The 57,671-nt window shown below is 44.1% G+C and carries 50 protein-coding genes and 1 pseudogene (2 of these 51 cut by a window edge); 30 read left to right on the top strand and 21 right to left on the bottom strand.

Annotated elements, in window-relative coordinates; translation table 11 throughout:
• From N596_RS06030 to glnA, 5 genes are all read left to right on the top strand, one after another.
• Positions 1 to 4,198, top strand: partial view of an endo-beta-N-acetylglucosaminidase gene (locus tag N596_RS06030; protein WP_042361260.1) — the 3' portion only. The gene continues 587 nt to the left of window position 1, outside the view; 4,198 of the gene's 4,785 nt are visible here — the last part of the coding sequence; the start codon falls outside the window, past its left edge; it ends in the stop codon at positions 4,196 to 4,198.
• Between the two features lie 202 nt (positions 4,199 to 4,400).
• The gene (locus tag N596_RS06025) at positions 4,401 to 5,600 is read left to right on the top strand and encodes a phosphoglycerate kinase (RefSeq protein WP_023027299.1); all 1,200 of its coding nucleotides are present in this window, start codon (positions 4,401 to 4,403) and stop codon (positions 5,598 to 5,600) included.
• A gap of 379 nt (positions 5,601 to 5,979) precedes the next feature.
• Complete coding sequence (locus N596_RS06020; protein ID WP_023024492.1) at positions 5,980 to 6,513, top strand: FUSC family protein; 534 nt, start codon at positions 5,980 to 5,982, stop codon at positions 6,511 to 6,513.
• Between the two features lie 69 nt (positions 6,514 to 6,582).
• Positions 6,583 to 6,948, top strand: coding sequence for a MerR family transcriptional regulator (locus N596_RS06015; RefSeq protein WP_023024490.1), 366 nt, complete (start codon positions 6,583 to 6,585; stop codon positions 6,946 to 6,948).
• A 41-nt stretch (positions 6,949 to 6,989) separates the two neighbouring features.
• Positions 6,990 to 8,336 (top strand): type I glutamate--ammonia ligase, encoded by a 1,347-nt coding sequence (gene glnA, locus N596_RS06010; protein WP_023024488.1) that lies wholly within the window; start codon positions 6,990 to 6,992, stop codon positions 8,334 to 8,336.
• A 205-nt stretch (positions 8,337 to 8,541) separates the two neighbouring features.
• Here the strand turns inward: glnA and rnjA are convergent, their stop codons facing one another.
• A complete protein-coding gene (gene rnjA / locus N596_RS06005) occupies positions 8,542 to 10,224 on the bottom strand; it encodes a ribonuclease J1 (RefSeq protein ID WP_023027298.1) in 1,683 nt (560 codons plus the stop codon).
• 3 nt (positions 10,225 to 10,227) lie between these two features.
• The gene (locus tag N596_RS06000; protein WP_023027297.1) at positions 10,228 to 10,458 is read right to left on the bottom strand and encodes a DNA-dependent RNA polymerase subunit epsilon; all 231 of its coding nucleotides are present in this window, start codon (positions 10,456 to 10,458) and stop codon (positions 10,228 to 10,230) included.
• A 283-nt stretch (positions 10,459 to 10,741) separates the two neighbouring features.
• Here N596_RS06000 and tsaB point away from each other — a divergent pair, with 283 nt between their 5' ends.
• The 6 genes from tsaB to N596_RS05970 all read left to right on the top strand — a co-directional run bounded on the left by tsaB (position 10,742) and on the right by N596_RS05970 (position 14,764).
• The gene (gene tsaB, locus N596_RS05995) at positions 10,742 to 11,425 is read left to right on the top strand and encodes a tRNA (adenosine(37)-N6)-threonylcarbamoyltransferase complex dimerization subunit type 1 TsaB (RefSeq protein WP_023027296.1); all 684 of its coding nucleotides are present in this window, start codon (positions 10,742 to 10,744) and stop codon (positions 11,423 to 11,425) included.
• Complete coding sequence (gene rimI / locus N596_RS05990; RefSeq protein WP_023027295.1) at positions 11,422 to 11,859, top strand: ribosomal protein S18-alanine N-acetyltransferase; 438 nt, start codon at positions 11,422 to 11,424, stop codon at positions 11,857 to 11,859. Before tsaB ends, rimI begins: the two co-directional genes overlap by 4 nt.
• A complete protein-coding gene (tsaD, locus tag N596_RS05985; protein ID WP_023027294.1) occupies positions 11,849 to 12,871 on the top strand; it encodes a tRNA (adenosine(37)-N6)-threonylcarbamoyltransferase complex transferase subunit TsaD in 1,023 nt (340 codons plus the stop codon). Before rimI ends, tsaD begins: the two co-directional genes overlap by 11 nt.
• 87 nt (positions 12,872 to 12,958) lie before the next feature.
• Positions 12,959 to 13,654 (top strand): AzlC family ABC transporter permease, encoded by a 696-nt coding sequence (locus tag N596_RS05980; RefSeq protein WP_006595541.1) that lies wholly within the window; start codon positions 12,959 to 12,961, stop codon positions 13,652 to 13,654.
• Positions 13,641 to 13,970: an AzlD domain-containing protein gene (locus tag N596_RS05975; protein ID WP_023024476.1), complete on the top strand. Its 330-nt coding sequence runs from the start codon at positions 13,641 to 13,643 to the stop codon at positions 13,968 to 13,970. The genes N596_RS05980 and N596_RS05975 overlap by 14 nt, the downstream gene beginning before the upstream one ends.
• A 122-nt stretch (positions 13,971 to 14,092) precedes the next feature.
• On the top strand, positions 14,093 to 14,764 hold the full coding sequence (locus tag N596_RS05970) for a hypothetical protein (protein WP_023027293.1): 672 nt from the start codon (positions 14,093 to 14,095) through the stop codon (positions 14,762 to 14,764).
• 323 nt (positions 14,765 to 15,087) lie between these two features.
• On the opposite strand, the gene N596_RS05965 is transcribed toward N596_RS05970, so the two are convergent.
• Positions 15,088 to 16,428: a sodium-dependent transporter gene (locus N596_RS05965; protein WP_023027292.1), complete on the bottom strand. Its 1,341-nt coding sequence runs from the start codon at positions 16,426 to 16,428 to the stop codon at positions 15,088 to 15,090.
• A 249-nt stretch (positions 16,429 to 16,677) separates the two neighbouring features.
• Here N596_RS05965 and N596_RS05960 point away from each other — a divergent pair, with 249 nt between their 5' ends.
• Positions 16,678 to 17,418: a MerR family transcriptional regulator gene (locus N596_RS05960; protein WP_023027291.1), complete on the top strand. Its 741-nt coding sequence runs from the start codon at positions 16,678 to 16,680 to the stop codon at positions 17,416 to 17,418.
• Between the two features lie 34 nt (positions 17,419 to 17,452).
• Here N596_RS05960 and N596_RS05955 read toward each other — a convergent pair whose 3' ends face one another.
• From N596_RS05955 to N596_RS05945, 3 genes are all read right to left on the bottom strand, one after another.
• Positions 17,453 to 17,908 carry an 8-oxo-dGTP diphosphatase gene (locus N596_RS05955; RefSeq protein WP_023027290.1) on the bottom strand — a complete coding sequence of 152 codons (456 nt, stop codon included), beginning with the start codon at positions 17,906 to 17,908 and terminating at the stop codon, positions 17,453 to 17,455.
• Between the two features lie 19 nt (positions 17,909 to 17,927).
• Entirely contained in the window at positions 17,928 to 19,103 is a 1,176-nt protein-coding gene (gene aao / locus N596_RS05950; protein WP_023027289.1) for an aminoacetone oxidase, read from the bottom strand.
• Positions 19,104 to 19,190: 87 nt separating this feature from the next.
• A complete protein-coding gene (locus N596_RS05945) occupies positions 19,191 to 19,721 on the bottom strand; it encodes a hypothetical protein (protein WP_023024466.1) in 531 nt (176 codons plus the stop codon).
• A 283-nt stretch (positions 19,722 to 20,004) separates the two neighbouring features.
• Here N596_RS05945 and N596_RS05940 point away from each other — a divergent pair, with 283 nt between their 5' ends.
• The gene (locus N596_RS05940; RefSeq protein WP_023027288.1) at positions 20,005 to 21,351 is read left to right on the top strand and encodes an Nramp family divalent metal transporter; all 1,347 of its coding nucleotides are present in this window, start codon (positions 20,005 to 20,007) and stop codon (positions 21,349 to 21,351) included.
• A gap of 140 nt (positions 21,352 to 21,491) precedes the next feature.
• Positions 21,492 to 21,791 (top strand): YbaB/EbfC family nucleoid-associated protein, encoded by a 300-nt coding sequence (locus tag N596_RS05935; RefSeq protein WP_023024462.1) that lies wholly within the window; start codon positions 21,492 to 21,494, stop codon positions 21,789 to 21,791.
• 134 nt (positions 21,792 to 21,925) lie between these two features.
• On the opposite strand, the gene N596_RS05930 is transcribed toward N596_RS05935, so the two are convergent.
• The 3 genes from N596_RS05930 to N596_RS05920 form a co-directional block, all read right to left on the bottom strand.
• The gene (locus tag N596_RS05930; protein WP_023024461.1) at positions 21,926 to 22,519 is read right to left on the bottom strand and encodes a 3'-5' exonuclease; all 594 of its coding nucleotides are present in this window, start codon (positions 22,517 to 22,519) and stop codon (positions 21,926 to 21,928) included.
• Between the two features lie 88 nt (positions 22,520 to 22,607).
• The gene (locus N596_RS05925) at positions 22,608 to 23,123 is read right to left on the bottom strand and encodes a DUF536 domain-containing protein (RefSeq protein WP_023024460.1); all 516 of its coding nucleotides are present in this window, start codon (positions 23,121 to 23,123) and stop codon (positions 22,608 to 22,610) included.
• Positions 23,124 to 23,235: 112 nt separating this feature from the next.
• The gene (locus tag N596_RS05920; protein ID WP_023027287.1) at positions 23,236 to 25,515 is read right to left on the bottom strand and encodes a Xaa-Pro dipeptidyl-peptidase; all 2,280 of its coding nucleotides are present in this window, start codon (positions 25,513 to 25,515) and stop codon (positions 23,236 to 23,238) included.
• Between the two features lie 101 nt (positions 25,516 to 25,616).
• On the opposite strand from N596_RS05920, the gene N596_RS05915 reads away from it, so the two are divergent.
• The 7 genes from N596_RS05915 to fni all read left to right on the top strand — a co-directional run bounded on the left by N596_RS05915 (position 25,617) and on the right by fni (position 32,665).
• The gene (locus N596_RS05915) at positions 25,617 to 26,897 is read left to right on the top strand and encodes a DUF308 domain-containing protein (protein ID WP_023024458.1); all 1,281 of its coding nucleotides are present in this window, start codon (positions 25,617 to 25,619) and stop codon (positions 26,895 to 26,897) included.
• A gap of 105 nt (positions 26,898 to 27,002) precedes the next feature.
• Complete coding sequence (locus N596_RS05910; RefSeq protein WP_023024457.1) at positions 27,003 to 27,737, top strand: CppA N-terminal domain-containing protein; 735 nt, start codon at positions 27,003 to 27,005, stop codon at positions 27,735 to 27,737.
• A 35-nt stretch (positions 27,738 to 27,772) separates the two neighbouring features.
• Positions 27,773 to 28,726, top strand: coding sequence for a serine hydrolase domain-containing protein (locus N596_RS05905; protein ID WP_023027285.1), 954 nt, complete (start codon positions 27,773 to 27,775; stop codon positions 28,724 to 28,726).
• Positions 28,727 to 28,845: 119 nt separating this feature from the next.
• Positions 28,846 to 29,724 (top strand): mevalonate kinase, encoded by an 879-nt coding sequence (gene mvk, locus N596_RS05900; protein ID WP_023027284.1) that lies wholly within the window; start codon positions 28,846 to 28,848, stop codon positions 29,722 to 29,724.
• A complete protein-coding gene (gene mvaD, locus N596_RS05895; protein WP_023027283.1) occupies positions 29,706 to 30,656 on the top strand; it encodes a diphosphomevalonate decarboxylase in 951 nt (316 codons plus the stop codon). The genes mvk and mvaD overlap by 19 nt, the downstream gene beginning before the upstream one ends.
• Positions 30,646 to 31,671, top strand: a complete 1,026-nt coding sequence (locus N596_RS05890) for a phosphomevalonate kinase (RefSeq protein WP_023027282.1) — start codon at positions 30,646 to 30,648, stop codon at positions 31,669 to 31,671. Before mvaD ends, N596_RS05890 begins: the two co-directional genes overlap by 11 nt.
• The gene (fni, locus tag N596_RS05885; protein ID WP_023027281.1) at positions 31,649 to 32,665 is read left to right on the top strand and encodes a type 2 isopentenyl-diphosphate Delta-isomerase; all 1,017 of its coding nucleotides are present in this window, start codon (positions 31,649 to 31,651) and stop codon (positions 32,663 to 32,665) included. The genes N596_RS05890 and fni overlap by 23 nt, the downstream gene beginning before the upstream one ends.
• Positions 32,666 to 32,711: 46 nt before the next feature.
• On the opposite strand, the gene N596_RS05880 is transcribed toward fni, so the two are convergent.
• The 6 genes from N596_RS05880 to pflB form a co-directional block, all read right to left on the bottom strand.
• Positions 32,712 to 33,980 carry a hydroxymethylglutaryl-CoA reductase, degradative gene (locus tag N596_RS05880; RefSeq protein WP_023027280.1) on the bottom strand — a complete coding sequence of 423 codons (1,269 nt, stop codon included), beginning with the start codon at positions 33,978 to 33,980 and terminating at the stop codon, positions 32,712 to 32,714.
• Positions 33,973 to 35,151: a hydroxymethylglutaryl-CoA synthase gene (locus N596_RS05875; protein ID WP_023027279.1), complete on the bottom strand. Its 1,179-nt coding sequence runs from the start codon at positions 35,149 to 35,151 to the stop codon at positions 33,973 to 33,975. The genes N596_RS05880 and N596_RS05875 overlap by 8 nt, the downstream gene beginning before the upstream one ends.
• A gap of 450 nt (positions 35,152 to 35,601) precedes the next feature.
• On the bottom strand, positions 35,602 to 35,832 hold the full coding sequence (locus tag N596_RS05870) for a hypothetical protein (protein WP_023027278.1): 231 nt from the start codon (positions 35,830 to 35,832) through the stop codon (positions 35,602 to 35,604).
• Positions 35,833 to 35,938: 106 nt separating this feature from the next.
• Positions 35,939 to 36,406 carry a threonine/serine exporter family protein gene (locus N596_RS05865; RefSeq protein ID WP_023027277.1) on the bottom strand — a complete coding sequence of 156 codons (468 nt, stop codon included), beginning with the start codon at positions 36,404 to 36,406 and terminating at the stop codon, positions 35,939 to 35,941.
• A 4-nt stretch (positions 36,407 to 36,410) separates the two neighbouring features.
• The gene (locus N596_RS05860) at positions 36,411 to 37,169 is read right to left on the bottom strand and encodes a threonine/serine exporter family protein (RefSeq protein ID WP_006595565.1); all 759 of its coding nucleotides are present in this window, start codon (positions 37,167 to 37,169) and stop codon (positions 36,411 to 36,413) included.
• A 140-nt stretch (positions 37,170 to 37,309) separates the two neighbouring features.
• Positions 37,310 to 39,625, bottom strand: a complete 2,316-nt coding sequence (gene pflB / locus N596_RS05855; RefSeq protein ID WP_023027276.1) for a formate C-acetyltransferase — start codon at positions 39,623 to 39,625, stop codon at positions 37,310 to 37,312.
• A 225-nt stretch (positions 39,626 to 39,850) separates the two neighbouring features.
• On the opposite strand from pflB, the gene dinB reads away from it, so the two are divergent.
• The gene (gene dinB / locus N596_RS05850) at positions 39,851 to 40,963 is read left to right on the top strand and encodes a DNA polymerase IV (RefSeq protein ID WP_023027275.1); all 1,113 of its coding nucleotides are present in this window, start codon (positions 39,851 to 39,853) and stop codon (positions 40,961 to 40,963) included.
• Between the two features lie 28 nt (positions 40,964 to 40,991).
• Here dinB and recD2 read toward each other — a convergent pair whose 3' ends face one another.
• The 4 genes from recD2 to N596_RS05830 form a co-directional block, all read right to left on the bottom strand.
• Positions 40,992 to 43,427: an SF1B family DNA helicase RecD2 gene (gene recD2 / locus N596_RS05845; RefSeq protein ID WP_023027274.1), complete on the bottom strand. Its 2,436-nt coding sequence runs from the start codon at positions 43,425 to 43,427 to the stop codon at positions 40,992 to 40,994.
• Between the two features lie 241 nt (positions 43,428 to 43,668).
• Positions 43,669 to 44,307, bottom strand: coding sequence for a signal peptidase I (lepB, locus tag N596_RS05840; RefSeq protein WP_023024433.1), 639 nt, complete (start codon positions 44,305 to 44,307; stop codon positions 43,669 to 43,671).
• A 3-nt stretch (positions 44,308 to 44,310) separates the two neighbouring features.
• Positions 44,311 to 45,201 carry a ribonuclease HIII gene (rnhC, locus tag N596_RS05835; RefSeq protein WP_023027273.1) on the bottom strand — a complete coding sequence of 297 codons (891 nt, stop codon included), beginning with the start codon at positions 45,199 to 45,201 and terminating at the stop codon, positions 44,311 to 44,313.
• 55 nt (positions 45,202 to 45,256) lie between these two features.
• Positions 45,257 to 45,736, bottom strand: a complete 480-nt coding sequence (locus tag N596_RS05830; protein ID WP_023027272.1) for a glutathione peroxidase — start codon at positions 45,734 to 45,736, stop codon at positions 45,257 to 45,259.
• Between the two features lie 154 nt (positions 45,737 to 45,890).
• Here N596_RS05830 and N596_RS05825 point away from each other — a divergent pair, with 154 nt between their 5' ends.
• The 4 genes from N596_RS05825 (at position 45,891) to N596_RS05810 (ending at position 50,677) form a co-directional block, all read left to right on the top strand.
• Positions 45,891 to 46,181, top strand: coding sequence for a cell division protein ZapA (locus N596_RS05825; RefSeq protein WP_023024429.1), 291 nt, complete (start codon positions 45,891 to 45,893; stop codon positions 46,179 to 46,181).
• Between the two features lie 10 nt (positions 46,182 to 46,191).
• Positions 46,192 to 46,746, top strand: coding sequence for a CvpA family protein (locus tag N596_RS05820; protein ID WP_023027271.1), 555 nt, complete (start codon positions 46,192 to 46,194; stop codon positions 46,744 to 46,746).
• Between the two features lie 95 nt (positions 46,747 to 46,841).
• Complete coding sequence (locus N596_RS05815) at positions 46,842 to 49,178, top strand: endonuclease MutS2 (protein ID WP_023027270.1); 2,337 nt, start codon at positions 46,842 to 46,844, stop codon at positions 49,176 to 49,178.
• 80 nt (positions 49,179 to 49,258) lie between these two features.
• Positions 49,259 to 50,677, top strand: a complete 1,419-nt coding sequence (locus N596_RS05810) for a C69 family dipeptidase (protein ID WP_023027269.1) — start codon at positions 49,259 to 49,261, stop codon at positions 50,675 to 50,677.
• Between the two features lie 154 nt (positions 50,678 to 50,831).
• On the opposite strand, the gene sstT is transcribed toward N596_RS05810, so the two are convergent.
• Positions 50,832 to 52,049, bottom strand: a complete 1,218-nt coding sequence (gene sstT, locus N596_RS05805; protein WP_042361255.1) for a serine/threonine transporter SstT — start codon at positions 52,047 to 52,049, stop codon at positions 50,832 to 50,834.
• A 150-nt stretch (positions 52,050 to 52,199) separates the two neighbouring features.
• On the opposite strand from sstT, the gene N596_RS05800 reads away from it, so the two are divergent.
• Complete coding sequence (locus tag N596_RS05800) at positions 52,200 to 53,051, top strand: mechanosensitive ion channel family protein (RefSeq protein WP_023027267.1); 852 nt, start codon at positions 52,200 to 52,202, stop codon at positions 53,049 to 53,051.
• Between the two features lie 27 nt (positions 53,052 to 53,078).
• Here N596_RS05800 and def read toward each other — a convergent pair whose 3' ends face one another.
• Positions 53,079 to 53,693: a peptide deformylase gene (gene def, locus N596_RS05795; RefSeq protein ID WP_023027266.1), complete on the bottom strand. Its 615-nt coding sequence runs from the start codon at positions 53,691 to 53,693 to the stop codon at positions 53,079 to 53,081.
• Positions 53,694 to 53,864: 171 nt separating this feature from the next.
• Here def and N596_RS05790 point away from each other — a divergent pair, with 171 nt between their 5' ends.
• The 3 genes and pseudogenes from N596_RS05790 to rpsO all read left to right on the top strand — a co-directional run.
• Positions 53,865 to 54,593, top strand: a complete 729-nt coding sequence (locus tag N596_RS05790; protein WP_042361253.1) for a pseudouridine synthase — start codon at positions 53,865 to 53,867, stop codon at positions 54,591 to 54,593.
• Positions 54,594 to 54,812: 219 nt separating this feature from the next.
• A complete protein-coding gene (locus tag N596_RS05785) occupies positions 54,813 to 56,924 on the top strand; it encodes a Cna B-type domain-containing protein (protein WP_023027264.1) in 2,112 nt (703 codons plus the stop codon).
• Between the two features lie 511 nt (positions 56,925 to 57,435).
• Positions 57,436 to 57,671: pseudogene (gene rpsO, locus N596_RS05780) on the top strand (30S ribosomal protein S15); it runs 35 nt beyond the window's last position.

Below are 57,671 nucleotides of genomic sequence, written 5' to 3'. Positions count from 1 at the left end.
GGCTAAGGATCATGCTTCCGTCGGTGGGGAAGAGTTTAAGGCCTATGCTTTTGACTATTGGCAGTATTTGGATTCCATGGTATTCTGGGAAGGTCTGGTACCATCAGCGGATGTGATTGATGCTGCTCACCGAAATGGGGTGCCCATCTATGGAACACTCTTTTATAACTGGTCTAGTAGCATCAAGGATCAAGAGCATTTTGCAGAAACCTTGAAAGAAGATAGTGAAGGCTCTAAAACCTTCCCGATCGCACGGAAATTAGTTGATCTAGCTAAGTATTATGGTTTCGATGGCTACTTTATTAACCAAGAAACGACAGGGAACCTAGTAGAACCTTTAGGACCAAAATTAAGAGATTTCCTTCTTTACACCAAGGAGTATGCGAAGAGTATTAACTACCCTATCAAGTACTCTTGGTATGATGCCATGACCTATGAATATGGTCGTTACCATGAAAATGCACTGGGTGAATACAACTACAATTTCATGCAACCTGAAAATGGGGAAAATCCAGTTGATACCTTCTTTGCCAACTTTAACTGGGGCAAATCAGAAGTTGATTATTCTATCAGCACAGCCAAATGGATTCAGCGCAATCCTTATGATGTTTTAGCAGGACTCGAACTTCAAAAAGGGGGCTCTTATAAGACCAATGTGGACTGGAATGCGATTTTAGATGAACATGGCAAGTTGCGTCTATCCCTGGGGCTTTATGCACCTGATACCATTACGGGTCTAGGAAAGACAGGAGAGGGGTATCATACCCATGAAGATCTATTCTGGACAGGTTTCCAAGGTGATCCAACCAAAGGAAAACCAGCAGATCAATCTTGGTACGGGATGTCCAATCTAGTCGTGGATAAAACTCCGATCACAAATGCTGATTTTAATACTTCATTCAATACTGGTCACGGAAAATATTGGTTTGTAGATGGAAAAATTTCCAAAGATGGCGAGTGGAATTACCGATCCGTCTCTGGCTACCTTCCAACATGGCGCTGGTGGGTAGAACATAGTGAAGACAGCACGCCATTGAAAGGGCGCTATGACTTTGATCAAGCCTATAATGGAGGAAACTCGCTAACCTTTGAAGGCGATTTGAAAGCTAATAGCAGTCAAAATGTCATGCTCTATTCGACCAAGATCCCTGTGACAGAAACAACAAAATTAAGTGTCTCTCACAAGGGTGGGGTTGGTGCGGCTGCTTGGGTAGCTGTTGCTACAAAAGAAGATTACTCGGAATACGTATGGAAGGAATTGACGCCAAACGCAGATTGGTCCACTCAAACCTTCGATTTGGGAGACCTAGCTGGCAAGACCATTTATGCCGTTAAGATGTTCTTTGACCATGATGCAGATGTCAAAGACTACAAGTTCAATCTCGGCCAATTGTCGATTACGTCGAACCAAGAAAAACCAGCTGCTCCTTCTGAAGTAACCGTGAAAGGCAAACGCCTGCAAAATGCGCAAGAAGCAGAAGCAGTCCTAAACTTTAAAGGAGTTGCGGATGCAGATTATTATGAAGTCTATGAGAAAGATGGGGATAACTGGCGTCTCTTAACAGGGTCTTCTGCGACAACTGTCTATCTTCCAAAAGTTAGTCGTTCAGCAAGTGCTGAAGGGACCACTCAAGAACTCAAGGTTGTTGCTGTTGGGAAGAACGGTCAACGTTCAGATGCGGGAACTGTAGCCTTTGATTGGGGTATGACAGTGTCGGATACCAGCCTACCAAAAGCATTGGCGCCAAACGTAGTGATTGGGGCGAAAGTCATCGGTTCAAGTTTCCCAGATGCAGATGGTAGTGAAGGTATCGAGGGGATGTTGAATGGTACCATTACGAGTCTTTCAGATAAATGGTCGTCGGCTCAATTGAGTGGAACTGTCGATATTCGCTTGACACAACCAAGGACCATTGTTCGTTGGGTTATGGACCATGCAGGTGCGGGTGGTGAATCTGTCGATGATGGCAAGATGAATACCCGTGACTTCGATCTTTACTACAAGGACGAAGCCGGCGAGTGGAAATTGGCCAAGGAAGTCCGTGGTAACAAAGCCCATGTGTCAGATATTACACTCGATCAACCGATTAAGGCCCAAGATTGGCGTCTCCATGTCATTACAGCCGATAATGGGACTCCATGGCAAGCTATTCGAATCTATAACTGGAAAATGTATGAAAGTTTAGATACCGAAACAGTCAATATCCCGATGAAGGATGCTGCAGCGCAAAACCTAGGCAATCATTTTGTCCAGGTTGGCTTTAAGGATGTACCTGCGAATACAACGATTTCACTTTATGCCGATAAAGAAGCGACTAGCCCAATTGCGACTATGACAGCCGATCAAGCTGGAAATCTGATCTTTAAACCGCTCGCTTTTGAATCGACTCCGTCTCTTCTTTACTATCGTGCACAAGCACCAGGAAAAGAGATCAGTAATGTTCTAGCGATTGAAGTTCCAAAAAATGATAAAGAAATTAGTGGAGTTCAATTAGAAGAGGGCTTAGCTAAGAAGGTCTACAGAAAAGGAGATGCTCTCTCCTTGAAAGGAGCGACTCTTCGCGTTCATTATCAAGATGGACAAGCAGATCAACTGGTCAACCTCACCAACTCAGGTGTAGAGATTCATGGATTTGACAGTAGCAAGCTTGGAGAACAACACCTAGAAGTTTCTTATCTTGGTCAGAAATTGGATAAGACTCTCACTGTTTTTGTGGTCAGTGCAGAGGAAGCAGGTGAAAAAGCCGTTGCTGGTCTAGAATTGACTGACAAACCAAAAGTCGAATATATTGTCGGAGAAGCATTTGAAAAAGAAGGCGGACGCTTTACAGTCGTCTTTGAAGATGAAACGACTGAAACGCACGCCTTGACCGATGAAGGTGTTGAAGTAACTGGCTTTGATGCGAGCAAGGAAGGTCGTCAAACTATCACCGTCCATTACAAGGGAGCTAGCACAAGCTTTGATGTCCTCGTGAATCCAAAACCAGCTCTCAACGATGAATATCTCAAGCAAAAATTGGCTGAAGCTGAAGCTGCAAAAGCCAAAGTAGACTTTACTTTTGCCACTCCTGAAGTCAAAGAAGCCTTGTTGGCTGGAATAGCTGCTTCTGAAAAAGTCTTGAAAGAGCATGATACCAGCACACAAAATCAAGTCAATGAGCAGTTAAACCAATTGACCGCTCTCTTGAAAGCCTTGGATGGACAAGCCAATCTAACAAAAGAAAAAGAAACTCTCTCTGCTCTGACAGAGGAAGCGACCACTCTATTAGCAAGCAAGCCAAATCATCCTTCTGGTGATGCTTTGAAGGCACTGGTTGAGAAAAATAAAGAACTCCTAGCCTCTTCAGAACTCATTCCTGAAGCGCTCGCAACCGCAAAAACAGGTCTAGAAACCTTGATTGCGCTCTTGAAAGAAGATAAGCCGGCTGTCTTTGTAGACCCTGCAACTGGAGTTGAAGTTCAGTTCTCTAATTTGGAACCTACTGTTGTTAAGGGGTTGAAAGTCGCGAAAGTTGAAGCAAATCAGGCAGAAAAAGAAGAGCTGAAGGGACGAGAAGCGGCTATCTTTGATATCGAAGGAGTCGATGCAAGTGGTCAAGATGTGGATACCCATCATCCATCACTTGTGAAAATACCTGTGGATAAGGATAAAGAAGTGGAGCAAGTCCTCTTCTTCCCAGAAGGTCAAGCACCTCAATCTTTAGCCTTTGAGCGTGTAGGAGATGTAGTCATCTTCACAGCTCCACACTTTACTCACTATGCGATTGTCTACAAAACTCAAAAGATAGAGGCACCGGATCAGCCAATCCAGCCAGATCAACCTGTGACACCGGACCAACCGATCCAGCCAGAGAAACCTGCGACACCAGATCAACCGATTCAGCCGGAGAATCCAACAAAACCAGACCAACCGGATAACAATCAAACATCACCAGAACAATTGAATCCGACGAAACCAACTGATCCATTGAATCAAAAGGAAAATGGACCAGATCTTCTGGATCAACGAGTTCAACAAGTTTTGAGTCGTTACTTAACACCGTCTAAAGAAGATTCTTCTCAACAAGATCCAACCAGCAAAGAAACTGACAAGGAATTGCCAACAACTGCAAGTTTAGAGGCTTCTTTTGCAGCAGAAGCTGTACTCTTAGCGGCACTTGGAGGCTTCCTCTTGGCCGGTAAGAAGAAAGAAGAGTAAGGTTTTCTAGAGGCTTAAAAAAGTTAAAATCAATCATAAACCTCCTTTGTGAAAAACAAGGGAGGTTTCATGATGTAGATTCTGAATCAGGAGTATCAATCCAGATAGGCTATTATGAAGTAGAAATCCACTATTTTTCTACCTCTTTTACATCTTTTGTGATATAATTATCATGTATAAAAAATAGAAGGAGTCATATCCAATGGCAAAATTGACTGTTAAAGACGTTGACTTGAAAGGGAAAAAAGTTCTCGTTCGTGTTGACTTCAACGTTCCTGTAAAGGATGGCGTGATCACAAATGACAACCGTATCACTGCCGCTCTTCCAACAATCAAGTACATTCTTGAGCAAGGCGGACGTGCAATCCTCTTCTCTCACCTTGGACGTGTAAAAGAAGAAGCTGATAAAGAAGGTAAATCACTTGCTCCTGTAGCGGCTGACTTGGCTGCTAAATTGGGTCAAGACGTTGCTTTCCTACCAGGTGTTACTCGTGGTGTTGAATTGGAAGCTGCGATTAACGCTCTTGAAGACGGACAAGTTCTTTTGGTTGAAAACACTCGTTTTGAAGATGTTGATGGCAAGAAAGAATCTAAAAACGATCCTGAACTTGGTAAATACTGGGCATCACTTGGAGATGGTATCTTCGTAAACGATGCATTCGGTACAGCTCACCGTGCGCACGCTTCAAACGTTGGTATCTCAGCAAACGTTGAAAAAGCTGTTGCTGGTTTCCTTCTTGAAAACGAAATTGCCTACATCCAAGAAGCAGTTGAAGCTCCAGAACGTCCATTCGTGGCTATCCTTGGTGGTTCAAAAGTTTCAGACAAGATTGGTGTTATCGAAAACTTGCTTGAAAAAGCTGATAAAGTTCTTATCGGTGGTGGGATGACTTACACATTCTACAAAGCTCAAGGTATCGAAATCGGTAACTCACTTGTAGAAGAAGACAAATTAGATGTCGCTAAAGCTCTTCTTGAAAAAGCAAACGGCAAATTGATCTTGCCAGTTGACTCAAAAGAAGCGAACGCATTTGCTGACTACACTGAAGTGAAAGACACTGAAGGTGAAGCAGTTGACCCAGGCTTCCTTGGTTTGGATATCGGTCCTAAATCTATCGCTAAATTTGACGAAGCTTTGACTGGTGCGAAAACAGTTGTATGGAACGGACCTATGGGTGTATTTGAAAACCCTGACTTCCAAGCTGGTACAATCGGTGTCATGGACGCTATCGTGAAACAACCAGGCGTTAAATCAATCATCGGTGGTGGTGACTCAGCTGCCGCAGCGATCAACCTTGGTCGTGCAGACAAGTTCTCATGGATCTCTACTGGTGGAGGCGCTTCAATGGAACTCCTTGAAGGTAAAGTATTGCCAGGTTTGGCTGCACTTACAGAAAAATAAGACGGTTCCTCATAAACCATAGAAGAAGCACCGAAAGGTGCTTTTTTTAGAATGTATACAAACTATTTTTATATAAGATAAGTGATTCTGTATCGAAATAAAATATGATCTCATTTTTGAAATTAATCAAGGAAATCCCGAAACTTTCCGCCGTGAGAAAAGTGCTTGAAACATTTGTTTCAAGCACTCGGGAGTTTTGAAACTTTAGGTTCAAAACTAAGTCATGGAACTTCTTCGAAGTTCGCTGACGTCCGTACTCACCTAAGGAAAGTTTTTAAGATGTCTTTATAGATTAGAAGGAAGCTAGTCGATCTTCATTTCCCTGCTTGAACCTTTCTGGAAATATGTTAGAATAAAAGAGATAGAAAGATAGGGGACAATGGATTACTTTAAACGACATAAATTTGACCGTTCCAAATTTCGATTGGGAATGCGGACCTTCAAAACAGGGATAGCCGTTTTTCTGGTTCTATTGATTTTTGGTATCTTTGGTTGGAGAGGACTGCAAATTGGGGCTCTGACAGCTGTTTTTAGCTTGAGAGAAGATTTTGATAAGAGTGTTCACTTCGGAGCTTCGCGTGTGATGGGCAACAGCATCGGTGGTTTTTATGCTCTGCTATTCTTTATGATCAAGATCCTCTTCCACGATGCCTATTGGGTCACCCTGATTTTTGTACCGATTGCGACCATGTTAACCATTATGACCAATGTCGCCATGAACAATAAAGCCGGAATTATCGGAGGCGTATCAGCTATGCTGATTATTACTCTCTCGATTCCTACAGGTGAAACTTTCCTATATGTTTTTGCCCGCATTTTTGAAACCTTTATCGGTGTCTTTGTAGCGATTTTAGTTAATTCAGATGTGGATCGCATTCGAGACTTTATAAAAGAAAAAAGAAAACCCATGTGAGATTATATGACATTTTAATCTTGACATCGGTTTTTTTTGCGTTATAATAGAAGGGAAAGGAGGTCGGATATGAAAGAAAAGGAATTAAGACGAACGTTAGCGGTCTTTCCGATTGGTAGTGTTATGAAATTGACAGATTTAACAGCTCGTCAGATTCGCTATTACGAAGATCAACAACTCATTACTCCGGATCGTACAGAGGGCAATCGTCGGATGTTTTCTCTCAACGATATGGATCGCCTGTTGGAGATTAAGGATTACTTATCTGAAGGCCTTAATATTGCAGGAATCAAAAAACGGATTGCTGAGAAAGAAGCTAAACGCCAAGCTGCCAAGGTAGTTAGCGAGAAGGAAGTTCGCAAGGCCCTTCATCGCGACATTCTTCAGCAAAGTCGCTTTCATACGACCTCATCGCCATATGGTCAGTTACGCTGATCATTCTTTTTACTTATTGCTTTATTCATAAGGAGACACACATGTCAATTACTGTTGAAGATATTCGTCGCGAAGTCAAAGAAAAAAATGTAACCTTTATTCGGTTGATGTTCTCAGATATCTTAGGAACCATGAAAAACGTTGAAATTCCAGCGACAGATGAACAGTTGGAAAAAGTTTTATCAAACAAGGCTATGTTTGATGGATCTTCTATCGAAGGGTTTGTTCGGATTAATGAGTCTGATATGTATCTCTATCCTGACTTGGACTCTTGGACTGTTTTCCCTTGGGGAGATGAGAACGGTAGTGTCGCAGGCTTGATTTGTGATGTCTATACAACAGAAGGGGAACCATTTGCAGGAGATCCACGTGGAAACCTCAAACGTGCTCTTCGTCACATGGAAGAAGTTGGCTTCAAATCGTTCAACCTTGGACCAGAGCCAGAGTTCTTCCTCTTTAAACTGGATGAAAATGGAGACCCAACTCTTGAAGTGAATGACAAGGGTGGCTATTTTGATTTGGCACCTACAGACCTTGCGGATAACACTCGTCGTGAGATCGTCAATGTCTTAACCCAAATGGGATTTGAGGTAGAAGCCAGTCACCACGAAGTGGCTGTAGGTCAGCATGAAATTGACTTTAAGTACGATGAAGTTCTTCGCGCCTGTGACAAGATTCAAATCTTTAAACTCGTTGTAAAAACCATTGCTCGTAAACATGGTTTGTATGCAACCTTTATGGCTAAACCAAAATTTGGTATCGCTGGTTCTGGTATGCATTGCAATATGTCCTTGTTTGATGCCGAAGGGAACAACGCCTTCTTTGATCCAAATGATCCAAAAGGAATGCAGTTGTCAGAAACAGCTTATCATTTCCTTGGTGGTTTGATCAAGCACGCTTACAACTACACAGCCATCATGAACCCGACTGTCAACTCCTACAAACGTTTGGTACCAGGTTTTGAAGCTCCTGTATACATCGCTTGGGCTGGACGCAACCGCTCCCCATTGGTGCGTGTACCTGCTTCACGCGGTATGGGAACTCGTTTGGAATTGCGTTCCGTAGATCCGATGGCTAACCCATACATCGCTATGGCTGTTCTTTTAGAAGTTGGTTTGCATGGGATTGAGAACAAGATTGAAGCGCCAGCACCAATCGAAGAGAATATCTATATCATGACAGCTGAAGAGCGTAAAGAAGCTGGAATTACGGATCTTCCATCTACTCTTCACAATGCTTTGAAAGCCTTGACGGAAGATGAAGTAGTTAAGAATGCTCTCGGTGAACACATCTACACGAGCTTCTTAGAAGCCAAACGCATCGAGTGGGCAAGCTATGCAACCTTCGTTTCACAATGGGAAATTGATAACTACTTGGACTTGTACTAATCAAATCCATACAAAAAATGAGAGTGGGACAGAAGTCGGTCATTCGTTAGAATTCGATTTCATCGTCCCACCTCCGCACAGTTGAGTAGGGCTGTAAAAGCTGATGAAATCAGCGTAGTAGAGCCCACTCAACCACTGCGTCTTGCTCGACAATCCAAAGACAATTGAGAGGCTAGGACTTTTGTCCCAGCCTCATTCTTTTTACTTAATTTTCTTCATCTGGTGTCAAAATCATCGGGATGATGATGGGTTCACGTTCCGTACTTTCGTAAAGGAAAGGACGGAGGGCATTGACAATAGCACCGTGTACGGTTTGAATGTTGGCATCTTTGTTCTTCAAGGCGATTCGGATAGCATTGAAGAGGATACGTTGACTTTCACGGATCAGGTCACCAGACTCTCTCATATAGATGAAACCACGACTGAGAATATCTGGTCCAGCTAAAATCATTTTTGACTTGAAGTCAACTGTCGCAACAGCTAGGACAACACCATCTTCTGATAAATCTTTGCGGTCACGAAGGACAGCAGCTCCGATTTCTCCGATGCGATTTCCGTCGACATAGATATCTTGAGCATTGAAACTTCCTGCGATACGAGCCGAGTTGGCTGTTAAGGCAAGGACATCACCGTTGCTCATGATGAAGATGTTATCCTTTTCTACTCCGCAATCACGCGCAAGTCCAGCATGAATTTTCTGCATGCGGTACTCACCGTGAACAGGCATGAAGTATTTTGGCTTGATCAAGCGCAACATGAGCTTTTGTTCTTGTTGACCACCGTGTCCAGAGGTATGGATATTGTTAATCTTACCGTGGATGACATCGACTCCTGCTTCAGAGATGATGTTGATCAGGCGGTTGACGCTCGTTGTGTTGCCAGGAATTGGACTAGATGAGAAGATAACGGTATCACCCGGTTGCAATTGCACTTGGCGGTGGGTTCCATTAGCGATACGAGACAGTGCCGCCATTGGCTCCCCTTGGCTTCCTGTACACATAATGAGGATTTCGTTTGCCGGGTAGTCTTTGATCTCACTTGGTTCAATAATTGTTCCAGGTGGTACCTTGATATAGCCCAGCTCAATCCCGTTGACAATGGCTTTTTCCATCGAGCGTCCAAAGACAACAATCTTACGGCCCGTTTTAACAGCGGCATCTGCAGCCTGTTGGAGACGGAAGATGTTTGAGGCAAAGGAAGCAAAGATGATGCGTCCATGAATGCCTTCAATAATCTTCATAATGGATTGGCCAACGACTTTTTCAGAGTTGGTAAAGGTTGGGACTTCCGCGTTGGTTGAGTCAGAAAGCAGACAGAGGACGCCTTCCTCTCCTAGTGCAGCCATCCGGTGAAGGTCGGCCGGCTCCCCAACAGGTGTGAAGTCAAATTTAAAGTCTCCCGTGCAGACGATTTTTCCTTGAGGCGTATGAAGAACAATCCCCAAAGGTTCTGGAATGGAGTGGGTCGTCCGGAAGAAGGTCGCTTTAATATGCTTAAAGGTCAGCTCCGTATTTTGGTTGATTTCATAGAGTTTGGCACCACGAAGGAGGCCATGCTCTTCCAATTTTCCACGAATAAGGGCTAGAGCCAAAGGTCCAGCATAGATTGGTACATTAGCTTGTTTCAAGAGGAAGGGAATTCCTCCGATATGGTCTTCGTGTCCGTGGGTAATCAAGACACCTTTGACACGGTCGATATTTTCAACGATATAGGAATAGTCAGGAATCACGTAATCAATCCCTAACAAATCATCTTCAGGGAACTTAATCCCAGCATCCACAATGATGATTTCGTCTTGGTATTCAATCCCATAGGTATTTTTACCGATTTCCCCGAGACCTCCAATGGCGAAAACACCAACTTCTTCAGGTTTTAAGGTATATGCCATGGATTAGAACTCCGTAATTTCAAATGCGCCAGACTCTTTTTCATATTCTAGGTGTTGGTCTGACAAGAGAGTGATAAATTCGATGTTGTAAGATGTATTTTCTTCAACAAGGCGACGAGCTTCAATGCGTCCTTCTAACTCATTCTTCGCATCAATATCGAGATAGAGGGCATGAGTCGTTTGACGACGAGGGTTGCGTTCTTTTGTTTCTTGGTAGAAAACTTTGTAAATCATTTCGTTTCGGTTCCTTTCACTTGTTCGGACTGTAGCAGAAAAGAAACAGCTAGTAGCTAGCTGAGACACCTATTCTTGCTTTCTTTTGTCCTGATTCGATACAATTATTATCCATTATACCATAAATAGGCTCTAAGGAAAAGATGCAAGCGGGTTCTGAGAGCAGAAGGAAGCGCTTTTTTAGAAGGGATAGAGAGCAGGTGATTTCACAGTCTGGGGGTGCTTCCTCTACCGTTTGGCGTCTATTTGTAGTATAATATGAAGCAGACAACGAGGAGAAAACATGAAAGTATTAGCATTTGACACCTCCAGTAAGGCCCTATCCGTTGCCCTTTTGGAGGAAGAAAACCGATTAGCAGAGTTAACGCTGACGATCAAGAAAAACCACAGCATTACCTTGATGCCGACCATTGAATTTTTGATGGCCAGCATTGATTGGAAACCGACGGATTTGGACCGTATCGTAGTAGCAGAAGGGCCTGGATCCTATACTGGCTTACGAATTGCGGTAGCAACGGCTAAAACCCTAGCTCAAACGCTAAAGATTGACTTAGTAGGGGTGTCGAGCTTACTAGCCTTGGTACCAGAAGAGATAGAAGGTCTGGCCATTCCAGTCATGGATGCGCGGCGCAACCATGTCTATGCGGGCTTTTACCAAGAGGATCAGTTGGTCTACCCGGAGGGGCACCTTTCTTTTGAAGCCGTATTAGAAAGAGTAAAGGGAGCTGAAAAGGTGACCTTCCTTGGGGAAGTGGAAGCCTTTCGCGAGCAGATACAAGAGGCCTTACCGAGTGCTCAGATGGTAGAAACCCTACCGGATGCGGTACGGATCGGTCGACTAGGACTTACAAAAGAAGCTGTCTCCGTTCATGGTTTTGTGCCCAACTACCTCAAGCGGGTAGAAGCTGAGGAAAACTGGCTCAAGGACCATCAAGAGTCCGGTCAGTCCTACATCAAACGCCTATGATCCGTATCGAGAAGGAAGCGGGGCGATTCGATTTAGCCCCTCAGTTGGTAGAAATCTTAGACGATGTCTATGGACAAAGTCCTTGGACCTTGGAGCAAATCCTCGCGGATCTTGGACAAGCTCAAAATTGGTATGCCTTCGCCTATCATGGGGAAGAATTGGTCGGTTTCTTGGGCATACAAGAAAACCTATACGAGTTAGAAGTGGTCCAAATTGCTGTTCGAAAAAAGTGGCAAGGTCAAGGGATTGCTCGTCAGTTGTTCGAAACCATCCCCTGGGAGAAAGAGGTCTTTTTAGAAGTGAGAGAAGGAAATACTCCAGCTCGGACTCTTTATCAGAAACAAGGATTTAAAGAAATTGGTTGCCGGAAAGGGTATTATCATGCACCTACCGAAGACGCCATTATGATGAAAAGGGAAGCAAATGAAGGATAGATATATTTTGGCATTTGAAACATCCTGTGATGAGACTAGTGTCGCCGTTTTAAAGAACGACACAGAACTCTTGTCCAATGTTATTGCCAGCCAAATTGAAAGCCATAAACGCTTCGGGGGAGTGGTTCCAGAAGTTGCCAGTCGGCACCATGTCGAAGTCATTACGGCCTGTATTGAGGAAGCCCTAGAAGAAGCGGGAATTACAGAAGAAGAAGTCACAGCGGTTGCGGTAACTTACGGACCAGGTCTGGTTGGAGCTCTTTTGGTCGGTCTTGCTGCAGCCAAGGCCTTTGCATGGGCCCATGGGATTCCTTTGATTCCTGTCAATCATATGGCTGGCCACTTGATGGCTGCTCAAAGCGTTGAGCCTTTAGAATTTCCGCTCTTGGCCTTGCTGGTCAGCGGAGGACACACCGAGTTGGTCTATGTCTCGGAGGCGGGTGATTATAAGATCGTTGGGGAAACGCGTGATGATGCAGTGGGTGAGGCCTATGATAAGGTCGGCCGCGTCATGGGCTTGACCTATCCAGCCGGTCGCGAGATTGACGAGTTGGCGCATAAGGGTCAGGATATCTACGATTTCCCACGTGCCATGATCAAGGAAGACAATCTGGAGTTCTCATTCTCAGGGCTCAAATCAGCCTTTATCAATCTCCACCACAATGCCGAGCAAAAAGGCGAGAGTCTGTCCAAGGAAGACCTATCGGCTTCCTTCCAAGCAGCGGTGATGGATATCTTGATGGCCAAGACCAAAAAAGCCCTAGAAAGATACCCTGTTAAGACCCTGGTGGTGGCGGGAGGAGTCGCGGCCAACCAAGGATTACGTGAACGCCTGGCTTCTGAGATCACAGATGTTAAGGTCATCATTCCTCCTCTGCGCCTCTGCGGGGACAATGCGGGGATGATTGCCTATGCCAGTGTCAGCGAATGGAATAAGGGAAATTTTGCTAGCTTAGACCTCAATGCTAAGCCTAGCCTTGCTTTTGCTCCGATAGAAGAGAACTTAGATTAGTTAAAAAACGAACATAAACGACGGGAGGACGATTCCCGTCCCTTTTTTTGTTATAATAGATAGCATCAAAAAAGAAAGGAAGAAGGAGTGGAAAAGAATTTTCAGCAGGGGGTCAGGGATGCCCTTCCGACGGCCTTGGGTTATATCAGTATTGGCTTAGCCTGTGGTGTGGTGGCGTCGCCCTATCTCTCCCCTTTAGAAATGGGATTGATGAGTCTCTTGGTTTACGCAGGGGCTTCTCAGTTTGCGATGATCTCTTTGATTGCCGTCCATTCGTCCCTCATGAATATTGCCTTAACCGTCTTTTTCATCAATTTGCGCAATATGCTTATGAGTCTGCATACCTCCCCTGATTTTAAGGAGGCTAGCCTGGTCCATAATATTGGAATTGGTAGTTTGTTGACAGATGAAAGTTACGGAGTCTATTTAAGTGAGAAATTAAAAAGTGACCGGATCACTGTTCCCTGGATGCATGGCAATAATGTGGTCGGTTATCTGGCCTGGGGCTCATCAACTATTTTGGGGACAGCCCTGGGGTCCCTCTTGCCCAATCCTAGTGCCTTCGGCCTGGACTTCGCCTTAGTTGCCATGTTTATTGGGATTTTTGCAGGTCAGTTTCAAGGCATGCGTTTGACGGAGAAGATGGCTACCATGCTCCTTGTTTTAGGTGCAGTAGCTCTTAGCTTTTTCCTCTTGACCTTCTTTTTGACCCAATCCTTGGCCGTTTTAGTGGCTACTTTAACAGGTTGTTTCGTGGGGGTGATGTGCGATGCGCGTGAATAGTTGGATTTTCTTGGTTATTTTGATGTCCGCAGTGGTCACCTGGATTCCGCGCATTCTTCCCTTCGTTTTGGTCAAATACCGGGGGCTGCCAGATCCAGTTCTGCGTTTTCTAAAATACCTTCCCATTGCCATTATTTTTGCCCTGATCCTTTCCAGTCTAGTAGAGGGGAAACCGGGCCAGCTCCCTCAGGTTCGGTGGGTAGATCTGGTCGCAACCATTCCGACCACGATAGTGGCCTTTCGCTACAAAAACCTAATGGGTACGGTTCTATTCGGGATTGTCTTGGTTGCCCTCTTACGTTTGCTTATCGCCTGAATCTCCTGAATTTTTAGATAGATTACTGTTTGTTACGAATGTTGCAAAAATATTTCAATAATACTTGACATTGAGTAATATTGTAATATAATAGTTTTTATCAAATGAAGTGAGGGATCATCATGATGAAAAAATGGACAAGTTTAGCACTTTTAGGATTAACTTCTGCAAGCCTACTCGTAGCCTGTGGTTCAAAAAAAGAAGAGAACAAATCTTCTACCAAAGAAGCACAAACGACGGTGAAGTCTAGTCAGAAAAAAGCAAAGGCAGCTTCTGGTAAGAAAGAGACAAAAGCTACTGAAACGGATGCGCAAGAAGGGGCACAAGCTGCTTCTCAAGATGCAGGAAACTCAGGTCAAACCGATTCAGGATCTGCTGCAGCAAGCACTAACAAGGCCACAGATTCGTCTCAAATGGTGCCGGAAGAACTGGTAGGGACTTGGACAGGAACAACTGAAATTGCCAAAGATGTCCAAATGACCGTGGCCGCGGATGGAACAGTCACTACGACAGCAAACTTTTATCAAGCTGACTTGAATCCTGTTCGTACTGCAACAACGAAAGCCAAGGCAGTTCAAGCATCTGGTAATGTCTATTACTGGGAAACAGACGAACCTGGCGCTTTTGATGCCCTTCTTCCAGGGATTGCTGGACTTGGGGGAGCCAATATGAAGGTAAAACCCGGCTTCATCTTAGAAGAGGGCCATTATACACCGATTGTATTTGTAACAGGGCTTAATGAAGACTTTGATTATAGCAAATACAATGATTTCCGTGTTTCCCTTACAAAATAAAGAAAAATCCACGAATCCCTAAAGAGTCGTGGATTTCAGATTGAAGATAAAGTAATTTTAGAAACTTTCCTTAGGTGAGTACGGACGTCAGCGAACTTCTACGAAGTTCCATGACTTAATTTTGAGCCTAAGGTCTCAAAATTCCCGAGTGCCTGAAACACAGTTGTTTCAGGCACTTTTCTCACGCCGTAAAGTTTTTCATCTTCTTAAATGATTAAAAAATGAAAGTCATTTTTTAAAAATTATCCAGCTGTTTTATAAAAAAATAATAGTTTGTCTGCATTCAAAAATCCACGAATCCTTAAGGAGTCGTGGATTTTGTTTTAGATAAATTGTGTAATAAAGACAATGAGGATGACGATTGGAATCACAAAGCGAAGTAAGAAAATCCAGAGCTTGAAGAAGAAACGCTTGGTTTTCTCTTCTCCCACCTTGAGTTCTTCCTGGGCTAAGACTTGATCAAAGATATAGCCTGTAAATAGGGAGAGGCAGAGAGCTCCAAAAGGCATGAGGAGGTTGGAAACCAAAAAGTCCATGCAATCAAAGAAGGATTTTCCAAAGAGGGTCCACTTGGAGAGCACTCCATAGGAAAGGGCAGATGGAATCCCAAAGACAAAGGTCAGAAGGCCGATGATTTGGCTCCATTTAGCCCGCTGTTTGTTGTTTTGGTTGGTGACGTTCCCGACATTAATCTCTAACATGACGACGGATGAGGTAATGGTCGCAAAGAGGAAGAGAAGAAGGAAAAGCAGGTAGAAGAGGGTACCAAAAGGCATCTTGTCAAAGACTTGTGGCAGGACTACAAAGAGGAGGCCTGGTCCACTAGTAGAAGGGATTTGAAAGGCTGACATGGCTGGGAAGATCGCCAAACCCGCCATGATAGAAACGGCGATATTCATGAAGACGACGGAAATCCCGGATTGGACCAGGTCAGTATCCTTGTCCAAATAGGAAGCATAGGTTAACATGGCTGTCACTCCTAGCGAGAGGGCGAAAAATGATTGGCCCAAAGCGTAGAGCAGACCTTGGCTAGTCATCTTGGAGAAGTCTGGCTTGAGGAAATAGCTAACTCCCTCCCAAGCGCCAGGTAAGGTCAAGGAACGACCAATCATGACTAAGAAGATAATGAAGAGAAGTGGCATCATGAATTTTGAGGCCTTTTCAATCCCTTGTTCCACCCCCTTGGAAACGATCAAGACATTGAGGAGGATGAAGATGGCCTGGGCCCCAAGAGCCAACCAGGGATTTGAAATAATCTCTCCAAAGAGCTGGGTATAGTCACTAACTGAGAGAAGTTGGAATAACTCTCCCAAGGCGACTCCCAAATAAATCAGGATCCAGCCACCGATGACACTGTAGAAGGAGAGGAGGATAAACAGGGCAAAGGCACCGATCCAACCGATCCCATCATAGAGGCGACAGCCACCGAGTTTTCCAAAGGTTTTAATGGCAGAGACACCAGCTGCACGTCCTAGAGTAAATTCAGCCAGTAAGAGGGGAAAGCCGATGAGTAAAGTTGCTATCAAAAAAACGAGAAGAAAACTTCCGCCCCCGTTAGCAGCGGTCATATAGGGGAATTTCCAAACTGCTCCAAGCCCAATTGCAGAACCTGCAGAGGCTAGGATGAAGCCAATTTTGGAACCCCATTGAGATTTTTCAGACATCTTTAAAACTCCGATCTATTTTTAAATAAGAAAAGGCTACTTGAGTTATCAAATAGCCTTCTCTCAACGGCTCTTTAGGAACCTTCTGTGTGATTGATAGACTTGATTATCCTATCATGATTTTTAAAGACTGTCAAGAAAGCGGTTTTCATGTTTTTATAGTTTTCTCAAAAAGTTAAAAAATTTTCGCAAAAACACTTGACTCTGACCTAAGGGGAGGGGGTATACTATCATTGTAAGGAGAAAATCATGTACCAAATAAAAGAAGCTGCGCAGCTTTCAGGTGTCTCTGTCAAGACCCTGCACCACTATGACAAGATAGGACTCTTGGTCCCCTTAAAGTCGGAAAACGGCTATCGAACTTACAGTCAAGAGGATTTGGAACGCCTTCAGGTCATTCTTTACTACAAATATCTAGGGTTTTCTTTAGAGAAAATAGCAGAGCTATTAAAGGAAGAAAGAATAGATTTATTGCCCCATTTGACTAGGCAGTTGGACTACCTAACTCGAGAAAGGCAACATCTGGATACCTTGATTTCCACCTTGCAAAAAACGATTCAAGAACAAAAAGGAGAAAGAAAAATGACCATTGAGGAAAAATTCACTGGATTTAGCTATCAAGATCATCAAAAATACCAGCAAGAAGCGGTGGAGAAGTATGGCCAAGAAGTCATGGATCAAGCCCTCGAACGCCAAAAAGGTCGTGAAGATGAGTCTACGGCTGCCTTTAACCAAGTCTTTCAAACTTTGGCACAGAATCTTCAAGCTGGTTTACCTGCAACAGCAATTGAAAACCAAGAGCAAGCAGCCAAGCTTTTGCAAGCCATTCGTACTTATGGATTTGACTGCTCTATTGAAGTCTTCGGATATATCGGTAAAGGATACGTCTATAACCCTGAGTTCAAGGAAAATATTGATAAATTTGGACCTGGAACAGCCCAGTACACATCAGATGTGATTGTCCACTATGTTGAAAAACAGAGCAAATAAAATAATCGGCGGAGGACTCTCCGCCGATTATTTGCTATTTTAAATCATAAAGCCAGTCGTCACCGTCTTTATAGTAGAAGAATTCACTGATATCATCTTCCAAAAAAACACGAAGCATATCAGACATATCATTGGTTGCAAGTTTTAGACGAGATAGATTTTCAAACTCTTCCCACCAGACCTTTCCTTCGTCTGAAGACTGGAGCTCACCAGTAAAGTGTTCGGTCTTGTAAAAAAGGACGACATAACGGTAATCCTCATCATCGTACCAGTCCTTGATGCCACAGAGTTGGGTTTTAGAAATGGTTAGACCCGTTTCTTCTCTCACTTCACGAATGACAGCATCGACAAAGGATTCGCCACGTTCAACATGTCCGCCAGGAAAAGTAATGCCAGGCCAGTCAGGACTAACTCGATTTTGAACCAGAACCTTGTCCCCATTTTTAATCATACACATGTTAACAAATTCGACTGATTCTCTTCTGTTCATTTTTTACAACCTTTGATATTTAATCATAATGCAGACTTCCTGCCACCCAACCGGTGCAGAGGGCAGAAGTGATGTTAAAGCCACCTGTGTGGGCGTTGATGTCCAGGACTTCACCCGCAAAGTGGAGGCCAGGAACAAGTTTGCTCTCCAGTGTTTTAGGATTGATTTCCTTGAGACTGACACCTCCTTTGGTAACAAAGGATTTAGCCAAGGACATCTTGCCTGTTACAGGGATTGGGAGTTCCTTTACCTTAGTTAGTACCGCATCCACCTCTTTGGGGGAGAGTTGTTTCACCTTCTCGGGAAGATCTTGAACAAAGAATTCTGCCAAGCGTTCAGGGAGCATGATTTTCAAAGCATTTTTCAAGGATTTTTCACGGTTTTCTTCAAGAAATGATAGCAAATCACTTTCAGAAAGTTGTGGCAAGACATCTAAGGAGAGGATTTCACCACCCTTGACAAAGCTAGACATGCGTAGTGCAGCAGGGCCTGACAAGCCAAAATGAGTAAAGAGCAGGTCATGGGTGATGACATGCTTGCCATAGCTGAGAGTCACATCGTCCAGTGAAATACCCTGCAAGGCCTTATGCGGAAAATCCGTCAATAAAGGACTCTCGGCAGCTTCAAGCTCGGTAATAGTGTGTTTGAAGTGGCGAGCAATCTCATGGCCGAAACCGGTAGAGCCCGTCGAAGGGTAGGACTTTCCACCAGTGGTGACAATGAGTTTATCACAAGTAAAGGTCTGGTCTGCTGATTTCAGGACAAACTGGTCGTCTATCTTTTTAACCGAAATAATCTCTGTTTGAGTAGCAATTTGTCCACCAAGTTCAATGATTTTCTTTTCCAAAGCCTCGATTATGGTTCGCGATTTGTCGCTGGCTGGAAAAACGCGACCATGGTCTTCGACCTTGAGTTTGACCCCGTTTTCTGTGAAGAAGCGGATGATATCATGGTTATCAAACTGGGAGAAGACACTGTAAAGGAAGCGTCCGTTGCCTGGAATTCCTGCAAGGAGATCGTCCAGGCTTCCATTGTTGGTCACATTGCATCGTCCTCCACCAGTCCCAGCTAATTTTTTTCCGAGTTTCCGATTTTTTTCAATGAGAAGGGTTTTCTGACCATAAAAGCTACTAGAGATAGTAGCCATCATACCAGCAGGGCCTCCTCCGATGACAATGGTATCGTAGTGGTTCATAAGATCTCCTTTTTCTCATCTCATTTCATTTCCAGTTCATTGTAACATAAAAAATGGACCCTGTCCCCAGGCTCCACTTTTTATGAGTTAATCGTCTTCGTTTGGATTTTGACGGAGGTGGATGGAATAACGCTTAGGTGGGTAAATTCCGATTTCAGGACCCCAGCGTGGGAAGAGCTGATTGGTTTTCTTCCCAGCAGCGTACTTGGCTTCTGCAGCCATTTCCCAGAGCTCTTCGTAGAGATCACCTAGCAAAAAGTCAAGCTCTTGATAATAGAGGTCTGGCTTTCCGTAGTCACTAAGGCTTAGTTCCATCAAACCATATACTTGTAGTTTGTGGTCCATGAGTCTGCGTCCGTCCACCTTGTTAGAGTGAACGATAATGCGTCCGAAAGGATCATTTCTCCGGATGCGTTCGAGCTCTTTGTAGGCGTTGATTCCAGAATTTCCTTGACAGGAGAAGAAGTAGATGTTTTTCAAGTCATAGTCAATATAGGAGATATTTCCATTATAGACCAGCTTGACTGGTAGATTACGAACCCGTTTTTTCTCTAGATAGTTGTTAATATGTTCGACTAACATCTTAGAGGGATAATTGTATTCAATGACATAGATCATAGATTCTTTCCTTTGCTATTGAGTAAATAACTGAGCTATCTTTCAGTTACGATTAGTATACAAGCTTTTGAAGTCAAATAGGGGGAAAAATCTATTTGGTTGATTTTTGAAGCTATTCGGTTCCTTTTGGAGGAGCAAAGGAGAAAAAATCGCTAAAGGAATACGAAGAAAATGGGGAAGCGGGAGCTAGGAGGGGATTTATTGAAAATGCAGAGAAAATTTACCGAAATTTTTCATTTGTGCTATAATCAAGGGGAAGTAACGTCGTGGAAAGAAGGGTATCATGAGTTTAGAACAGTTAGAGCGGAAATCGCTCCAAGAAATCAATCAATCCGTCAAGGTACCTAAGGGAACTTCTTTTTGGAAGACCTTATTGTTGTTTTCAGGTCCGGGGAGTCTAGTAGCAGTGGGCTATATGGATCCTGGGAACTGGATTACCAGCGTTGTTGGCGGGGCTCACTATCGTTACTTGCTATTATCGGTGGTTCTCTTATCCTCCTTGATTGCCATGCAATTGCAACAGATGGCTGGGAAACTAGGGATTGTCCATCGGAAAGATTTGGCCCAGACAACAGCGACGCATTTGCCCAAGTGGCTCCGCTATATTCTCTGGTTAGTGATTGAATTAGCTTTGATGGCGACAGATTTAGCAGAAGTCATTGGTTCAGGGATTGCTCTTCATTTGCTGTTCGGATGGCCCTTGCTCTTTTCTATTTTGGTCACCATCCTGGATGTCTTCCTCCTCCTTGGACTCATGCACTTAGGTTTTCGCAAGATTGAGGCCATTGTCTCCACCTTGATTTTGACCATTTTGGGGATTTTTATCTATCTTGTGGTCCTATCAAAACCAGATATAGGTGGAATTTTTGCTGGGTTTATTCCCAAAAAGGAAATCGTAGGCATTGGTCTTCCTAAAGGATCACAAGCCTTGACGCTAGCCCTGGGGATTATTGGTGCAACCGTCATGCCCCATAATCTCTATTTGCATTCCTCTATTTCACAGACACGGAAGGTCGATTATGAGGATCCTGCAGATGTTCGTCGGGCTGTACGTTTCATGACCTGGGACTCCAATATTGAATTGACCCTGGCTTTTGTTGTCAACTCTCTCTTGTTGATTCTCGGAGCGGCCCTCTTTTTTGGACACGCTGAAGAAATTGGAGCCTTCTCTAGTATGTATGACGCCTTGCAAAACAATGCCATTGCAGGAGCTATTGCAAGTCCTTTTCTGTCAACCCTCTTTGCTGTTGCTTTGTTAGCAAGTGGTCAGAATTCAACCATTACAGGCACTCTGACGGGACAAATTGTCATGGAAGGTTTTCTTAAATTCCGGCTTCCTCAATGGCTTGTCCGCCTCTTTACTAGGATGTTGGCCCTCACTCCGGTCCTGATTGTCGCCTTTCTATTTGGGGATCAGGAAAGTGTTCTAGATGATTTGTTGGTCTATTCTCAAGTCTTCTTATCTCTGGCTTTACCATTTTCAATTTTCCCCTTGGTTTACTTTACCTCCAATAAAAAAATCATGGGAGAATTTGTCAATGCAAAATGGAATACCTACTTAGCTTACGGAGTAGCTACTCTTCTGACTCTTTTAAACGTCCAACTCATTGTCACAACGCTGTTTAAATAAAAAATCAGCTTTTTCGGACGGGGAAAACATGCTATAATAGAAGAAAACTGCTCATCTTACTAGAAAATGGGCAGAAATGGGCAGTAACCATTAAACAAAAGGGCTTAAACCCTTGATACGAAAGGAATCTAGAAAACATTATGATGAATATGCAAAATATGATGAAGCAAGCACAAAAGCTTCAGAAACAAATGGAACAAAGTCAGGCAGAATTGGCTGCTTCTCAATTTGTTGGCAAATCCGCTCAGGATTTGGTGGTTGCAACTCTGACAGGTGATAAGAAGGTGGTATCCATCGAATTTAACCCAGCAGTTGTGGACCCCGAAGATACAGAAACTCTTGCTGATATGACCGTTCAAGCTATCAATGCAGCCATCGAAGAAATTGATGCAGCAACCAAGAAAAAATTGGGAGCTTTTGCTGGTAAATTACCATTCTAAGCATACAGAAAAAGAGAGTGGGACAGAAATCGGTCATTCGTTAGAATTCGATTTCGTCGTCCCACTCAACCACTGCGTCTTGCTCGACAATCCAAAGACAATTGAGAGGCTAGGACTTTTGTCCCAGCCTCTTTTTAGTCGTTAAAAAAATTGGAGAGGTCTAATCCACCAAAAGGAGAGGTAGAAAAGGATTCTTGCTCGGTTAGGAGTTGCCGTGCCCGATCTGATTCGAGAAAGGCTTCATAAACAAGGGCGGTCATTCGTGCATCTTCTAGACTATCATGCGATTTTCCAGCCACTCCTAAAAACTGAGCAACTGTATGAAGCTGCAAGTTCTTAATCCCATGGAGGTCAGAAGGTCGGCGTTTAGAAGCTTCTTCAAAGACATCGACAGCATATTGGTCCGTGAACTCTAGCCCATTTTCCGCTAGTATAGGGAGGTCACTCTTGATGGCATTGTATCCAATGAGGGGACTGTCTGCAACAAAGTCTCGAAACTCCGCTAGAACTTGCTCGAGTGGGGGAGCTTGCAGGATTTTATCAGATGTAATCCCGGTAAGGCCATTGATAAAGCTTTTTAGTGGTTTATCTGTATAGGCATAGGAATCGTAGTGGGCAACTTCTTGGCCATCTGCAAAACGGACAGCAGAAACTTGGATAATGTGGTACTTTCCTTCGAATTGATTAAATTCTAAATCAAAGGAGACATATTGGCTTAATTCTTTCAAGGGAACTCCTTCATCTTATGCTTGCTTTTTGATTTTCTAATTGTTGAGGGGAGGCAAAGGCATAGAAAAAACTGACCGAAGTCAGTTTTTAGCGACCAAAGACGCGTCTCCAGAAGCCTTTGTTTTTCTGTTCAAGAACCTTCTCATTGGCTTGGTCTAGTTCCAATTTCAATGTTTCTCGGTCATTCATAGCCTGGAGAGTTAGTTGTTGCTGTTGGTCCAGCTGTTTGTCTTTTTCAGCGATCTGAACATCTTTGACACGCAACTGCTCATCCTTTTTAGCTAATTGCTCATCTTTAGATTTTAGCTGGTCGTCTTTTGCTTTTAGTTGTTCGTAGAGACGGACGATTTCAGAATTCTTCTCGTCGACTAGAATTTCCATCAGTTCTCGTTGCTTGACATCATCACTGACGGGCTCGTCTTCAAAGATAGTCTTTTTGTAGATTTCTTCTAGCTTGATCAAGCCACTACGGGTTACGACGGTAACTCCCTTATCATTTTTTTCTGTATCTTCAGGATCTAGGGCCTTAACACGGTTGTTGACCGCTTGGCGACTAACTCCTAGAATTTCAGCAATTTCGCTGACTGTTTTTTCGATAGCCATAATATCCTCTAAACTCTTTTTCTATGAAATACTCTCTTAGATATTATCATAAGTAGGCAAGGCTGTCAAATCAAGCAAGGGAAGGGACGACAAGGAAAAAGCATGAAATTCCTTAATCCATCTTAGGAAGGGTTAATCTGGAGTTAGCCAGATCAATGGTGAGTTGGTAGTCCGTTTGGTCGCGGACAGTGATCTCGAAGTCGGTTGTATAAAGGACAAGACGAAGAGTAGTCCCTTTTTCCAGCTTGTAGATGGTTGGTTGGAGTTCAAAGTCGAATTCCATCCATTCCCCTGGGGTTACAGGTTCGACTTGTAAGAGATCATGACGGTTTTGAAGGTTGAGATAGCCCTTTGTAATCACCCGTTGACCGGCTTCCTTAAATGGCAACTCGGTCAAATTGTCTAGCATATGGTAGCGACCGTTATCAAGGGTGCGGACGGATAGGACAGCTGGATAGGGTTGGAGATATTTCTTGCTTCCTAGCTCCATGAGTTGGGCTGAGAGCAAGCCTTTGTTTGTGCTAGATTGGAGCCGCAGGTGAAGGCGAGCTTTTCCGTTGAGGTGTAAGTCTTCTGCGATCGGAAGATCGATGGTCACCTGTTGGGCCTTATCTTGGTAAAGATCAGTTAGGAAGGTTGGATAGGCTTTGCCATAGCGCTCATAATCTTCTGTCGCATAGCGGTTTTGGATGACTCTCTCACCATCTCCCAGTGGGAAGGTCCGCTGGGCTGTTTGATTGCCAAAGTCTTCCAAGGAAGTCCAACTTTGTTCCCCTGTATTGTCCTGCCAGATGACGGTTGGCAATTCATAGCTTGAATCATAGCCCAGTAATTTTTTAGAGAGGAGGGCATTCATACTCTCACGGAAGTCAATGGACTGCCAGTTGTTGAGATAGACATGGGCTCCATTGTGATAGAAGAGGTGTTTCTTGATGTTGGCTGGAAGGGCTTGGAACATTTGGTATACATGGAGGGGCTTGACATTCCAGTCTTGGGAACCATGGGTGAAGACGACCTCTGCCTTGACTTTGTCTGCCTGAAGGAGATAGTTGCGGTCATGCCAGAATTGGTTGTAGTCCCCTGTTTTGCGATCCAATTGCTTCTTAACCTCTTCCAAATCAGCGACATGGGCTGCATGGTGGCGGAGATAGTCTCCAGCCCGAAGGGCACGTGAATAAGTCAACTCAGCAAGCGAATCAAAATCCTCTCCAGGATAGCCGCCAGGACTCGTCACGAGTCCGTTTTCCCGATAGTAGTTGTACCAAGAAGAGATACCGGCTTCTGCGATGATAACTTCTAGGCCATCGACACCGGTGGTAGCCAGTCCATTGGACATGGTCCCTAGGTAGGACAAGCCCGTCGTAGCAACTTTGCCGTTAGACCAATCGGCCTTGACTTGGCGTTGGCGACTGTGGTCTGTAAAGGCCCGGCAACGGCCGTTGAGCCAGTCGATAACATTTTTATAGGCCTCGATTTGACGGTAATCTCCATTGGTCATCAAGCCTTGAGAGTCCTTGGTCCCTAAACCGGAGACGTAGAGATTGGCAAAACCACGAGCGAGAAGGTAGTCGTTGAGGGTATAGCTGGAATTGATATGGGTGAGAGTTTCTTCAACCTCAGAGACTAGTTGAGCTGAACCGACAGGATCCACCAATTCTAATTGAGGTTCTTCTACTTGGATGGTATGAGGTTCTTTGACCTCGAGGTCCACATTCATATTATAGAGAGCCTTGTCGCTAGCCTTGTCATTGGTTCCTTGGTGATAAGGGCTGGCAGTCATGACGGCTGGGATTTTTCCTTCATAGCGTGGGCGAATAATATTGACCTTGACCAAATCTGGAAGACCATCCTGGTCGCTATCAACTCGACTCTCCACATAGACCACTTCACGGATTACATCATGGCAGTTAAAGGTAGCTAGACTTTTTCCGTTGAAAAAGTGGTAGCGATTGTCCTCGGGGATCAAGCCATCGCTGACCAACTGCTCAATTAGTAAATTCCCTTTGACTGTTCGAGTATTGAGGAGGTGATAGAGGTTCTCAACCAAGTTTCCATACTCAATCGGAATTTGGACTTCTTTTAAGAAGCTGTCCGTATTTTCAAAGTCAATAAAATAGCGGAAACCGAGCAATTGGAGGGCCACTGTGTAGAAAATATTTGGAGACCATTCGCGGTCAGATTGGAAATAGCTCAGGAGATCTGTTTCAGCATCCGCCACTAGGTTAGAGAGAGGATAATCTGTATTTTTGTAGGTGAAATAAACCTTGCGAACAAACCATTCAAACAGTTCTTTCTCTGTAAGATGAAGGGGAAGGTCAAACCCGATTTCTTTCAGTTCCTTTAGAATGTCTGCTTGGTCGACTGGTAGATAGCTATATTGATTGAATTTCATAGGATGCTCCTTTTATCAGCTTCACTGTTTCTTTACTTCTTATATTATACGTGATAAAATAGTATTTGTCTAAAGACCTTTGATCTCTGAAGGAGGGTGTCATGGTGAGAAAATTATCTGTTGAAGAAGTTGCAAGAAGACGGACTTTATTGTTTGGGGTTCTTGCCGTCATTTTTGGGATCCTCATTTTTCGAAACGGTGTTGGTTTCACAAAATTTTCCTTGGATCTATTAGCCATTTACTTTTTAGTTGATGGACTAGGAAGCTTTCTTCTTCGCTTTTTGTTACGTAGCAAGTCTATTTCCTATAGCCACTCTATTTGGTTTATTTTTCTTTCACTTGCGTTGATCTGGTTGAATCGACTGAGTAGTCTGCCCGTAAACTTAGTTGTGATTTGTTTAGGGGCATATCAGTTGGGGAGTGCCATTGTCTATGGGATCACATTTTGGCTTTATAAGGCCAATCGGGTAAAAGGAGGCTGGCTCTATTTATGGGATGCGCTTTTAAACGGTGGGATTGGTCTAGCAACTGTCTTGGAACCTGGTTCAGATGGGCACTTCCAATTTATCCTCTTGGGGGCTTATCTGGTCTTGTTGGGGATTTCTAATATTCGAGATGGTATTTTATTTGACAAAGACCAACAAGGCCAAGAGTTAAAACGTCGCTTTCGTATTAGCCTACCGGTTATCTTTGCAGCCTTTATCCCTGCTAAGGAGTTAAAACGGTTTAACCAGTTTCTTCAAAAAGGGAGCTCGGCGGGACACACAGGCCCTTATCGATTGGTGAAAAAAGAAGAAGAGGCAAGGGAATTAGAAATTTTGGTTCATACTTCTGACAGCAACTTATTTGGAGCGATTGGGCATGTAGATATTTGTTATCAGGGGAAGGTCATTTCTTACGGAAGTTACGATCCCTTTTCAGAGCGTCTATTTGGGACGATTGGGGATGGCGTACTGTTTAAAGTGGATAAGGAACCATACATCGAACTATGTAAAAAAGAGAGTCAAAAGACGCTGTTTGGCTACAGCCTATCCCTTACCGAAGAAGAGAATCAGGCAGTAGAGAAGCGTCTAGCTGAAATTGATCAGTTGTTAGAACCTTGGGATCCACCTAGTAGGTTACTGGAAGACGGTCAGCCGACCTACGCTTACAAATTGAAATATGATTTAGGGGCTGAGCTATATAAATTTACTTCTTCGCGTTTTAAATCTTACTTTGTTCTGTCTACGAATTGCTGCCTGTTAGCAGATTCCATTGTGGGACAGGCGGGAACGGCTGTATTAGATGTGCGTGGAGTGATTGCACCAGGGACCTATCAGGATTACTTAGAATACGAATTTGAAGCTCCAAACGGGCGGGTCCATACACGAACAGTATATTAAGTAAAGAAAGACAGATTCAAAATTTTGAGAAATCTGTCTTTTTTGCACAAGATTTCTTGTAAAAAAAAAGAAAATCTTTTAAAATATAAAAGACTTGGAGGAATTATGTGCATAAATAAGATTAGTAGTATTTCACCCGTATTAAAAACAAACAATCGAAATGTCAATCAAGAATTTTTTGAAAAGGTCTTAGGAATGAAAACCCTGTTGGAAGATGGGGCTTTATTATCCCTTGGAGATCAATCGAAGACAGACCGCCTCTATTTAGAGGAATCCCCTAGTATGAGAACCCGTAAGGTTGAGGGACCAAAACGCTTGGCTTGCTTAAAGATTCGCGTGACCAACCCGCAAGAAATTGAGTGGCTTCTGGCTCGTGGTCATCAAGTTGATCGCCTCTTCAGAGGGGAAAATGGCTATGCCTTTGAAGCTCTTTCGCCAGAAGGAGATCGTATCTTGCTCCATGCGGAAGAGCAAGTGGACAGTTTAACTGAAATTGAGGAAGTTCCAGATTTTCAAGCGAATGAAGAGTTTACAACCTTGACGGAGTTTTTCGTAGAAAAGATAGTTCTTCGTGTACCTAATGTAGAGACTTCTACAGCTTTCTATCAACAACTACCTGGCTTAGAAGAGTATTTAGACTTAGAAGCATCAGATGGTCCGGACCTCACACTAGCTAATGGACAGACTTGGGACCTTTGTCAGGTCAAGGTCATTCTAGAACCATTTGTAGCAAGTGAAGTAGCCTCCTGCTTTGGAGATCAGGTGACTTTTGTACCAAAAAGGCAACAATTTGTCTTGGTTGAGGATCCAAGCAAGATTGAATGGTGGTTCGAAGCCTAAGCAAGTCTTTGGCTGATTGAAATGAGTGAAGAAAAATGGAAAAAATCATCCAAAAAATTCAAGAGCAAATAGGAGCAGGCATCTACCCAGGTGCCTCTCTTGCGCTCTATCAGAAAGGAAGCTGGCAGGAGTATTACTTGGGACTAGCTGATCCAGACAAGCAAGAGCCAGTTATTCCTGGCTTGACCTATGATTTAGCCAGTGTGAGTAAGGTCGTCGGAGTTGGAACGGTTCTTGCTTTTCTGGTCCGACAAGGGCAAATTGATATCGATCGTCCCTTAGCTTCTCACTATCCGGATATGGAGCAGGCAGAGGTGACCATCCGTCAGCTTTTAACCCATACTTCTGGGCTGGATCCTTTCATCCCTAGACGAGATGACTTGGATGCTGAGGGCTTAAAAGAAGCCCTGCACCGTTTGAAGCTCAAGGACAATCGCCAGTTCCACTATACAGATGTCAATTTTCTTTTGTTGGGCTTTCTTCTGGAGAAGTGGTATGGTCAGGATTTGGCCCAGATTTTTCAGGAGCAAGTCTTTGCACCTTGGCAAATGAAGGAGACTACTTTTGGCCCGGTTTCTCAAGCGGTGCCAACCCTTCGTGGCGTTCCAGCTGGTGTCGTCCATGATCCGAAAGCGCGTGTACTGGGAGTCCATGCCGGAAGTGCAGGTCTGTTTTCGACCATTAGAGATATGGAAATTTTCCTGGAGCATTACTTACAGGATCCTTTTGCAGAGATTTTATCGCAGAACTATGCTTTAGAAAAAGGGAAGATGCGCTCTCTGGCCTGGAATCTGGAAGGAGACTGGTTGGACCATACAGGTTATACAGGAACCTTCCTTCTCTATAATCGCAAGCTCCAATTGGCAGCTATTTTCCTATCCAATCGGACCTATGAAAAAGATGAGCGGGCCCAATGGATCCTGGATCGGAATCAACTCATGGAGCTCATCAAAAGAGAAATGGAAGGAACCGGAAAAAATCCTTCCTAAGACGGAGAAAGAAGCGTGGTTTAGCCATCGCTTTTTTTCTTTTTTTATATTAAAATGGAAGGAGAGAGGATTGTATTAAGCAATCTATAGCAGAAAGAACGAAGATAACTGAGAGACATATGACTAGATCGATAGGTGTCGGACAAGCACATAGCAAGATTATTTTAATAGGAGAGCATGCGGTTGTTTATGGCTATCCAGCCATTGCCTTGCCCCTCCTTAACATTCAGGTCACTTGTCAGATTGTACCTGCGGAGCGTCCGTGGGTCCTTTTTGAGAATGATAGCTTATCTATGGCCGTTTACGCTTCTTTAGAGCATTTGGGGATTGAGGAGGCGGCTATCGCTTGCCGGATTGACTCCATGATTCCGTCCCAGCGGGGGATGGGGTCCTCGGCTGCTGTCAGTATTGCGGCAATTCGAGCAGTCTTTGATTACTTTGGGCGAGATTTGAGTCAAGAGACTTTGGAAATCTTGGTTAATCGAGCGGAAATGATTGCCCATGTGAATCCAAGTGGGCTGGATGCCAAGACCTGTCTCAGCGATCAGCCGATTAAATTCATTCGAAATGTCGGTTTTAGTGAATTAGAGGTTGATTTGGGTGCCAAGCTGGTTATTGCAGATACAGGTATCCGTGGCCATACCAAAGAAGCCATTCAGAAGGTCAAGGATTTGGGTACAGAGGCCCTGGCAAGTTTCCATGAAATTGGACTTCTAACTGAGCAAGCAGAAAAAGCTCTTGCCCAAAAAGATGCTCCCACCTTGGGACGTATCTTAACAGACTGTCATCATTATTTGCAGGCAGTAGGAGTGAGTTGTCCAGAAGCGGATCAACTGGTGGAACTAGCCTTAGCGAGTGGAGCTTTGGGAGCCAAAATGAGCGGTGGCGGGCTCGGTGGCTGTATCATTGCCCTTGCTGCAGATCAGGAACAAGCAGAGATGATCGCAAAAGAACTAAGAAATAAAGGAGTGGAGGAGTTATGGATCGAAAACCTGTAAGTGTGAAATCGTATGCCAATATCGCCATTATTAAGTATTGGGGTAAGGAAAACAGTGAAGCGATGGTACCATCAACTAGTTCCATTTCCTTGACCTTGGAAAATATGTATACGGAGACTCGCCTCAGCCCTTTGGGACCTGAAGCCAAGGCTCATGCCTTCTATATTGATGGGGTCTTCCAGAATGAAGCGGAGCAGGCCAAGATTGGAGCAGTCATCGACCGCTTTAAACCAGAAGGGGAGACAGGCTTTGTTCGGGTTGATACCAGCAACAATATGCCGACAGCTGCAGGACTTTCTTCTAGTTCTAGTGGTTTGTCTGCATTGGTAAAAGCCTGCAATCGCTATTACCAACTGGGCATGACTCAGGCAGAACAAGCTCAAGCGGCTAAGTTTGCTTCCGGCTCGTCATCTCGTTCCTTCTTTGGGCCTTTGGCTGCTTGGGACAAGGATACTGGAGCAATCTACCAAGTAGAAACGGATCTCAAACTGGCCATGATCATGCTGGTGTTAAACGACCAGCAAAAGATTCTTTCCAGTCGGGAAGGAATGAAACGGTGCACAGAAACCTCTGCCAATTTCCAAGAATGGATTAGCCAGTCAGCCCAAGATTACCAAGATATGCTGGGTTATCTGAAGGACAATGATTTTGAAAAAGTAGGAGAATTGACCGAACGGAATGCTCTTCTCATGCATTCTACAACCAAGACTGCAAGTCCACCCTTCTCCTATTTGACGGATAAGAGCTATGAGGCCATGGAGTTCGTGCGCTCTCTTCGTGAAGAAGGGAAACGATGCTACTTCACCATGGATGCAGGCCCCAATGTGAAAGTTCTCTGTCTAGAAGAGGATCTGGAGCAGTTGGTTCCACTTTTTGAACAAGACTACCGTATCATTGTCTCCAAGACCAAGGATTTATCCCATGAAGATTAAGAAAGAAGTTCGTGCAGGTGGGAAGCTGTATGTCGCTGGGGAATATTCTATCTTAACTCCTGGACAAACAGCCATCATTCAGTTTATCCCTATTTACATGCAGGCAGAAATCCAACCAGCATCTACTTATCGGATTCAGTCGGACATGTTTCCTTTTGCGGTTGATTTGACTCCGAATACGGACTATGCATTGATCCAAGAAACCGTGCATCTGATGAACGCCTACCTCCAGTCACAAGGAGTAGCGATTTCTCCCTTTGATTTACGTATTGGGGGGAAATTTGAGCGAGAGGGTAAGAAATTCGGAATTGGCTCTAGTGGCAGTGTGGTCTTGTTGACCCTCAAAGCCATGGCAGCTCTTTATGATTTCCCCCTGCCTGCAGACTTGCTCTTTCGTTTGGCCTGTTTGGTCTTGATTCAGCGTGGTGACAATGGGTCAATGGGAGACCTAGCTTGTATTGCCTATGAAGGCTTGGTTAGCTACCGCTCTTTTGACAGACGGGCGCTGGCTGATCAATTACAAGATCAGGATCTGGACCAGGTCTTAGCCCTTGATTGGGGATATGAAATCCGGCCTCTTTCCCCTCAGTTGTCCTATACTTTTTTAGTGGGTTGGACCCAAGAACCTGCTATTTCAAGGGACTTGATTAACCAGGTTCGTTCAGCTATTGATCCTGTCTTCTTAGAGGGGACGGAGCAGGCTGTACAAGACCTCTTAGTGGCCTTTCAAGAAGCAGACAGAGACTTAGCCTGGTCCTCTATCGGTCGGGCTAGTGACTTACTTCTATCTCTTAATGAGGTAATTTATACCAAAAAACTAGCCCAATTAAAGAGGGCAGAAGAGGGGTTAAAGGTCATTGCAAAATCCAGTGGCGCTGGAGGAGGAGATTGTGGAATCGCCCTCGCATTTGAGGAGGCTGCTGCCCAAGAAATCGTCAGACGCTGGCAAGAAGCAGGGATTGATTTATTATATTCAGAAAGGATGGGAGAGTATGACGACCAACCGAAAGGATGAACATATTCGTTTGGCCTTGGAACAAACTCCGGGTTACAATAGCTTTGATGAGGTTGAGTTGATTCATTCCTCTTTACCAACTATCGATTTAGATGAGGTGGACTTGACAACTCATTTTGCGGGTCGTGATTGGGACTACCCTTTTTATATCAATGCCATGACAGGTGGCAGTGCCAAGGGGGGAGACATCAATCGGAAGTTAGCCCAGGTGGCAGAAGCCTGTGGCATTCTCTTTGTGACGGGGTCCTATAGTGCAGCTTTAAAAGATCCTCAGGACAGCTCCTATCGAGTCAAGGACCTTTATCCGGACCTTCTCTTTGCGACCAATATCGGGATTGACAAACCGCTTGAATTGGGCATACAGACGATTGAAGAGACCCAGCCCCTCTTTCTCCAACTCCATGTCAACCTCATGCAGGAGCTTCTCATGCCCGAAGGGGAACGAAGCTTTAGAAACTGGCAAGGCCATTTAGCAGGTTATGCAAAGCAACTTCCAGTGCCCTTGGTGCTAAAAGAGGTCGGTTTTGGTATGGATGCCGGAACTATCCAAAGAGCTATCGAACTAGGTGTCAGGACAGTTGATATTTCTGGTAGAGGTGGGACCAGTTTTGCCTATATCGAAAACCGTCGGGGAGGCAATCGCTCCTATCTCAATGACTGGGGACAAACAACGGTCCAAGCCCTACTTGGGGCTCAACCACTGATGGATCAGGTCGAGGTTCTCGCCTCTGGTGGCGTTCGTCATCCCTTGGATATGATCAAGGCACTGGTTCTAGGAGCCAAGGGGGTCGGTCTTTCTCGGACCATTTTAGAATTGGTAGAGACAAAGCCGATTGACGAGGCCATCGCCCAAGTCAATGCTTGGAAAGAGGATTTACGCCTGATTATGTGTGCCCTTTCTTGTCAGACAATTGCCGATTTAAGAAAGGTTCCCTATATTCTTTACGGACGAGTAAAAGAAGGACACGAACAAATCTCTTCCATCCATGATTAACTTCAAGAAACTAGCAAAAATCCCTCCGTTTACACGGAAGGATTTTTTAGTTATTTTGACGAATTTTCTCTAAAACAGCTTGAGCTTTTTCTAGGTTAAAGGGTCTATCCTCTAGCAGGGCTTGCACCACGGGAGCTACCTCTGACGGAGTAGCGCCAGCAAGCAGGGCGAGTGACTTAGCCTGGAGTTTCATATGCCCATGTTGAATACCGGTGCTGACCAAGGCCTTAAGCGCTGCAAAGTTTTGAGCTAGGCCAACGGATACAATAATCCGTGCAAGAGTCTGGGCGTCAGGATTTCCAAGTAGTTCATGAGCCACTTGAACACTTGGATTGAGTCCGATGGAGCCTCCCTTGGTAGCGATAGGCATGGGAAGGGTCAGCTGACCTTCTAGGACTTGCTGTTCTGGATGATCCATCCAGTTAGATAGTCCTAGAGCTTGTCCTGTTCGACTGGCATAGGTATGGCCACCTGCTTCAATCGCCCGCCAGTCATTTCCAGTTGCTAAGACGACAGCATCGATGCCATTGAAAATTCCCTTGTTGTGAGTCGCTGCTCGATAAGGATCAACAGCCGCTAATTGACTGGCCAGAGCTATTTTCTGAGCAATTTCGGCAGCTTCCTTGGGATCACGACTGAGAAAGCGGTAGTCTATGTGACACCTTGCAGTGACGAGGGCATCTGTTGCTAGGTTGGACAAAATAGCCATTAAGCCTTGGCCCCCGGATAACTCTTCTAAAGGGTCGACCAGAGCTTCCAACATGGTGTTGAGCATGTTAGCCCCCATGGCTTCTTTTGGATCAACGGATAGGTAGCAAATGAGAAAGTCACCTTTCACCTCTGTCCAGAGATCTCGTGCCCCACCTCCCCGTTTAACGATGGAAGGATAGGCTTGATTGGCCAGTTGGAGCAGTTCTTCTTTAGCTTCTGTAATCGCCTGACTGGCCTTTTCTTTATTGCTGACATCATAGAGAGCCACTTGCCCAATCATTTGACGCTTGTGAACCTGGGTCTGAAACCCACCTGAACGCTTGATCAACCCTGCAGCATAAGAAGCAGCAGCAATGACAGAGGGTTCTTCCGTCACCATTGGGACCTGAATTTCCTGATCATCTATCTGGAAGCCAGGAGCTATACCAAAGGGCAAGGCTAAGGTGCCGAGGACATTTTCGACCATTTCATTGGCAAGAGAAAGGGGCAATGTGTCATTGTCCCTTACTGTTTGTAGTCCTTCTTCTGAAAGGAGTCCGGCCTGAGCCAGTTTCTCGATACGCTCTGCTGGACTTGCTTTTGAAAAACCAGTTAATTTAACCATGGTGTTCTACCTTTACATAGGTTCGTTGGTGTTCGTTGATTTCTGATAAGGCAAAGGTTTGATCTTGGTAACCTTGGAAGGTTTGATTGCCTTCAGCATCTAATTGTGCCTCTTCGAAGAAGATCTTCTCATATTCGGCAATCGTAAGAGCTTTTCGCTGATCCAACTCTGCCAAACGGTTTGGATGGAGCATTTGCTCAAATCCTTCGACTAAGTGAGCACTAAAAATCTCAGCGACTGCGCCACTTCCATATCCATAGAGGGCGATGCGGTCGCCAGCCACTAGTTGAGGCTGATTCTCTAAGAGAGAAAGCAAACCTAGGAAGAGGGAACCTGTATAGATATTCCCAACCTTTTGGCTGTAGAGAATGGATTGTTCAAAATTGTATTGCAATTGGGCTTGTTTCTCAGGAGAAAGACTCTTGTCAAGAATCTTTTTTAAGCCCTTGAGGGCGAGCTTGGGATAAGGAAGGTGGAAGCAGACCGCTGCAAAATCATCCAAGGTTAAGCCAGTTCGTTTTTGATACTCTGTCCAAGTTGTTTTCAGGCAATCCAAGTACTGTTGGGTCGAATAAATCCCATTGACAAAGGGAGTGCTGGAATAGTTAGGACGCCAGAAATCCATGACGTCACGGGTCTGAGCTACATTATCATCATTAAAGGCTAGGATACGTGGGTTCTGCGTCACTAGCATAGCGACAGATCCAGCTCCTTGAGTCGGTTCTCCAGGGGTGTCGATCCCATATTTTGCAATATCGCTGGCAATGACCAAGACCTTGCTCTGTGGGAACTTTTCAACATGAAGTTTAGCATAGTCCAAAGCGGCCGTTGCAGCATAGCAGGCTTCCTTCATTTCAAAGCTCCGAGCAAAGGGTTGGATTCCTAGGAGACCGTGAACGAAAACAGCAGCAGCCTTACTCTGGTCAATTCCTGACTCGGTCGCAAGGATGACCATATCAATTTCTTCTTTTTCTTCTTCGGTTAAAATACTATGGCTGGCACTTGCTCCAAGTGTGACGATATCCTCTGTAATAGGGGCAATACTCAGTTCTTTCAATAAGAGCCCTTTACTGAGTTTTTCTGGATCAGTATTTCGAGCAGCCGCTAGCTCACTTAAGCGCAAGACATACTGGCTGGTCGCAAATCCAATCTTATCAATACCGATTGTCATAAATAACCTCTTTTAATTTGATATCTACTAGTATATTTCGTTACTATTTTACCATATTTGAGAGCAAAACTCCCTTGAAAAAGCCAGAACAGTCTGGAAATCATTCTTAGGACCGAGTTGGGCAAGGGGATTTTTTGAAAAAAAGAGGACGAAAAACAAAAAAGGCTGGGACAAAAGTCCTAGCCTCTCAATTGTCTTTGGATTGTCGAGCAAGACGCAGTGGTCGAGTGCTCAAAGCACTGCTTTGAGGTGGCGGATAGAACTTGCGAATCAAGTATCCTAAGTCTTTGTTCGCTTTTTAAGCTTCAAAGATGCCCTATGTTGACGGAAACTATGTTTCCTTTATCTGCAACCTTCAACAGTCTCCCAGACTGTTGAAGCTGTGCGGAGGTGGGACAACGAAATCGAATTCTAACGAATTACCGATTTCTGTCCCACTCACTTCAACTCTTATGCTTGCTTATCTTTCTTAGGGTTACTCATAACCCGTATGAAGAGTTCTTTGCATTTGTCTCTTAGAACATTTTCGTAGAAGACGATTAAAGCGATGTATACAATCAGAAAGTTCAAGGTCAGATAGAACAAGTCAAATGAATTACGGGCATAGATAGTCGCTGATTGATAGGAGGGGAGGGCTCCTAGGATCATCCAAGGAAGATACTTGATATACTTGTTTAGCATCATACAGCACCTCGCATACTTTAAAGGATTTGTTTTTTCACTATCATTGTACTCCTTTTAAATAAAAATGCAAGCGATTACATAGATAAGTTTTGAAAAACCAATGCTAGTTGGCATTGGTCATTTTTCTTTTTTGATGGCGTTGATAAGAATGGTAGAGTTTCAAGACGACAGACCCGCTAGCCATCCCGATAGAGATGACCAAGGCTAGAATAACCACCAAGGTTACGCTGGTCATGGCTTGCCGATATTGGCCGCTAACAAAGAAGGAGGTGGTCCGATAGGAAATATATCCAGGAACCAAGGGAGCAAGAATAGCCAGCATAAAGACAACGACAGGTGTCTTATAGATAATACTTAAAATTTGACTGATACAAGAACCCACAATCGCTGCAATAAACGTCGCGACAATAACATTGGTAGGTCCTTTCAAGATATAGTAGAGCAACCAGATAGCCATTCCTAGAACTCCTCCAGGGACTAACATCGAGCGTTGCACGTTGAGGACGATTAAAAAAGTGATGATGGCAATCAAACTAGCCACCGCTTGGATTAAAAATTCGATTAGATTCATGATTCTATTTCATAAGGACAAGAGCGACGGTCGTTCCGGCACCAAGGGCAAGAGTAATGAGCAGGGTCTCAAAGAGTTTACTCATCCCAGAGTTGAGGTGGTTGTTCATCAGATCCCTGACGGCATTGGTCATGGCAATCCCAGGAACGAAAGGCATGACACAACCGGCAATAATGAGATCAGTATTGGAAGGAAAACCACTATATTGAGACCAAATATGGGCCAAAAAGCCAAAGACAAAGGCTGCTGCAAAAGCAGTGGCAAAAGGGATGCGCACGTATTTCTCAACTACTAGAGAGAAAGCAAAGGCAAAGACGGTCGCAATACCTGCTCCAATCGCATCATAAAAATTCCCGCCAAACATAATAGAGAAAAAAGGGGCACTAAGAGTAGCCGCGATGGTTAACTGCAGATTGGTATAAGGGACTGCTTTCTGTTTCAATTGGCTCAAGGCTTGGTAGGCTTCTTCGAGATTGATGTGCCCAGAGACTAATTGGCGAGAAATCTGATTGACATCACAGACCTTCTCGATATTGTAATTGGTCCGCAGGATCCGCTTCATCCGCGTGATATTGGCATTTTCGATTGAAAAGAAAATAGCGACTGGCATCGCTAAGGCATTGCAATCATCGATTCCTTGAGAATGAGCAATCCGGATCATGGTATCCTCCACTCGATGGATTTCAGAACCACTCTCTAAAAGGAGGGTTCCTGCCAACATGAGGACATCAATCACGCGGTCCATATCTTTAGACGCTTCCATTGTTCTTCCTGTTCTGTTAATAGATTGCTTCCATTATATCAAAATTTCACTGATTTGTACTAGTGTTACCACGGATTTAGTCAAGACAGGACAAGAAAAAACCAGCCGTTTCCGACTGGTTTGAAAAATCTATTTGAATCTTAGCTCAATGCATCATCCATAGAAAGAACTTCGTGGAAGACACGTTGTGTCAATTCAGTTTTTTGTTCTGGAGTGAGGTATTTAGTGTTTACACAGTATCCAGAGATACGAACGATAACATCTTCACCGCTCATGATCTTTTCGTAAACGTCTGACAAGTCCATAACGTTCAAGTTAACGTGTTGTCCACCGTTTTCGAAGTATCCATCAAGGATAGTTACCAAGTTGTCTACTTGTTCGTCACGAGTTTTACCAAGAGCACGTGGTGATACTTGAGTTGTCAATGAGATACCGTCAGCTGCGTAACCAAAGTCAAGGCTAGCAAGTGAGTTCAAGTTTTGCAACCATCCACCTTTCGCTTTGTTAGATGGGTTAGCACCTGGTGAGAAGAATTCTAATTTGCTTGTGTTCACAGAACCATCTTCGTTGAGGAATACCCCTTTGTGGACTGGTGAGTTACCAGTTTGTTTAGAGTAAGCAACGTTAGAAGTGATAGTCAAAAGTGAAACTGTAGCTTCAGCGTTCTTGTAAAGTTTGTGGCTGCGAAGACGAGTAGTGTAAGCTTCGATCAACCATTCTGCCAATTCGTTAGAACGTGGGTCATCTTCACCCCAACGTGGGTATTCACCGATTGTTTCGTAATCGTAGATGTAGCCATCTTCGTCACGGATTGGTTTAACAGTAGCGTATTTGATTGCTGACAAAGTATCAACAGTGTTAGCGAATCCACAGATACCGAATCCCATGTTTGCGCGTTGGTGAGTTGGCAAGAAGGCCATTTGAACAGCTTCGTAGTTGTACTTATCAGTCATGTAGTGGATGATGTTCAAAGCATCTACGTAAGTGTCAGTCAACCAGTCAAGTGATTTTTCGAAGTTTGCTTTAACAGATTCGAATTCAAGAACTTCGTCACGGATAGGATCGATGTCAAATACTTTGTAGTCTTTATGAACGTCGTCGTAACCACCGTTCAAACCAGTAAGAAGAGCTTTAAGCACGTTTACACGAGCACCGAAGTACTGGATGTTGTGGCGTTGTTCTTCATTTTCTGGGTCAAGTGGAGATACACAACATGAGATACAGCTCATTTCACCGTATCCGTCTTTAGCCATAGTAGTTACACCTTCGTATTGGATAGAAGAGTGTTTGTGGCTCATATGCATACAGTAGCGACGGAAGCTGTATGGCAATTTGTCAGTCCAAAGAACTGTCAAGTTTGGTTCTGGAGAGTTACCGATGTTGTCCAAAGTGTTCAAGAAACGGAAGTCCATCTTCGTAACACGGTGACGTCCGTCGTTACCCATACCAGCCATAGAAGTTGTGATGAAGGTTGGGTCACCTGAGTACAATTGGTCGTAAGCTTTTGTACGAGCAAATTTAACAGTACGCAATTTCATAACGAAATCATCAACGAATTCTTGGATTTCAGACTCAGTGTAAGTACCACGAGCCAAGTCACGTTCAGCGTAGATGTCCAAAACGATTGGCACACGTCCAAGAGAAGTAGCAGCACCGTTGATCACACGGCAGACAGCCATGAAGGCGATGTTTGTCCATTGGATTGCTTCTTTTGTATCGAAGGCAGGACGACGTACGTCTACACCATAAAGGTCACCCAATTTAACAACTTCTTGAAGTGCTTGGTATTGAAGGTTTACTTCTTCACGAAGACGGATTGATTCTTCATCGATTTCAGTGATCGCATTCCAGTCGTTTGCTTTTTCAGCCATCAAGTAGTCAGCTCCGTAAAGGGCCAAACGAGCATAAACCCCGATGATACGTCCACGTGAGTATGCATCTGGAAGACCAGTTACTGTGTGAGCGTGACGTGCACGACGGATGTTTGTAGTATAAGCACGGAAGATACCGTCGTTAACTGTTGTTACATATTTAGTGAAGATTTCATGCACAGCTGGATCTGGCTCATATCCATTTTCTTTCAAAGTAGTTTCCGCCATACGGATACCACCACGAGGCATGAAGTTCAATTTGAACAATTCATCGTTTTGGATACCGAAGATCACTTCGTTTTCTTTGTCGATGTATCCAGCTGCGATATCAGCGATAGAAGTTGGACGAGTATCGTATGGGAAACGAGTTTCTTCGTAGTGTGCTTTTGTTTCTTCAACAATCTTCTTGATGTGAAGAGAACGTTCAGTTGGTCCAGCTAGGAAGCTTTCGTCTCCATCATAAGGAGTGTAGTTAGCTTGTACAAAGCGTGAGACGCTGGCTCTTTCTTTCCAGTCTTCCCCTTGGAAGCCTTCCCAGGCTTTGTCAAAAATGTCTTGTGCTTCAACAACTGTTTTAACAACCATGTTTAAATCCTCTTATATCTTTCTAGCAACAAATCTGTTGCACTTACAATAGTAGTATACCACATAGAAATCGGTTTCACAAAGGGAATAGCAAAAAGATTTTGGATTCTTTTATAATACAGAACAGCACAGATGAATAAACTGTATTATATTTTTGTCTTGAGGAAAGTGAAAATTAGTAGGAAAAAATCGGTGATAGGGATATAATGAAAGAGGAGGTTGCCCATGCTCATATTTCCTTTAGTAAATGATACGAGTCGTAAGATCATTCATATCGATATGGATGCCTTTTTTGCGTCCGTTGAAGAGCGCGACCATCCAGAATTGAAGGGAAAGCCTGTCATCATTGGTCATGATCCCCGTTTGTCTGGTGGAAGAGGAGTGGTATCGACTTGCAATTACGAAGCCAGAAAATACGGGGTCCATTCGGCTATGAGTTCCAAAGAGGCCTATGAACGGTGTCCTCAGGCAGTGTTCATCCCTGGCAACTACGAGAAGTACCAGGCTGTTGGTCTCCAAGTCAGAGAAATATTTAAACGCTACACCGATCTGATTGAGCCCATGAGCATTGATGAAGCCTATCTGGATGTGACCAACAATAAGCTTGGTCTTCAGTCTGCTGTCAAGGTAGCTCGCTTGATTCAGCATGATATTTGGAATGAATTGCATTTGACTGCTTCTGCCGGAGTTTCCTACAATAAGTTTCTTGCAAAAATTGCCAGTGATTACCAGAAGCCTCGAGGACTAACCGTTATTTTACCCGAGCAAGCTCAAGATTTTTTAAGTCAGCTAGATGTAGCTAAGTTTCATGGTGTGGGAAAACGGACAGTGGAGCGGCTTCATGATTTGGGAATTTATACAGGTGCAGATCTCTTAGAAGTGCCGGAAATGACTCTCATCGATCACTTCGGTCGCTTTGGTTTTGATCTTTATCGAAAGGCTCGGGGGATCCATAACAGTCCTGTCAAGAGCAATCGTATTCGCAAGTCCATTGGGAAGGAACGCACCTACCGAAAATTGCTGGTGGCCGAGGATGATGTGCTAAAAGAATTAGCCAACCTATCTGAAAAGGTAGCGAACAGTTTGGCCAAGCATCAGAAAATTGGTAAGACCTTGGTGCTCAAGATTCGTTATGCCGATTTTACGACCTTGACCAAGAGACGAAGTTTAGAGGAAGCAACCAGAGACCCTAAAGTCATTCAGAGACTGGCCCAGGAGCTCTACCAGAGCCTAGAAAGTAACTCCTCAGGTATTCGCCTTTTAGGGGTGACCCTCACTAATTTTTCTTCCGAGTCTCGGGAAACCCATGAAGGATCTCTAATAGAAGAAACCCCGTAGGTATACTTGACCTACGGGGAATTTTTAGCTAGTTTTTGAAGAATTCTTGAATTTCTTCCTCTGTGAGGCCAATCATGGGATTAATGCTTAAGTAGTTGTCCTCTGTTAATCGATAGCCTTGTTGAGAGGCTGGGGAAGCAGGTGAGTCAGAGTGGTTTTCAACTGAGAGGGGCTCCCTTTGGGGCTCTGTTTTTTTTATGGGCTCTTCCAGGTGGACAGGGCTCTGTGAGGCAGAGTCTCTACCTTGAGGGGTTCCATCCGAAAAACGCTCAATCAGATAGGTTTTGCGAGCAGTTCCAGTATTCTTTGTCGCAAAGTTAAATGCAGTGTATTCTCCTAGGAGAATGAGCTTGCTTTTGGAGCGGGTGATGGCTGTGTAGATCAGATTACGTTGGAGCATGCGCCGACTCTGATTGGTCAAGGGAAGGATGACAACAGGGAATTCACTCCCTTGAGACTTATGGATACTCATGGCATAGGCTAAACGAATCTTGTACCATTCATTGCGGGGGTAGACCAATTCATTGCCATCAAATTGGATGGTGAGTTCATCTTGCTTGGATTCGGTATACTTAGCTGGCAAGAGGTCGGTGATGTAGCCAATATCACCGTTAAAGACATTGCTTTCGGCATCATTGACCAGGTGGATGACCTTGTCACCATTTCGATACTGGCAGTCCAGTGCTTGAAAGAATAGAGCATCCGTTTCTAATGGATTGAGAAGCTCTTGCATGAGACTGTTAATCTGGTCAATGCCTGCAGAACCTCGATACATCGGAGCGAGGACCTGGATGTCTCGAGCCGGAATACCGTTGCGAAGGGCAGCGCTGGTGATTTTTTCAATCATGGGAGCGATGAGCTCACTTGGCGCTTCAAAGTAGGAACGATCAGGTTTTTTCTCTGTGAAATCAGGAGGCAGTTGGCCTTTGCGAATCTGACTGGCTAGAGTGACGATGGTCGAATCCTCACTTTGACGGAAGATATGTTCCAGTTTGACTTGAGGGATGCTGGGAATCTGTAGGAGATCGGACAAGACTTGTCCAGGACTCACAGAAGGAAGCTGATCAGCATCACCAACAATTAAGAGTTTGGTATTGGAAGAGATATTGCTGAGAAGCTGATTGGCCAGCCAAGTATCCACCATAGAAAATTCATCGACAATGATAAAATCCGCATCAAGATAATCGTCCAAGTGACTCGTGTCGTCGTCTCCCGTCATTCCTAAGTGACGATGAATGGTGGCGCTCGGAAGGCCCGTCAGTTCACTCATTCGACGGGCTGCTCGACCAGTTGGAGCAGCTAAGAGGATTGGTAATTGAGATTTCTTGCGAAGGTCTAATTGGTGCAGGCGGGCATAGGTCCCGATGATCCCATTGATAACAGTTGTTTTCCCCGTTCCTGGTCCACCTGTAAGGACAAAGACTTTTTGCTGGATGGCTTCTTGGATAGCCTTCCGTTGGATGGGGTCGTAGTGAATGTGGAGTTCATCTTCAATGTCATCAATCGTTTGTTCGATTTTTTCTGGGTCGAAAGATTCTTGCTTTCCTTTTTCTAGCAGGCGACCGATATGGCTTCGGATCCCTTCTTCCGCAAAGAAGAGGCTGTTGTTGAAGATCTTGGTGTCAATATTTTGCACCTTGTCTTCTTCGATGAGACTGGCCAATTCTTGGGCGACGCTGGCTGGATCGAGCTCGACTGGACGAGATGCTTCTAAGAGTTGGATGGTGGCTTGGAGCAATTCTTTGGCTTCAACGTAGGTGTCCCCTGTTTCTAAGGAGAGGGTTAAAAGACTATGAACCAGTCCAGCTCGAAAGCGTTCAGGTGCATCACTGGCAATCCCTAATTCTTCTGCTAATTGGTCAGCAATTTTAAAGCCCATGCCTTGAATATCTTCGACCAGTTGATAAGGAGCCGATTCGACGATTTGCAAGGTTTCTTCCTTGTAGAAATCTTGGATTTGGAAGGCTAGTTTATTAGGGATGCCATAGTTAGCAAGTTGGGCGAGGACCCGTTCCGTACCATAGTTGAGCTGTAGTTTTTCGACAAAGGCCTCGCGATTCTTTTTAGAAAGTCCGGAGATGGAGGCTAGCTTTTCAGGTGCTTGCAGAATTTTATCAATGGTATCCTCACCATAGAGATCGACGATCTTTTGGGCCGTTTTGAGTCCGATCCCTTTAAAATGGTCGCTAGAAAAGTATTTCACCAAGCCTTTGCTAGTGGGTTTGGCTCGTTCATAGCGATTCATTTGCAACTGTTGGCCATATTTCGGATGATGGACCAGTTCTCCCCAGAAGGTATAATCTTCTCCTTCGACGATATCCGCCATTGTTCCAGTGACGATAATTTCAAAGTCATCATAGTCCTCTGCATCTGTATCGTTGATATCCAACAATAAGATACGGAAAAAACTACTTTGATTTTCAAAAATGACCCGCTCAATGGTTCCTGAGAAATAGTATTCCATGCAGAGTTTCCTTTTAAGTAGTAATCAGAGAGAGGTTATCTCTCACGAAGATATTGAAAGAGGCTGGGACAAAATCCTAGCCTCTCAATTGTCTTTGGATTGTCGAGCAAGACGCAGTGGTTGAGTGGGCTCTACTACGCTGATTTCATCAGCTTTTACAGCCCTACTCAACTGTGCGGAGGTGGGACGACGAAATCGAATTCTAACGAATGACCGATTTCTGTCCCACTCTCATCATGGGTTAATAAGTCTGGAATGGAAGGAGTGGCCAGAGGCGAAGAACGGCTTCTCCTTTGATTTGATCCTTCTTGAAAGCCCCAACCTGGCGACTGTCTTTTGAAACGATGCGATCATCACCAAGGAGTAGATACTCATCATCCAAGAGCTTTTTCGTGAAGGTCGCACTTCCGTCTTTATCAACGGTGAAAGCTTCGGCTATCTGTGCCATTTGGCGGAAGAGTTCTCCATTTTCTTCGAACCCTTTTCCAGAATAGGTTGACTGTAATTTATCCTCTTTGAATTTTTGAATGTATTCTTTCAAGTAGGGCTCGTCAGTTTCTTTGCCGTTGATATAGAGGACATCGTTTTTGTACTCAATTGTATCGCCAGGGAGTCCAATGACCCGTTTAACAATTTCTTTGGTTTTTCCATTTTCTGTTTCACTAGCGACTACGATATCAAAACGGTCGATAGGTAGTTTATTGATAACAAGAAGGTATTCACTGTCTGCCAAGGTTGGATCCATAGAATGGCCATCGACACGGACGGGAGTCCACAGATAAATACGCGAGAGAATAATGCCTCCAATAATGAGGCCAAAGAGCGCCCATTCTTTCAGGAAAGAACGGACTGGATTATTTGATTTTTTTGAACGTTTCATAACTTATCTTTCTATCAATTTTTTTGCTTTTTCTGTATTTTTAAAGTGAAGTTTGGCACTGTAGTCAAGGGCTTGAATGCCATAGGCCTGTAATAGTTGAGCAGCAACCTTATCTGAGGGAGTACCAGCCCCACTAGGAAGGGTATAGCCTAGTTCTTGACCCAAGTCTTCCAGATTTTGGAGGAAGAGGTCACGAGCAATAATGGAACTCACAGCGACCGCCAGGTATTTTCCTTCGGCCTTCTCTTCTAGGGTGACGACTTGTGGGACCTGATTCGCTTCTGCCTGAACATAGCGATCATAGTTTTTCTTGGTCGTAAAGGCATCGACCACAATTTTTTGAGCTTTTGCCCCTTGTTGCAAGAGCAAAAAAATAGCCTGATTGTGGAGGGCGACCTTGACAGAAACCGCATTGTAGCCAGAGGCGATGACCTGATTGTATTTTTTAGGTGTCAGCAGTAAGGCCTGATGTGGGATTTCTTTTTTGAGAATCGGTGCGAGAGCTCGAATTTTTCGATCATCCAGGGTCTTAGAATCCCCAACTCCTAGACTTTTTAAGCGGGCATGTTGGTCCGGGCTGACCAGTGAAGCCACTACAGCAAGCCCTCCAAAGTAAGAGCCGTTTCCGACTTCATCTGTTCCGATTAAGGGGAAGTCTTGTCCTGCCTGTGCTTGGTCTATCGGATCTTGTTGGTAACCGAAGAACTCTGCATAGCGCGTCGCCTGACTACCTTGTAGGACAACTTTTCCTGATGTGTAAATCGAAATTGTTGCACCAGGTGCCTTAAAAAAATAACGGATATATGGATTTTTTGAAGGTGCCAGATGGTCTTGGTACTGACCAACAAATGCTTGGATATCCTCATTTTGAGGGGACAATGTAATTGTTTCCATAGTCCTTATTGTATCATAAAAGCTAGATGAAAGGCCAGAAAAAGACCAGTCGAGTTTAGTCTGAAAGAACTTCTTTTAGGCTTGCTTCAATTGCTTGAGGATAGGTTTTTGAAGAGAAGCGGTGGACGACCTGGCCTTGGCGATTAATCAAGAATTTGGCGAAATTCCATTCAATGCGGGAGCCCAAAGGACCGCTAGCCTGTTCTTTTAACCATTGGTAGAGGGGGTTGGCTTCTTTCCCATTGACTTTTATTTTGGCGAAGCGAGGGAAGCTGGTTTGATAATGGAGGCTACAAAATTGATTAATTTCTTCTGCGCTTCCCGGCGCTTGGCCCATAAACTGATTGCATGGAAAGTCCAGGATTTCAAATCCTTGGTCATGGTAGCGCTCATAGAGCTCTTGCAATCCCTGGTATTGAGGGGTCAGGCCACAACCTGTTGCTGTATTGACGATGAGGAGTACTTGGCCTCGATAAGCTTCTAGGGAGAAGGGGCTCCCATCTTGGGCGATTACAGTGAAATCATAGATAGTCATTTTATACGTCCTTTCCTACTTTCTCTATTGTATCACGCTTGGGTCGAAAAAAGGTAAACTGTGGCCCTAGTACCTCCAGTATTTCCTATGGGAAGGGGATTTTCCTACTGACAAGCGGGCTAGATTTTGATATAATATCGTGAGGTGATTTTTTATGTCCAGCTTAAATAGATACAAATTTACTTTCGGTAATAAATCGCTGACTCTCACAACCAATCATGATAATCTCTTCATGGAAGAAGTTGAACGGGTCGCGAAGGAAAAATATGAAGCGATTAAAGAACAAATGCCAGCTGCTGATGATGAGACTCTGGCCATTTTACTAGCAATCAATAGTTTATCAACACAATTAAGTCGTGAGATTGAGTTTGACGATAAGGAAAAAGAATTGGAAGATTTTCGTCGCAAGGCCCTAGATGGCCTGGTCGGTAGATCATCTAATTAAGGGGAGCTGCATGTTTTCAATCCTGATTTTATTCATCCTAGCTTGGAGTTTTTATATTGGGTATTCACGAGGATTTTTGCTTCAAGGATATTATTTTTTAACCATGATGGTGGCCATGTTGGTCGCAGGCTCAGGCTATCAGTCCTTGGCAAAAACCATTAGTCTATGGATTCCATTTTCGAGTGCAACACAAGCTTCAAAATCTTATTTTTATGGTGCAGACCAACTCTTTCACTTAGACAAAGTTTTTTACGCTGGTTTGGCTTATTTCATCTTGTTTGTTTCGGTCTATGCGATTGGTCGAGTGATTGGACTCTTTATTCCCTTGATTCCAACGCCTGAAAAATGGGAGGAGTTTCCGTTTCAGATCGCCAGTGGTGTTTTAGCTGTCCTGGTGACCTACTTTGTTCTGCAAATGGGATTCACAATTTTATCAACAATCCCTATGGCAGCCATTCAAGATCGACTCCATGGAAGTTTCCTCATTCGTTTTATGGTGCAGTATAGCCCCCTTACAGCAGGCCTCTTGAAACAACTTTGGGTTGTAAAAATCTTAGGTGCGTAATCGCTTCTCATTATGTGTAAAGTTCATGAGAGATATTATAGAAAGGAAGGGGAGGCTCAGACCAAAATCAGCCTCCTTTTCTGTTGTGGAGAAACATGAATCAAAAAATTCTCGAAACCTTAGAGTTTCAAAAAGTCAAAAACTTAGTAGAGCCCTATTTGCAAACGGAGCAGGGTGAAGTAGAGTTGCAGGAATTAGCCCCGCTTACAAAAAAAGAAGCAATTGAAACCGCCTTTCTTGAGATGGCGGATATGGCTCAGATATTTGTGGAGCATCCGCACTTTAGTGTGCCCACCATCCAAGAAATTCGTCCAGTGACCAAACGTTTAGAACTAGAAACATCGCTCAATATTGATGAATTATTAGCGGTGAAGAAAGTCTTGCGTGTGACCCATGAATTGCGAAATTTTTATGATGAATTAGAAAATGTCCGTTTGGAAAAACTGGATCGAATTTTTGAAAATCTAGTCGATCTTCCACAGTTGCAGGGAAGTCTCCATGCTATTAATGAGGCTGGATTTATTGAAAACTTTGCCAGTGAAACCTTGGCCAAAATTCGCCGACGGATTCAAGAGAATGAACACCAAGTAAGAGACATTCTCCAAGAATTGCTGAAGACCAAGTCAGAAATGCTGGCTGATCAGATCATTGCTAGCAGAAATGGGCGAAATGTCTTGCCGGTTAAAAACACTTACCGTAATCGGATTGCCGGTGTGGTGCATGATATTTCAGCTAGTGGAAATACCGTCTATATCGAACCTCGAGCGGTCGTCAATCTCAATGAAGAGATTGCTAACCATCGTGCGGATGAACGCTTCGAGATGCTTCGGATATTGGAAGAAATTTCAAACCTTCTTCGTCCTCATGCGGGGGAAATCCGGAACAATGCTTGGCTAATTGGTCATATTGACCTCGTTCGTGCCAAACATCGCTTTTTACAGGATCGAAAAGGGACCATTCCAGCCTTGTCAGATCAAGGTGAAATTCAGCTCTTGCAGGTTCGCCATCCCTTGATCGAGAAGGCTGTACCCAATGATGTCCACTTTGGCAAAGACCTTACAGAGATTGTGATTACGGGACCTAATACGGGTGGGAAGACCATCATGCTGAAAACCTTGGGACTAGCCCAATTAATGGCCCAGTCAGGGCTGCCTATCCTAGCGGAGTCTGGGAGCAAGGTGGCTGTCTTTACAGAAATCTTCTCAGATATTGGGGATGAGCAGTCGATTGAGCAAAGTCTTTCCACCTTCTCCAGTCACATGACCAATATTGTTTCTATTTTAGAGCAGGTCGATGAGGAATCCTTGGTCTTGCTAGATGAGTTGGGGGCCGGAACGGATCCTCAGGAAGGGGCCTCGCTAGCTATCGCTATTCTAGAAGATCTCCGTTTGCGGGGGATCAAGACCATGGCGACCACCCACTATCCAGAACTTAAGGCCTATGGGATTGAGACCCTTGGTGTCCAGAATGCCAGCATGGAATTTGATACCGATACCTTACGACCAACTTATCGCTTTATGCAGGGGGTTCCGGGGCGATCCAATGCCTTTGAAATCGCGCGTCGCTTAGGCTTAGCTGAAGTAATCGTGAGTCAAGCGCAAGGAATGACCAATCAGGATCGGGATGTCAACCGCATCATTGAAAAGTTGGAAGCTCAGACCCTGGAAAGTCGCAAACGCCTCGAGTCCATTCGAGATGTCGAACAGGAAAATCTGAAATTCAACCGCGTCCTCAAGAAATTGTACAATGAATTGACCCGAGAGCGGGAGACAGAGCTCAACAAGGCGCGCAAAGAGGCGCAAGAAATTGTAGATTTGGCTCTAGCAGAAAGCGACCAGATCTTACAAGGTCTCCATGCCAAATCGCAACTGAAGCCCCATGAAATTATTGAAGCCAAGTCTCAGTTGAAGAAATTGGCTCCAGAAACGGTCGACCTATCGAAAAACAAGGTCTTGAAACAGGCTAAAAAAGCTCGTGCTCCAAAAGTAGGAGATGAGATCTTGGTAATCAGCTATGGGCAAAGGGGAAGTCTTACCAAGCAGCTCAAGGATGGTCGTTGGGAAGCCCAAGTGGGACTAATAAAAATGATCTTGGAAGAAAAAGAATTTAATCTCCTGAAAGCTGAAAAGGACGTTTCTCAACCGAAAAAACGTCAGGTCCACGTGGTCAAACGTTCAAACACGAATGGGCCTCGGGCTCGCTTGGACCTTCGTGGCAAACGATATGAGGAAGCTATGGAAGAATTAGACAGCTTTATCGACCAAGCCCTTCTCAATAATATGGCCCAAGTCGATATCATCCACGGAATTGGAACAGGGGTCATCCGGGAAGGGGTCACCAAGTACCTTCGTCGCAATAAGCATGTGAAAAGCTTTGAATATGCTCCTCAAAATGCAGGAGGAAGCGGAGCAACAATTGTTACTTTTAAATGAGCAAAGAGTCAGTCGTGCCTTTCCATCAGGCACGCTTTTTGCTATAATACAGTCAGTTTAAACGGAAAGTAGGAAAGCATATGACCCCTAATCGTTCGTCAGATTCTTGCACCACCATTCTAGTCGGAAAAGATGCCAGTTATGATGGTTCAACAATTGTAGCTCGCACGGAAGACTCTCAAAATGGAGTGTTTACTCCTAAGAAATTTATCGTCGTTCAACCAGAGGATCAACCCCGTCATTATCGGTCAGTCTTATCTCGTTTTGAGATAGACCTGCCCGACAATCCTGTTCGTTACACAGCAGTTCCGGATGCCATTCCAAAAGATGGTATCTGGGGAGAAGCAGGGATCAATCGTTACAATGTAGCCATGAGTGAGACAGAGACCATTACGACCAATAGCCGAGTCTTGGGGGCGGATCCTCTGGTAGAAAGTGGAATTGGAGAGGAAGACATGTTGACCTTGGTTCTTCCTTATGTCCAGACTGCTCGTGAGGGCGTACTACGCTTGGGAAAACTCCTAGAGGAATACGGGACTTATGAGTCTAATGGAGTGGCTATCAGCGATGTCAATGAAATCTGGTGGTTGGAAACTATCGGAGGTCATCACTGGATGGCCCGCCGTGTACCTGACGATGCCTATGTGACCAATCCCAATCAATTGGGAAGTGATCGCTTTGAGTTTGATCGCCCGGAAGAGTTTTTATGTGATCCAGACTTGAAAGATTTAGTGGAACGGTACCACTTGGCCTTGGATTTCGATGGTTCGTCCTTTAACCCTCGTTATGCTTTTGGTAGCCAACGAGACAAGGACCGTAATTACAACACACCACGTGCTTGGGATATTCAACGTTTCCTCAACCCAGAAGTGGAGCAAGATCCTCGTTCCTTCTTCCTTCCTTGGTGTCAAAAACCTTATCGCAAGATTACGATTGAAGATGTCAAGTATGTCCTTAGCAGTCACTATCAGGATTCAGCTTATGATCCCTATGGTTCAGAAGGGGATGCTCATAGTCGTCGGACCTTCCGTACCATTGGCATCAACCGGACTAGTCAGACGGCTATTCTCCAATTGCGACCAAATCGTCCTCAAGAAACAACAGGAATTCAATGGCTTTGCTATGGGTCTATGCCTTTCAATACGGCCGTTCCTTTCTTTACGCAGGTAGATACGACACCGGATTATTTTGCCAACACAACAGAAAAAGTGACGACGGATTCCTTCTATTGGACCAATCGAATTATTGCTGGTCTGGCAGATGCCCACTATAGTCATCATGTTGGAGATTTAGAAGATTACCAAGAAAGCACTATGGCCCTTGGACATGCCCGGATTGGACGAGTGGATCAAGCCTTGGCAGCAGGGGATATCGTTGACTTTGAAAAAGAAAATCAAGCCATGAGTGATCAGATTCAAGAAGCGACGGATCGCTTGTTGGATAAGGTCTTATTAGATGCAAGCAACTTGATGACCAACCGTTTCTCTTTGAGTGACTAGTTGGGGATTGCTGGGGAATTTTCATGGAAACTTCTGAAAACGTAAATATCATCTAATTGCTTTATTCGCTCTTTCGCCTCCGATGTTTAGGGAAAGCAAAAGCTACTTTATGAAAAAAGAAAAAGACCAGATCGTGTGATCTGGTTTTTCTGAATTAATAGCGTTTTTCTTTGGGCCAATCTTTCATTTCAGAAATAGCTGTAAAGAGGACGTCTGTTGATGAGTTGAGGGCTGTTTCACAAGAATCTTGGATGACACCAATAATGAAGCCCACGCTGACTACTTGCATAGCAATATCATTGTCGATACCAAAGAGGCTGCAGGCGACAGGAATCAAGAGGAGGGAACCACCAGCTACTCCAGAAGCCCCACAGGCTGAGACGGCTGCAACGATACTGAGGACCAGGGCAGTCCCAAAGTCGACCTGAATGCCTAAGGTATTGACAGCAGCTAGGGTCAAGGTGTTAATAGTGACGGCAGCTCCGGCCATATTAATAGTAGATCCCAGAGGGATAGAAACTGAGTAAGTATCGGGATTGAGACCTAGTTCCTTACAAAGTTTCATGTTGACAGGGATGTTAGCAGCGGAACTTCTAGTAAAGAAGGCAGTCAATCCACTCACTCGTAGACATTTAAAGACTAGTGGATAAGGATTTTTGCGAATCATGATGTAGACAAAAATCGGGTTGATGACGAGAGCAACGAAGGACATGGTGCCAACTAAGAGAAGTAAGAGGAGCCCATAGCTCTTGAGTCCATCAAAGCCTTGTCCAGCAATCGTTGTATAGACCAAGCCTAGAATTCCAAATGGAGCTAGGTTAATAATCCATTCGACGATCTTGGAAGTAATATCTGCTAGGGTTTGCAGGAGATCCTTGCTGTGCTCGCTAGCTTCTCTCATAGCAACACCAAAGACTACGGCCCAGGATAAAATCCCGATATAATTAGCCTGGATAAGGGCATTGAGGGGATTGTCCACAATTTTTAAGAGAAGGTTGCTGATGACTTCCCCTAGTCCATCGGGAGAAGTTCCATCAGCACTAGTTCCCGTTAAAGAAATGGTAATAGGAAAGACGTAGTTAACCAGGACCGCTACCAGGGCTGCCGCAAAAGTTCCCAGGAGGTAGAGGACAATGACTGACATCATATTGGTTTGGGTTCCCCTTTGGTGTTGGGAGAGGGCGTTAGCGACAAGGGCAAAGACTAAAAGAGGAGCAATTGCCCGCAAGCCTCCTACAAAGATTTCCCCTAATAGACCAATTGCAGATGCTTGAGGAAGAAGCAGAGCTAAGAGAGCCCCAACGAAGATTCCAATTGCAATCCGCTTCATAAGGTTGGTTTTGTTCCAAGTTTGAATGAGCCGTTTAACCATAAGGACCTCCTTTTTCGAAAGTTTATCGTCCATTATACGATAGAAAGGGCGCAAAATCAATGGTTATTTAAATAAGGGTGCTGGTTCTATAGCCTAAAATCTGATATAATCAAACCATTAGAAAAAGAGAGAAGGAGATTGATAGAAGGTATGAAGAATATTTTTTCTCGCTATGTCAGTCAGTTTGATTGGACCAAAATCATGGATGAATTGGTTTCGAAATTGATTTCCTTAGCTATTTTATTTATCTTATTTTTACTTGCAAAAAAACTACTTCGTAGCTTGGTGAAACGGATTTTAAAACCGTCATTGAATTATGTGGGCCAAGATGAAGCGCGTAAGAATACTATCTTGCGCTTGGTAGAGAGTCTGTTGAATTACTGCCTCTATTTTATTCTGATCTACTGGATTCTTTCCATCCTCGGCTTACCTGTTTCTAGTCTCTTAGCTGGAGCGGGAATTGCAGGAGTTGCCATTGGGATGGGAGCTCAAGGCTTCTTATCGGATTTGGTCAATGGTTTCTTTATTCTCCTTGAGCGCCAATTGGATGTTGGAGATACTGTTCGAGTGACGAATGGTCCGATTACCATCGCTGGGACAGTGTCGAGTGTCGGCATTCGGACAACCCAGGTGAGAGATGCAGATGGGACCTTGCATTTTATCCCCAATCGCAATATTATGGTTGTCAGCAATCTCTCTCGGGGCAACCAGCGCGTCTTAATTGATATGCCGATTTCTGCTCAAACTGATCTCGATCAGATTTATCAAATCTTCCAGCAAGTCAACGATGAACAGGCACAGAAACATCCAGAAATCTTAGATGGTCCAACGATTTTAGGACCTCAAATCGAAAAGGGAACGGGTCGCTATTCCTTCCGCGTCGCTATGATGGTCCAGTCGGGGAGCCAAGTGGCCATTTACCATCTTTATTATAAACTCTATCATGATGCCCTCTTACAAAATGGGATTGAGATTCCAACAACTTTTTCTGTCACACCCTAATAAAAAAAGACCGATCGGTCTTTTTTCTTATTCTAAAATGATCATGCCCTCTTTGACAGCAAAAGGATCTTTTGGATTAATCCGATCGTAGAACATGACCCCATTGATGTGGTCAATCTCATGTTGAACGACGATGGAGTTGTAGCCTTTGAGTTTAATGCGGTGTTTTTCCCCTGTTTTGTCAAAGTAGTCAACTGTTACACGCGCGTGGCGAACTACATAACCGGGAACATTGCGGTCCACAGAGAGACACCCTTCGCCATCTCCTAGAGCCGCATCTTGGACTGAGTGGGAGACAATTTTAGGATTGTACATGACTTCTTGGATGGAGTATGCTTCTTTTGGAGGATTTCCTTCATCATCCTCTGGGTTTGGGACGAGGACAGCAATGATGCGTTTAGAAATGTCTAATTGAGGGGCAGCGAGTCCAACTCCTCCTCGAAGACCCAATTTTTCCGCCATGACAGGATCCTGTGAATGGTGTAAGAACTGCATCATTTTTTCCCCAAGAATGATCTCTTGATCTGACAGTGGGAAAGTGACCTCTTCTGCGATAGCTCTTAAAGTCGGATGGCCTTCGCGGATAATATCATTCATATCAATTAGATGGGCAGCTTTTGTAATGGTTTCAATTGCAGACATGTTCTCATTCACTCCTTTTTTCTAGAAACCATCATATCATAATTCCTTCTAGAATGAAAGTTTCCCAATTGATTGAGGGGTGCTGATGGACTAGACGGGCTGTAAACTAGGAAAGGAAAGAATCTTAGGCCAGTTCATGGTATAATGATAAGAAGAATGAAGGAGATAAGCATGCGTCTAGATAAATATTTAGTGGACTGTGGAGTGGGAAGCCGAACAGAAGTCAAGCAAGTCCTCAAGCAAAAAAAGATTCAGGTCAATGGAAAGGTGGAGACATCTGCCAAGGTTCACATTGATCCAGATAAAGACCAAGTGAGCTATCTGGGAGAAAGTTTATTCCATGAAGAGTTTGTTTACTATCTGCTCAATAAACCCAAGGGGGTCATTTCAGCAACGGAAGACGACCACCATCAAACAGTCTTAGATTTGCTAGATGATACAGCCAGACGCAAGGAAGTCTTTCCTGTCGGACGGCTGGATATTGATACCCATGGCTTACTCCTCTTGACCAATAATGGTAAGCTGGCTCATGCCATGCTATCGCCTAAGAAGCATGTGGACAAGGTCTACCGTGCTCAAGTGGCTGGAATCATGACCCAGGAAGATGTTGTCCGCTTCAAAGAAGGAATAGAATTGAAGGATTTCACTACCCTGCCAGCTGATTTGGAAATTCTGGAAGTTGATCGAGAAGCCGATAGTTGCTTGGTTCAGATTCGCATCGCTGAAGGAAAATTCCACCAGGTCAAGCGCATGGTCACAGCTTGTGGCAAGGAAGTCACCGATCTCGAGCGGATTTCCATGGGGCCATTGAGTCTAGATCCCGCTCTCAATTTGGGGCAGTGGCGTAGGCTCCAACTCTCTGAATTGGCTTCTTTAGAGGTCTTTGGAATCCCATTATAAACAAAGGGAAAGCTAGCAAACTGAGGATACAGGGAGCTAGTTTTTTGTTTGTGTCAAAAAAATGAACGTTACAGACAAAAAATATATAAAATTGCTTGTACTATCAAAGCAAATCAACTATAATGAGAAAAGATAGGTTTTGTGAAAATCTGTAATAGGGAATCATCTTCGTTACTGGCTGGACTTATCTACTAAACGTAAAAAGGAGAAAAATCGTTTATGAAAAAGTGGCTCTATGCTGTTGTGACAACAGTTGCCTTGTTTTTATTAGCAGCTTTAGGATTTGCTAAACCTAATGGGGTTACTAAAGCACATGCCGATACGATCAATGATGTTGTAAGCTCTGTGAACATCTCTAAAGCAACTGGCGGTGACTTAACAGAACCACTCGGTGTTTGGGAAAGTTTCAATGTTGAAGCAAACTTTGTTTTACCGAATGGTCGTGTAAAAGCAGGCGATCAAACAGTCATCCAACTTGGAGATGGTTTTAAGGTTTTTGAAACAGATACCATTGACCTATTGGATCCAACTGGCCAAAAAGTTGCAACTGCGACAGTAGATGATCAACGAAAAGTCATCACGGTGACCTATACAGACTATCCTGAAAAAATGGCCAATGTAACAGGGAAGTTGCGTTTCTTTGCTCGTGTGGACCACTCCGTGATTAAGGGAAATACAACACTTGATTTTACGCTTTCAGTTGATAAAACAGTCATTTCAGGTGGAAAGGTTGATTATAAAGGAGTCAATCCAGGTGAGTATCCTCCAACTCCAGAGGTCTTTAGCAAATGGGGCTGGACAAACTCAGGCGATAAATTGAAATTGACTTATACCTTGAACATCAATCAAGGTCACACTGCCCTCCATAATATTGATATTAAGGACCAATTAGCCTTTACAGATGGTAAAATCAAGGTAGATTCAGTTAATATCCATACAGGAACTTGGAAGATCAGTGACGAAGATGGTGCCTATCATTTGCGGGATACCACAAATGTAACCAGCCATTATTCTCCGGTTGTCAGTGAGGACGGTCGTTCTTTAACTGTTCATATCGGGGATCTAGCTCCTGAGCAAGGGATGACCATTCGCTATGATGTCTATTTGGACAAGGTCCCAGCCATCAATACAGAATATAAAAACAATGCGACGATGACTGCCACAGAAGTCAAAGAGCAACACAAAGAAGCAGATATTCTATACCAATTCTTTGAAGGAGCCTTCAATGGTGAGAAATATTCCTTCACAATCCATAAAAAAGGAGAAAATGGTCAAGCACTTGCAGGTGCTGTCTTTACTGTGACAGCAGATGACACTGGTGAGCAAGTCGGAACCATTACCACAGATGAGAAGGGTACAGGAACCGTTGCTGGCTTGATCAAGCAAGCTTATACTGTTCAAGAGATTCAAGCTCCGACAGGATACGTCCTCTCAGAAGAGCCAATTAAGATCAGCAAAGAAGATTTTGGGAATGACCTTGCGATTTCGCGTGAAGTCATCAACAAAAAAGAAAAAACCAGCATTTCTGGTCAGAAAACCTGGAATGACAATGACAATCATGATGGTAAACGCCCATCAGTCATCACCATCAATCTTTTAGCGAACGGTGTAAAAGTAGCTTCTAAAGAAGTGAAACCAGATGCGGAAGGCAATTGGCTCTATCAGTTCGACAATCTTGATGTTGTTGACGATGCTGGTAATCTCATTGCCTACACAGTTTCAGAAGAACCTGTTGCAGGGTATGAAACAAGTGTTGAAGGAACGAATATTACCAATAGCCGTACACCAGAAGTGACAGAAGTAGCTGTCAAGAAAGTCTGGGATGATAAGGAAAATAAAGATGGCCTTCGACCAGATAAGGTAACAGTCCGTCTGCTTGCGGATGGTCAAGAAGTGGCCGTAAAAGAAATCATCGCTACTGACAATTGGCAGGCAAGCTTTACGGATCTACCAGTATACAAGGAAGGCAAGAAGATTGTCTACACGATTACAGAGGATCCAGTAGCAGGGTATACAGCAACTATCGATGGTTTTACGGTAACCAACCGTCATACACCACCTACAACCCCTCCAGGTACGCCTCCACCCCCACCATCTACGACAACCCCGCCACCGTCTACGACTACACCTCCACCAGCATCTACGACTCCATCGACCACCACACCAAGCACATCGGAGAAACCAGAAACTCCAACTACACCAACAGAAGGAAAGAGAAAAATTCTTCCATCAACTGGTGAAGCTACTTCTTATGGCTTGTTTGGAGCAAGTGTACTGTTAGCTTTTGTTGCTGCAGCGATGCTGTTAAGTGGTAAACGGAAAGCTGACTAACAATTACAATGTAAATAAGACAATGATCTGAAAAGATAATTGTCTCAGATTGAAGATAAAGTCTTCTGAAAAATTTTCCTTAGGTGAGTACAGACGTCAGCGAACTTCATCAAAGTTCCATGTCTAATTATTGAGCCTAAGGTCTCAATAATTCCGAATGCCTGAAACAATTATGTTTCAGGCATTTTTCTCACAGCGGAAAATTTTGATCTTCTTAAATGGCTAAAAATAAAAGTCATTTTCGGGTAATTATCTAACTTTTTTATTTTTAAAAAATTTGTCTCTATTCTAAGACAATGATCTGAAAAGATTCTTGTCTTTTTCTGTTAAAGGGCTTCTAGAATAAATGATTCAAAAAAGCGTATTTCTGTTTTTGAAGGGAGCATAAGTGTTTGACAGAAAGATGAAATCTTGGTAGAATGAATAAGTCGAATAGACAACTAACTCTTTCTTGGTAGCAGGCTATGCCAGACCTGCCACTCGGATAGAGCATAAAGAAAAGGAGCTTATCATGGCAATCTCAAAAGAGAAAAAAAAATGAAATCATTGCACAATACGCACGTCACGAAGGTGACACCGGTTCAGTAGAAGTTCAAGTTGCTGTCCTTACTTGGGAAATCAACCACTTGAACGACCACATTAAACAACACAAAAAAGACCACGCTACTTACCGTGGTTTGATGAAGAAAATCGGTCGCCGTCGTAACTTGTTGGCTTACCTTCGTAAGAACGACGTTAACCGTTACC

The organism is Streptococcus ilei (genome assembly GCF_000479335.1).
GTDB lineage: Bacteria > Bacillota > Bacilli > Lactobacillales > Streptococcaceae > Streptococcus > Streptococcus ilei.
The sequence above is the reverse complement of the archived record's forward strand: the minus strand, read 5'-3'. Positions and strand labels throughout refer to the sequence as shown.

Excerpts from the sequence above, each read along its gene's own strand:
- N596_RS06025 (WP_023027299.1), top strand. The coding sequence starts at position 4,401 with ATGGCAAAATTGACTGTTAAAGACGTTGACTTGAAAGGGAAAAAAGTT.
- N596_RS06020 (WP_023024492.1), top strand. The coding sequence starts at position 5,980 with ATGGATTACTTTAAACGACATAAATTTGACCGTTCCAAATTTCGATTG.
- N596_RS06015 (WP_023024490.1), top strand. The coding sequence starts at position 6,583 with ATGAAAGAAAAGGAATTAAGACGAACGTTAGCGGTCTTTCCGATTGGT.
- glnA (WP_023024488.1), top strand. The coding sequence starts at position 6,990 with ATGTCAATTACTGTTGAAGATATTCGTCGCGAAGTCAAAGAAAAAAAT.
- rnjA (WP_023027298.1), bottom strand. The coding sequence starts at position 10,224 with ATGGCATATACCTTAAAACCTGAAGAAGTTGGTGTTTTCGCCATTGGA.
- N596_RS06000 (WP_023027297.1), bottom strand. The coding sequence starts at position 10,458 with ATGATTTACAAAGTTTTCTACCAAGAAACAAAAGAACGCAACCCTCGT.
- tsaB (WP_023027296.1), top strand. The coding sequence starts at position 10,742 with ATGAAAGTATTAGCATTTGACACCTCCAGTAAGGCCCTATCCGTTGCC.
- rimI (WP_023027295.1), top strand. The coding sequence starts at position 11,422 with ATGATCCGTATCGAGAAGGAAGCGGGGCGATTCGATTTAGCCCCTCAG.
- tsaD (WP_023027294.1), top strand. The coding sequence starts at position 11,849 with ATGAAGGATAGATATATTTTGGCATTTGAAACATCCTGTGATGAGACT.
- N596_RS05975 (WP_023024476.1), top strand. The coding sequence starts at position 13,641 with ATGCGCGTGAATAGTTGGATTTTCTTGGTTATTTTGATGTCCGCAGTG.
- N596_RS05970 (WP_023027293.1), top strand. The coding sequence starts at position 14,093 with ATGATGAAAAAATGGACAAGTTTAGCACTTTTAGGATTAACTTCTGCA.
- N596_RS05965 (WP_023027292.1), bottom strand. The coding sequence starts at position 16,428 with ATGTCTGAAAAATCTCAATGGGGTTCCAAAATTGGCTTCATCCTAGCC.
- N596_RS05960 (WP_023027291.1), top strand. The coding sequence starts at position 16,678 with ATGTACCAAATAAAAGAAGCTGCGCAGCTTTCAGGTGTCTCTGTCAAG.
- N596_RS05955 (WP_023027290.1), bottom strand. The coding sequence starts at position 17,908 with ATGAACAGAAGAGAATCAGTCGAATTTGTTAACATGTGTATGATTAAA.
- aao (WP_023027289.1), bottom strand. The coding sequence starts at position 19,103 with ATGAACCACTACGATACCATTGTCATCGGAGGAGGCCCTGCTGGTATG.
- N596_RS05945 (WP_023024466.1), bottom strand. The coding sequence starts at position 19,721 with ATGATCTATGTCATTGAATACAATTATCCCTCTAAGATGTTAGTCGAA.
- N596_RS05940 (WP_023027288.1), top strand. The coding sequence starts at position 20,005 with ATGAGTTTAGAACAGTTAGAGCGGAAATCGCTCCAAGAAATCAATCAA.
- N596_RS05935 (WP_023024462.1), top strand. The coding sequence starts at position 21,492 with ATGATGAATATGCAAAATATGATGAAGCAAGCACAAAAGCTTCAGAAA.
- N596_RS05925 (WP_023024460.1), bottom strand. The coding sequence starts at position 23,123 with ATGGCTATCGAAAAAACAGTCAGCGAAATTGCTGAAATTCTAGGAGTT.
- N596_RS05920 (WP_023027287.1), bottom strand. The coding sequence starts at position 25,515 with ATGAAATTCAATCAATATAGCTATCTACCAGTCGACCAAGCAGACATT.
- N596_RS05915 (WP_023024458.1), top strand. The coding sequence starts at position 25,617 with ATGGTGAGAAAATTATCTGTTGAAGAAGTTGCAAGAAGACGGACTTTA.
- N596_RS05910 (WP_023024457.1), top strand. The coding sequence starts at position 27,003 with ATGTGCATAAATAAGATTAGTAGTATTTCACCCGTATTAAAAACAAAC.
- N596_RS05905 (WP_023027285.1), top strand. The coding sequence starts at position 27,773 with ATGGAAAAAATCATCCAAAAAATTCAAGAGCAAATAGGAGCAGGCATC.
- mvk (WP_023027284.1), top strand. The coding sequence starts at position 28,846 with ATGACTAGATCGATAGGTGTCGGACAAGCACATAGCAAGATTATTTTA.
- mvaD (WP_023027283.1), top strand. The coding sequence starts at position 29,706 with ATGGATCGAAAACCTGTAAGTGTGAAATCGTATGCCAATATCGCCATT.
- N596_RS05890 (WP_023027282.1), top strand. The coding sequence starts at position 30,646 with ATGAAGATTAAGAAAGAAGTTCGTGCAGGTGGGAAGCTGTATGTCGCT.
- fni (WP_023027281.1), top strand. The coding sequence starts at position 31,649 with ATGACGACCAACCGAAAGGATGAACATATTCGTTTGGCCTTGGAACAA.
- N596_RS05880 (WP_023027280.1), bottom strand. The coding sequence starts at position 33,980 with ATGGTTAAATTAACTGGTTTTTCAAAAGCAAGTCCAGCAGAGCGTATC.
- N596_RS05875 (WP_023027279.1), bottom strand. The coding sequence starts at position 35,151 with ATGACAATCGGTATTGATAAGATTGGATTTGCGACCAGCCAGTATGTC.
- N596_RS05870 (WP_023027278.1), bottom strand. The coding sequence starts at position 35,832 with ATGCTAAACAAGTATATCAAGTATCTTCCTTGGATGATCCTAGGAGCC.
- N596_RS05865 (WP_023027277.1), bottom strand. The coding sequence starts at position 36,406 with ATGAATCTAATCGAATTTTTAATCCAAGCGGTGGCTAGTTTGATTGCC.
- N596_RS05860 (WP_006595565.1), bottom strand. The coding sequence starts at position 37,169 with ATGGAAGCGTCTAAAGATATGGACCGCGTGATTGATGTCCTCATGTTG.
- pflB (WP_023027276.1), bottom strand. The coding sequence starts at position 39,625 with ATGGTTGTTAAAACAGTTGTTGAAGCACAAGACATTTTTGACAAAGCC.
- dinB (WP_023027275.1), top strand. The coding sequence starts at position 39,851 with ATGCTCATATTTCCTTTAGTAAATGATACGAGTCGTAAGATCATTCAT.
- recD2 (WP_023027274.1), bottom strand. The coding sequence starts at position 43,427 with ATGGAATACTATTTCTCAGGAACCATTGAGCGGGTCATTTTTGAAAAT.
- lepB (WP_023024433.1), bottom strand. The coding sequence starts at position 44,307 with ATGAAACGTTCAAAAAAATCAAATAATCCAGTCCGTTCTTTCCTGAAA.
- rnhC (WP_023027273.1), bottom strand. The coding sequence starts at position 45,201 with ATGGAAACAATTACATTGTCCCCTCAAAATGAGGATATCCAAGCATTT.
- N596_RS05830 (WP_023027272.1), bottom strand. The coding sequence starts at position 45,736 with ATGACTATCTATGATTTCACTGTAATCGCCCAAGATGGGAGCCCCTTC.
- N596_RS05825 (WP_023024429.1), top strand. The coding sequence starts at position 45,891 with ATGTCCAGCTTAAATAGATACAAATTTACTTTCGGTAATAAATCGCTG.
- N596_RS05820 (WP_023027271.1), top strand. The coding sequence starts at position 46,192 with ATGTTTTCAATCCTGATTTTATTCATCCTAGCTTGGAGTTTTTATATT.
- N596_RS05815 (WP_023027270.1), top strand. The coding sequence starts at position 46,842 with ATGAATCAAAAAATTCTCGAAACCTTAGAGTTTCAAAAAGTCAAAAAC.
- N596_RS05810 (WP_023027269.1), top strand. The coding sequence starts at position 49,259 with ATGACCCCTAATCGTTCGTCAGATTCTTGCACCACCATTCTAGTCGGA.
- sstT (WP_042361255.1), bottom strand. The coding sequence starts at position 52,049 with ATGGTTAAACGGCTCATTCAAACTTGGAACAAAACCAACCTTATGAAG.
- N596_RS05800 (WP_023027267.1), top strand. The coding sequence starts at position 52,200 with ATGAAGAATATTTTTTCTCGCTATGTCAGTCAGTTTGATTGGACCAAA.
- def (WP_023027266.1), bottom strand. The coding sequence starts at position 53,693 with ATGTCTGCAATTGAAACCATTACAAAAGCTGCCCATCTAATTGATATG.
- N596_RS05790 (WP_042361253.1), top strand. The coding sequence starts at position 53,865 with ATGCGTCTAGATAAATATTTAGTGGACTGTGGAGTGGGAAGCCGAACA.
- N596_RS05785 (WP_023027264.1), top strand. The coding sequence starts at position 54,813 with ATGAAAAAGTGGCTCTATGCTGTTGTGACAACAGTTGCCTTGTTTTTA.